This is a genomic window from Bradyrhizobium sp. ISRA442 (assembly GCF_038085055.1).
Taxonomy (GTDB): domain Bacteria; phylum Pseudomonadota; class Alphaproteobacteria; order Rhizobiales; family Xanthobacteraceae; genus Bradyrhizobium.
On sequence record NZ_JALGCN010000012.1, the window covers coordinates 1 to 57,671 of the forward strand.

49 protein-coding genes (1 of these 49 running past the window's edge) are annotated in these 57,671 nt (G+C 59.7%); 20 read left to right on the forward strand and 29 right to left on the reverse strand.

What is annotated here, in order from left to right:
• Window positions 1–289: 289 nt before the first annotated feature.
• The 10 genes from MTR72_RS24095 to MTR72_RS24140 form a co-directional block, all read right to left on the reverse strand.
• Complete coding sequence (locus MTR72_RS24095; protein WP_341511216.1) at window positions 290–1,969, reverse strand: recombinase family protein; 1,680 nt, start codon at window positions 1,967–1,969, stop codon at window positions 290–292.
• A 50-nt stretch (window positions 1,970–2,019) separates the two neighbouring features.
• Window positions 2,020–2,475 (reverse strand): hypothetical protein, encoded by a 456-nt coding sequence (locus MTR72_RS24100; RefSeq protein ID WP_341511217.1) that lies wholly within the window; start codon window positions 2,473–2,475, stop codon window positions 2,020–2,022.
• Window positions 2,472–2,627, reverse strand: a complete 156-nt coding sequence (locus tag MTR72_RS24105; RefSeq protein WP_341511218.1) for a hypothetical protein — start codon at window positions 2,625–2,627, stop codon at window positions 2,472–2,474. Before MTR72_RS24105 ends, MTR72_RS24100 begins: the two co-directional genes overlap by 4 nt.
• A gap of 46 nt (window positions 2,628–2,673) precedes the next feature.
• Window positions 2,674–5,436 (reverse strand): MobF family relaxase, encoded by a 2,763-nt coding sequence (gene mobF, locus MTR72_RS24110; RefSeq protein WP_341511219.1) that lies wholly within the window; start codon window positions 5,434–5,436, stop codon window positions 2,674–2,676.
• A 496-nt stretch (window positions 5,437–5,932) separates the two neighbouring features.
• Complete coding sequence (locus MTR72_RS24115; protein WP_341511220.1) at window positions 5,933–6,700, reverse strand: hypothetical protein; 768 nt, start codon at window positions 6,698–6,700, stop codon at window positions 5,933–5,935.
• The gene (locus MTR72_RS24120; RefSeq protein ID WP_341511221.1) at window positions 6,693–7,622 is read right to left on the reverse strand and encodes a nucleotidyltransferase; all 930 of its coding nucleotides are present in this window, start codon (window positions 7,620–7,622) and stop codon (window positions 6,693–6,695) included. Before MTR72_RS24120 ends, MTR72_RS24115 begins: the two co-directional genes overlap by 8 nt.
• A gap of 27 nt (window positions 7,623–7,649) precedes the next feature.
• Entirely contained in the window at window positions 7,650–8,456 is an 807-nt protein-coding gene (locus MTR72_RS24125) for a HesA/MoeB/ThiF family protein (protein ID WP_341511222.1), read from the reverse strand.
• The gene (locus tag MTR72_RS24130) at window positions 8,444–8,749 is read right to left on the reverse strand and encodes a hypothetical protein (RefSeq protein WP_341511223.1); all 306 of its coding nucleotides are present in this window, start codon (window positions 8,747–8,749) and stop codon (window positions 8,444–8,446) included. Before MTR72_RS24130 ends, MTR72_RS24125 begins: the two co-directional genes overlap by 13 nt.
• 201 nt (window positions 8,750–8,950) lie before the next feature.
• Window positions 8,951–9,283, reverse strand: a complete 333-nt coding sequence (locus MTR72_RS24135; protein WP_341511224.1) for a hypothetical protein — start codon at window positions 9,281–9,283, stop codon at window positions 8,951–8,953.
• Window positions 9,280–9,552, reverse strand: coding sequence for a hypothetical protein (locus MTR72_RS24140; RefSeq protein ID WP_341511225.1), 273 nt, complete (start codon window positions 9,550–9,552; stop codon window positions 9,280–9,282). Before MTR72_RS24140 ends, MTR72_RS24135 begins: the two co-directional genes overlap by 4 nt.
• A gap of 116 nt (window positions 9,553–9,668) precedes the next feature.
• Here MTR72_RS24140 and MTR72_RS24145 point away from each other — a divergent pair, with 116 nt between their 5' ends.
• Together MTR72_RS24145 and MTR72_RS24150 are read left to right on the forward strand one after the other, a co-directional pair.
• Window positions 9,669–9,980, forward strand: a complete 312-nt coding sequence (locus MTR72_RS24145) for a hypothetical protein (protein ID WP_341511226.1) — start codon at window positions 9,669–9,671, stop codon at window positions 9,978–9,980.
• A 44-nt stretch (window positions 9,981–10,024) separates the two neighbouring features.
• A complete protein-coding gene (locus MTR72_RS24150) occupies window positions 10,025–11,119 on the forward strand; it encodes a HigA family addiction module antitoxin (protein ID WP_341511227.1) in 1,095 nt (364 codons plus the stop codon).
• A gap of 486 nt (window positions 11,120–11,605) precedes the next feature.
• On the opposite strand, the gene MTR72_RS24155 is transcribed toward MTR72_RS24150, so the two are convergent.
• From MTR72_RS24155 to MTR72_RS24175, 5 genes are all read right to left on the reverse strand, one after another.
• Complete coding sequence (locus tag MTR72_RS24155; protein ID WP_341511228.1) at window positions 11,606–13,369, reverse strand: type IV secretion system DNA-binding domain-containing protein; 1,764 nt, start codon at window positions 13,367–13,369, stop codon at window positions 11,606–11,608.
• A 3-nt stretch (window positions 13,370–13,372) separates the two neighbouring features.
• Window positions 13,373–13,975, reverse strand: a complete 603-nt coding sequence (locus MTR72_RS24160; RefSeq protein WP_341511229.1) for a hypothetical protein — start codon at window positions 13,973–13,975, stop codon at window positions 13,373–13,375.
• Window positions 13,959–14,849 carry a hypothetical protein gene (locus MTR72_RS24165; protein ID WP_341511230.1) on the reverse strand — a complete coding sequence of 297 codons (891 nt, stop codon included), beginning with the start codon at window positions 14,847–14,849 and terminating at the stop codon, window positions 13,959–13,961. Before MTR72_RS24165 ends, MTR72_RS24160 begins: the two co-directional genes overlap by 17 nt.
• Window positions 14,850–14,971: 122 nt before the next feature.
• The gene (locus MTR72_RS24170; RefSeq protein ID WP_341511231.1) at window positions 14,972–16,639 is read right to left on the reverse strand and encodes a hypothetical protein; all 1,668 of its coding nucleotides are present in this window, start codon (window positions 16,637–16,639) and stop codon (window positions 14,972–14,974) included.
• 80 nt (window positions 16,640–16,719) lie between these two features.
• Window positions 16,720–17,178, reverse strand: coding sequence for a hypothetical protein (locus MTR72_RS24175; RefSeq protein ID WP_341511232.1), 459 nt, complete (start codon window positions 17,176–17,178; stop codon window positions 16,720–16,722).
• A gap of 1,211 nt (window positions 17,179–18,389) precedes the next feature.
• On the opposite strand from MTR72_RS24175, the gene MTR72_RS24180 reads away from it, so the two are divergent.
• The 3 genes from MTR72_RS24180 (at window position 18,390) to MTR72_RS24190 (ending at window position 23,049) form a co-directional block, all read left to right on the forward strand.
• Window positions 18,390–20,378 (forward strand): ParB/RepB/Spo0J family partition protein, encoded by a 1,989-nt coding sequence (locus MTR72_RS24180; RefSeq protein ID WP_341511233.1) that lies wholly within the window; start codon window positions 18,390–18,392, stop codon window positions 20,376–20,378.
• 767 nt (window positions 20,379–21,145) lie between these two features.
• A complete protein-coding gene (locus MTR72_RS24185; RefSeq protein WP_148741686.1) occupies window positions 21,146–21,457 on the forward strand; it encodes a DUF736 domain-containing protein in 312 nt (103 codons plus the stop codon).
• 392 nt (window positions 21,458–21,849) lie between these two features.
• A complete protein-coding gene (locus MTR72_RS24190) occupies window positions 21,850–23,049 on the forward strand; it encodes a DUF932 domain-containing protein (protein WP_341511234.1) in 1,200 nt (399 codons plus the stop codon).
• 364 nt (window positions 23,050–23,413) lie between these two features.
• On the opposite strand, the gene MTR72_RS24195 is transcribed toward MTR72_RS24190, so the two are convergent.
• The 3 genes from MTR72_RS24195 to MTR72_RS24205 all read right to left on the reverse strand — a co-directional run bounded on the left by MTR72_RS24195 (window position 23,414) and on the right by MTR72_RS24205 (window position 26,987).
• Window positions 23,414–25,000, reverse strand: coding sequence for a DUF3987 domain-containing protein (locus MTR72_RS24195; RefSeq protein WP_341511235.1), 1,587 nt, complete (start codon window positions 24,998–25,000; stop codon window positions 23,414–23,416).
• Window positions 25,001–25,558: 558 nt separating this feature from the next.
• Window positions 25,559–26,125 (reverse strand): hypothetical protein, encoded by a 567-nt coding sequence (locus MTR72_RS24200; protein ID WP_341511236.1) that lies wholly within the window; start codon window positions 26,123–26,125, stop codon window positions 25,559–25,561.
• Window positions 26,126–26,864: 739 nt separating this feature from the next.
• Window positions 26,865–26,987: a hypothetical protein gene (locus tag MTR72_RS24205; RefSeq protein WP_341511237.1), complete on the reverse strand. Its 123-nt coding sequence runs from the start codon at window positions 26,985–26,987 to the stop codon at window positions 26,865–26,867.
• A 118-nt stretch (window positions 26,988–27,105) separates the two neighbouring features.
• On the opposite strand from MTR72_RS24205, the gene MTR72_RS24210 reads away from it, so the two are divergent.
• Entirely contained in the window at window positions 27,106–28,422 is a 1,317-nt protein-coding gene (locus MTR72_RS24210; protein ID WP_341511238.1) for an amidohydrolase, read from the forward strand.
• A 63-nt stretch (window positions 28,423–28,485) separates the two neighbouring features.
• The gene (locus MTR72_RS24215) at window positions 28,486–28,860 is read left to right on the forward strand and encodes a 2Fe-2S iron-sulfur cluster-binding protein (protein ID WP_341511239.1); all 375 of its coding nucleotides are present in this window, start codon (window positions 28,486–28,488) and stop codon (window positions 28,858–28,860) included.
• A 695-nt stretch (window positions 28,861–29,555) separates the two neighbouring features.
• On the opposite strand, the gene MTR72_RS24220 is transcribed toward MTR72_RS24215, so the two are convergent.
• Window positions 29,556–29,729 carry a hypothetical protein gene (locus MTR72_RS24220; protein ID WP_341511240.1) on the reverse strand — a complete coding sequence of 58 codons (174 nt, stop codon included), beginning with the start codon at window positions 29,727–29,729 and terminating at the stop codon, window positions 29,556–29,558.
• Between the two features lie 794 nt (window positions 29,730–30,523).
• Here MTR72_RS24220 and pdxR point away from each other — a divergent pair.
• The 5 genes from pdxR to MTR72_RS24245 all read left to right on the forward strand — a co-directional run bounded on the left by pdxR (window position 30,524) and on the right by MTR72_RS24245 (window position 36,680).
• Window positions 30,524–32,014: a MocR-like pyridoxine biosynthesis transcription factor PdxR gene (gene pdxR / locus MTR72_RS24225; RefSeq protein ID WP_445819634.1), complete on the forward strand. Its 1,491-nt coding sequence runs from the start codon at window positions 30,524–30,526 to the stop codon at window positions 32,012–32,014.
• A 279-nt stretch (window positions 32,015–32,293) separates the two neighbouring features.
• Window positions 32,294–32,728, forward strand: a complete 435-nt coding sequence (locus tag MTR72_RS24230) for a cupin domain-containing protein (RefSeq protein WP_129145536.1) — start codon at window positions 32,294–32,296, stop codon at window positions 32,726–32,728.
• A gap of 203 nt (window positions 32,729–32,931) precedes the next feature.
• Window positions 32,932–34,224, forward strand: a complete 1,293-nt coding sequence (locus MTR72_RS24235; protein WP_341511242.1) for an acetamidase/formamidase family protein — start codon at window positions 32,932–32,934, stop codon at window positions 34,222–34,224.
• A 58-nt stretch (window positions 34,225–34,282) separates the two neighbouring features.
• On the forward strand, window positions 34,283–35,170 hold the full coding sequence (locus tag MTR72_RS24240) for a metal ABC transporter substrate-binding protein (RefSeq protein ID WP_341511243.1): 888 nt from the start codon (window positions 34,283–34,285) through the stop codon (window positions 35,168–35,170).
• 31 nt (window positions 35,171–35,201) lie between these two features.
• Window positions 35,202–36,680, forward strand: coding sequence for a metal ABC transporter permease (locus MTR72_RS24245; RefSeq protein ID WP_341511244.1), 1,479 nt, complete (start codon window positions 35,202–35,204; stop codon window positions 36,678–36,680).
• 335 nt (window positions 36,681–37,015) lie between these two features.
• On the opposite strand, the gene MTR72_RS24250 is transcribed toward MTR72_RS24245, so the two are convergent.
• From MTR72_RS24250 to MTR72_RS24295, 10 genes are all read right to left on the reverse strand, one after another.
• Window positions 37,016–38,050 carry a HoxN/HupN/NixA family nickel/cobalt transporter gene (locus MTR72_RS24250; RefSeq protein ID WP_341511245.1) on the reverse strand — a complete coding sequence of 345 codons (1,035 nt, stop codon included), beginning with the start codon at window positions 38,048–38,050 and terminating at the stop codon, window positions 37,016–37,018.
• A 52-nt stretch (window positions 38,051–38,102) separates the two neighbouring features.
• A complete protein-coding gene (locus MTR72_RS24255) occupies window positions 38,103–39,164 on the reverse strand; it encodes a GlxA family transcriptional regulator (RefSeq protein ID WP_341511246.1) in 1,062 nt (353 codons plus the stop codon).
• 329 nt (window positions 39,165–39,493) lie between these two features.
• Entirely contained in the window at window positions 39,494–40,495 is a 1,002-nt protein-coding gene (locus MTR72_RS24260; protein ID WP_341511247.1) for a GlxA family transcriptional regulator, read from the reverse strand.
• 322 nt (window positions 40,496–40,817) lie between these two features.
• Window positions 40,818–41,135 carry a nitrile hydratase accessory protein gene (locus MTR72_RS24265; protein ID WP_341511248.1) on the reverse strand — a complete coding sequence of 106 codons (318 nt, stop codon included), beginning with the start codon at window positions 41,133–41,135 and terminating at the stop codon, window positions 40,818–40,820.
• 9 nt (window positions 41,136–41,144) lie between these two features.
• Complete coding sequence (nthA, locus tag MTR72_RS24270; protein ID WP_341511395.1) at window positions 41,145–41,768, reverse strand: nitrile hydratase subunit alpha; 624 nt, start codon at window positions 41,766–41,768, stop codon at window positions 41,145–41,147.
• An 8-nt stretch (window positions 41,769–41,776) separates the two neighbouring features.
• The gene (gene nthB, locus MTR72_RS24275) at window positions 41,777–42,499 is read right to left on the reverse strand and encodes a nitrile hydratase subunit beta (protein ID WP_341511249.1); all 723 of its coding nucleotides are present in this window, start codon (window positions 42,497–42,499) and stop codon (window positions 41,777–41,779) included.
• A gap of 21 nt (window positions 42,500–42,520) precedes the next feature.
• Entirely contained in the window at window positions 42,521–43,120 is a 600-nt protein-coding gene (locus MTR72_RS24280) for a DUF1097 domain-containing protein (RefSeq protein ID WP_341511250.1), read from the reverse strand.
• Window positions 43,056–44,060 carry a CobW family GTP-binding protein gene (locus MTR72_RS24285; protein ID WP_341511251.1) on the reverse strand — a complete coding sequence of 335 codons (1,005 nt, stop codon included), beginning with the start codon at window positions 44,058–44,060 and terminating at the stop codon, window positions 43,056–43,058. The genes MTR72_RS24280 and MTR72_RS24285 overlap by 65 nt, the downstream gene beginning before the upstream one ends.
• Window positions 44,061–44,432: 372 nt before the next feature.
• Window positions 44,433–49,847: a trifunctional serine/threonine-protein kinase/ATP-binding protein/sensor histidine kinase gene (locus tag MTR72_RS24290; RefSeq protein ID WP_445819627.1), complete on the reverse strand. Its 5,415-nt coding sequence runs from the start codon at window positions 49,845–49,847 to the stop codon at window positions 44,433–44,435.
• Window positions 49,848–50,036: 189 nt separating this feature from the next.
• A complete protein-coding gene (locus MTR72_RS24295) occupies window positions 50,037–50,699 on the reverse strand; it encodes a response regulator transcription factor (protein ID WP_341511397.1) in 663 nt (220 codons plus the stop codon).
• 244 nt (window positions 50,700–50,943) lie between these two features.
• Between MTR72_RS24295 and MTR72_RS24300 the strand changes: the two genes are divergently transcribed.
• The 8 genes from MTR72_RS24300 to MTR72_RS24335 all read left to right on the forward strand — a co-directional run.
• Window positions 50,944–51,369 (forward strand): response regulator transcription factor, encoded by a 426-nt coding sequence (locus MTR72_RS24300; RefSeq protein ID WP_445819628.1) that lies wholly within the window; start codon window positions 50,944–50,946, stop codon window positions 51,367–51,369.
• 236 nt (window positions 51,370–51,605) lie between these two features.
• Entirely contained in the window at window positions 51,606–52,367 is a 762-nt protein-coding gene (locus MTR72_RS24305) for an HD domain-containing protein (protein ID WP_341511252.1), read from the forward strand.
• A gap of 226 nt (window positions 52,368–52,593) precedes the next feature.
• Complete coding sequence (locus MTR72_RS24310) at window positions 52,594–53,583, forward strand: NADP-dependent oxidoreductase (RefSeq protein WP_341511253.1); 990 nt, start codon at window positions 52,594–52,596, stop codon at window positions 53,581–53,583.
• 72 nt (window positions 53,584–53,655) lie between these two features.
• Complete coding sequence (locus MTR72_RS24315) at window positions 53,656–54,327, forward strand: HD domain-containing protein (RefSeq protein ID WP_341511254.1); 672 nt, start codon at window positions 53,656–53,658, stop codon at window positions 54,325–54,327.
• Entirely contained in the window at window positions 54,320–55,588 is a 1,269-nt protein-coding gene (locus MTR72_RS24320) for an MFS transporter (RefSeq protein ID WP_341511255.1), read from the forward strand. Before MTR72_RS24315 ends, MTR72_RS24320 begins: the two co-directional genes overlap by 8 nt.
• A gap of 149 nt (window positions 55,589–55,737) precedes the next feature.
• A complete protein-coding gene (locus tag MTR72_RS24325) occupies window positions 55,738–56,160 on the forward strand; it encodes a cupin domain-containing protein (protein ID WP_341511399.1) in 423 nt (140 codons plus the stop codon).
• A gap of 224 nt (window positions 56,161–56,384) precedes the next feature.
• Window positions 56,385–57,359, forward strand: a complete 975-nt coding sequence (locus MTR72_RS24330) for a GlxA family transcriptional regulator (RefSeq protein WP_341511256.1) — start codon at window positions 56,385–56,387, stop codon at window positions 57,357–57,359.
• Between the two features lie 184 nt (window positions 57,360–57,543).
• Window positions 57,544–57,671, forward strand: partial view of an HD domain-containing protein gene (locus MTR72_RS24335; RefSeq protein WP_341511257.1) — the 5' portion only. The gene runs 514 nt beyond the window's last position; 128 of the gene's 642 nt are visible here — the first part of the coding sequence; its start codon is at window positions 57,544–57,546; its stop codon lies off the right edge, out of view.

Sequence of the window (57,671 nt, forward strand, 5' to 3'; positions counted from 1 at the left end):
CTCATAACCTGAACGTCAGAGGTTCAAGTCCTATCCCCGCAACCAGACATCAAGCCCTTGAGAACACGTCGTTTTTGAGGGCTTTTTGCTGCCCCGAATTTGCTCGGAAATTTCGCTCGTGGAAGCGCCGTGGAAGCGGCAGGCGGAAAGTCACAGCGTAAAATCGGCGAGGGCGCGATTACTCAATTGTGATCGCAGGTCGATCGCGAGCGCCGCAACCACGTCAAATGACCGCTCGCAGGGCCGGTCACCGGTCCTTGCTGCCTCGTCTACGTGCCTCACCGTTAAACTAGGAATCTGGGCAGGAGTTCGAATCTCTTCGGGCGCGCCAGCCAGTACTCATCTGCGAACCCGGACCGGCCCCGTTCCGGCTGGCCAAAATGGCCTTTTCCAGGACGTCCTTGTTGCCCTTGATCCGGATCGCGGTATCGTCGACCTCGATCACGCTGATGATTGACTGCAGGTAGGCTTTTCGGAATGGGATGGATCCCGAGGCGAAGTTTTCCCGCATGGTGCGGCTGAACTCCTCGATCAATGCGGGGTCGATTTGGATCGCATTCGATGAGTGTGACTTGGCACGTTCGAGAGCGGTCTTTGAGCGATCCCGGTCAGCCTTTAGAACGTTCAAGCGGTCCTTGAGGACATCATCGATTTCGGTGACCCCGTCCTCGATGAGCTTGTAAAGGCGCTTGAGCTTGTCATCGGAATCGCTGAGGTCGCGCTGGAGCGCAACGATTCTCGTGTTTATAGCGTCTGCTTTTTCCGCTCGGCGCGCGGACAATGACGAGAGAATGGTCACCAGCCGCTCTGGCCGGAACAGTCGTTCACTCAAGTGGGTAGTGACCAGTTCGTCCAACTTCTCCATCCGGACTGACCGGCCCTTGCAAACCGTCTTTCCCTTTCGATTACAAGTCGAGCAGGAATAGTAACGATGGATGCGTCCAGTCTTCGACGTTCCGGTCCGCAATGTCATTGCTCCTTCGCAGGTCGCGCAGATCGCCAGACCGGTGAGCAGGATCGGTCCGGTCGTGACCCGAGGTGCCGCCACCTTCGGGCTTCGAGCATGAAGTTGTCGGCGAACTTGTTCGAAGACGTGACGCTCGATAATTGCGGGAACGGCGGTCGTGATGACTTCATCATCCGGCTTGCGCTTTCCGGTCCGTGAAGACATTTGGTTGAACTTCCACTCACCGACATAGATTGTATTGGTCAAGATCTTGTAGATCGTGCCAGTACCGAATGTTTTGCCCTTTCTGGTGCGGTACCCGCGGCTATTGAGCCATTTGACCACTTCCTTGACTCCGAGTGCGCCCGACGAGCCGTCGCCGTAAAGGTAGAGCTTAAAGATAAGCAGGACCGTTTCTGCATCGACGGGGTCGATTGCGAGTGTCTTCTTGGTCTTCGTGCCACGTTTTTCGGCTTCGACCAGAACATAGCCCAGTGGCACTGGCGAGCCATTCCAGAAACCATGTTGGGCGTTCGCTTTCATGTTCCTGATGACATGTTTGGCGTTTTCCTTGGATTGATACTCGTCGAACAGCGCGATTACTTTTCGCATCATTGCCTGGACCGGATCGTCATCGTCGCCAAGCGGCTGGGTGATCGAGATCAGCTTTACGCCATGCTTCGCCAGCTTCCGCAGGTAGAATTCCTGTCCGAAGGCGTCGCGGAAGAATCGGCTATAGCTATGTACGGCGATCACGTCGAACGCATGCTCGCCGTCGCAAGCACGCTCGATCATCTGCTGGAACACCGGGCGCCTGTCGTCGGTCGCTGACGCGCCAGCTTCAATAAACTCTCCGACCACCTGGTCACCCCTGGCCTCGCACCAAGCGAGCATCTGGGCGCGCTGATCGGGAATCGAGAGATCGTGCTTCGCCTGCCGATCTGTCGAGACGCGCAGATAGAAGGCCACTCGGGATGCGTTGGTGTCGACTGCGATCGCCGGCTTACGTTCGTGCTTACTCATGTCTTCGCCTTTCACCAATAGCTTCGCAGCTCCGGAAGCGCGTGCAACAACTATTTTTGTGCTGGGGTCATTGCGCGTCTCCCAATAGTCGTGGCTGTCAATTGTAGGTTCGATCCTCGCCGTAGCGTTCGATGACTGGCTGCCCCGGCCATCTTACCATGACGGCGCTTCCATTCGATGCGGAACGCCACGTGCAGCATTTCGGTGTGTGTTTCGAGCAGGCGATGAAGGGTTGCCTGAGCGCCATTGTTCGGCAATTTCAGAAATCCTGCCGCAAAGATCCGATGGCGAAGCCCTTCGCTGATATGGCTCAGCTCGATGATTGCCGCCTCCATCTGCCGGGGCTTGTAAACGTAACGCGGGTCAGGGAGGAAATCGCCTTTCGCGCGAATGCCCTGTTCCAGCATTTCACCGGCGAGCCATATGCCGGCGTCGACTGCGATCTCTGCGTATTTCTCGATGCGCATTTCGAGGATGCGGGGTTCGTAGAACGGACGAATGGTCATCGTCTATCTCCTTTTTGAGATGCCGTAGCCACCGCCGGCACGGTGCGGGATTGGGATTCGAAGATGCCGTCGAGCAGGTCGCCGAAATGTTGCTCGATCGCGTCCAGCTCGGCCTTCGAGACCGGAATCGGATCGGGCAACTGGTTATCCACGGTCCAGGACTCCGGAACGAAGGGCTGGGACTTTGACGGACGTCCGTTAGAGCTCATGGTCGAGCTCATGCTTTTTGCGATGCTTGTAATCGCGATCGCCGGCCACCTCGGTTGTTGCCAATTCGGACGGCGAACGATGCGTCTCCTGGCGCGGCTGCTCGGCGCCACGCGTCTGTGCATCTACCAGGATGTCGAGCGACGAGCGCTTGAAGCCCGAGCGGGAGAGCTGGCCTGCCAGGTAAGCCCGTCGCGCTATCGGGTCGATCTCGCTTGCGTGGCTTCGTTCGGAAAGAGACCGCTCGGCTACAATTCGAGCGTCGAGCGATTTGCGGTCGCAGAACAGGTCGGTTGTATTCCGCGCCCTGCTCGAGGCAACCAGAACTGAATGGCGATCCATCTCAGGCGTGAGCCACACGAATGCGCGGTCCGTGGTGCAGCCCTGAGCGCCATAAATCGTTGTTGCATAAGCGTGAGAGATTTTGACGCGGCCCTCGTCGTCGGCGATCTCATCGCTGGAGAATGTGAATCGGCCCGTGTCGGTCCGAACCGCAATATCAAAGCGTTCATCGCCAGCAGCATGGATTGACTCCACTGTCGCCTCAGTGCCGTTGATCGCCTCGATCCCGCCGACTTTGATGCGGGTCAAGAATCGAATGCGATCGCCATCGGCCAGGGGCAGCGGCACGGTCAGATTCGACGGCGTGACAGCTTTGAGCGTCACGTCCTCGCCACGGATTTTGCCTTGCTGACGCAACTGGGAGCGGACTTCCGCTGAAATTGCCCGCACCTGGGTATTGGTTTTGGCTATGAGGAGTGAGCGGCCGGGCGCGATCTCCTCATGAGTTGCCCAGGCATCAACCATCGCGCGGACCGTGGCCTTGGGTCCGACTGTCTCATGGAGCAATCCTCGGCGATCGAACGCTTCCAACGCTTCGCCAGCATTACCTTTTCCGAAAGCCGTAACAGCATCGCGCGCCCATTGTTCATGCTGCCGAACGATCCTGGCGACCGACTGTACCGACGATGCGTTTGCGGCGAGCGCCAAACCCGGGCCGGCGCCGACGCTTTGCAACTGGTTGCGGTCACCGACGAGGATGAGATGCGGATCGAACCCCTTTGCATCGGCAGCCTCTACCGCCGACAAAATGCGATGCATCTGGCGACTTGAGAGGAGGCCAGCTTCGTCAACGATCAGGACGGTATTTTTGTCGATAAAGGGAACGCCGTGCTCGGCGCCAACCAGCCAGGAGTCTGTTGCCCGCGCATCGATCGCCAGATCATCGCGGAGGGCGTGCGAAACCTTCCACGCCGTACTGGCGCCGATCACACGGTAGTTTGTATCAGTATGGGCCCAACAGGCTGTGGTAGCCATCAAGGCCGTTGTCTTGCCCGCCCCGGGAGCGCCCTCAAGAATCGTGATTCTGGCGCCGCTGGTCGCCGCACGTACGGCACCTGCCTGCTCTTCATTGAGGCCGTGCTCGCCAATCAGACGGTTGACAGTCGAGGGAAGCGGTGCGCTTGAGGATTTTCTCGAAAGCCGCGCGGCCATCTCGCCGATTTCAGATTCGATACGCAGAATTTCCGGGGTCGTGAAAACCCCATGCCCCCAAACGTCACGGTCGAGGGTGACAACCGCGTTTGTCGTAATGAGCTTATCGACCTCGGCCTCGACGCGCTCCGCACCTTCCCCGCTTCCGACGAACGCTGTGGCGACCGCGGCGTAAAGATGTCGGCGTTCGAAGGTGCTTTCGTGCTCTGTAAGCTGATCCGGAAGAGCGGCAAGGCGCGTTTGGATCACGCGTTCACGATCGGCTTTCTCAAGCAATGCTTGCTGCTCGCGACCCGCGGCAAGGCAAGATTCAATGACGGCGTTGCGATCGAAGCCGATATCGCGGGAACATTGCTGCCAGAACGCAAAGCGGTCTTGGCGTTGTTCCTGTTTGGCTCTACGGGTCGCTTTGGTGATTGCCGCGGCCAGCGCTGGTGCGCTTGCGCTGTCTGTCCCGGCCACCTCGAGTTCGTCCTCAATCTCACCGCGCCGCGCCGAGAAATAGGATTTCAACCGGGGAGTGATTCCAGCGACTTCCCAAATGCCGTTCCTGCCGACGTCCGTGACGGCAAAGCCAAGATCCTGAAAATTTTTGGAAAGTTGGGCGTGGTAGACCGCTCCTGCTGCCATTTTCCAGGCGAAGATGGCTTTGCCGTCCAAAGCTCCGTGACGCTTCGGCTCAGTTGAGCTCGTTTCGCCAACGACACTGTAGTCCGTGCCCTGGCCAACTTTACGAGCGATATTGCCGACGATGGCGTGACTGTGAAGCGCACAGTCCGAGAAAACCTGACCGTCGGAATGCAGCGCAGGTCGCGCGTCGCCGTGCTGGAACACGGCGACCGTGAGCTTGACTTTCTCGCGGTGAATTCCGTCCTTGCCGGAGCGGCAGAATGCGGCGTTTACTTCAACCGCCTTGAGGGCGGCTTCGACGGCGCCGGCCTGAGCTTCCTCGATCTTGGCGCGTAGTTCGTCGTCGGCGAGCGCCCAGAGGATCGAGCAAGTCTTCGGCGCCGAAAACGTAATGTCATACCCGCCGACGTGCTTTTTCCCGCCCTTACTTGAGAGCATAGAGCGACCATCGGCGTCGATAGCTGCATGGAGCCGTTCGAAGGGTTCGCGCTCAACCACCGATCCTGCGCGAGCGCCGATGTCTATTCCCACCGCCACCCAGCGACCCGCGGGTTCGCTGCCGCCGAAATAGTAGTCGGACGAAGCGATGTAGTATTCGGCTGAAGTCCCCGCAGCGACCGTCGCGACCATCTCACCCACCTGCAATATGATGCAAGCGAGCTTGAATGTTCGAGAGAGGGGCTTACCGGGCAGCTTGCCGAGATAAGGGGCCGCAATCAGAGGGTCGTCAAAAATAAATGCCCGTCACTGGGGCGACGAGCATTTTCCTTGATCTTGACGGTCTGAGCCGCTTAGGGTTAGCGGCACGTTGGAAAGAACAACAACGGTCTCACTAGCCAAAGCCAACCAGCGGGAAGGCGACGACGATGGCCGCGACGAGCGCGAAGAGTCGTACTGGCCCTGTGAAGCCAAGGCGGCCGAGACCAGGTCCGCGATGTGATGCTCGGCGAACCACGAGCGATCCGCGGCATCGGCCTCGTGGCGATCGAGCAGCGCGTCGGTATGCGGCCAGCTTGGTCCATCGTCGTTCCTCCACACCAGCGGCATCCGAGTGGTTCGGGTGCCGTATTGTATGGGGAGCATTCCCGCTACAGTCTACCAGACGCGAATGAAAGTCCGGTCGCGATCAAAGACCGAGCGCGGCGCGAATCTCTGCCCACTCCGCGTCAGTCCGGCTCGTGCTCTTGTTGAAAATACGAGACGAGAGTGAAATCGCGGCGGTCGCTTTCGCAATCTCATATCTACCAACCGCCTCGATCGCGAAGGCGTCGAGCTGGCCCTTTGTCTGGAACTGACGATACACGTCGTCGTAGGTCCGCTCGCATTCACGGCGGAGCCATTCGAGTCTGAACCATCGCGACACGATCTGTTCGCTGAAGACTATCTGCGCGGCCACGGCAATCGTGGCGAGGTCGGTGTTGCGGTTGAAGATCACGAGCACGTACAGCAGCACATACACCACGATCTTGATACGCTCGATCCTCGCCATCTGCGCGACCGTATCGTGGCTGTAGAAGCTGTTTTCGAGTACTTGCGCCGCGATTCGGCGGGGAGCGGTCGTGGCGGCGTTGTTGTAGTACCCACTCGTCTGCTGCGCGGCGAGCGGTTTGCCGAATGCGTGTGCGAGGAAGTCTTGGAAGCGCCGAAATTGAGCTCGCGGAGAGAAGTACAGGCGCACCGCGAGCGTCACCGCAAACAGGGCTATGACAGAAAGTGCGAACAAGATTTGTGCAAGCGCGTAGAGCGACGGATAGTCCTGCTGGCTCACGAGCGGCACCGCGAGCGAAAGAGCCGCGGAGACGTAGAACAAGCCGTCGGCGACGGCCTCTGCGACTTCGAGCGGCCGGAAGTACCGCTCGCCGATCGGATCGACTTTGTGAGGAGTATCAGCCATAGGCGGGGTACTTGTCTCCAAAAATTTGCTTCCAGGCGGTGATCGCGCTCTGGTGGTCGTTGTTCGCACCGTGGGTCGCATACCATGCTGTCAGGCTTTTGGCTTTAGCCGTCTCCAATCGCTTCACGGCCTCGGCGCGCGCAGTGTCCGTCAGATACGCGTCGGCGTAGTTGACCTCGTACCAAAGCGATGACTTCACCAGATTAGCGGCGTTGTCGAAGAACATGTGAATGTTCCACGGCAAGTCGTCCAGGTTCGTGTGGAAGATGTTCAGCGCCAGAACTTCGATGTGATAGCTGGTGAGGTATTCGCTGTGGATGCGGTTCCAGTGCTTGATCATTTTGATGATGCGACGGAAGTTCTGCCCGCAAACGGTTGAGCGTGCCTCGATCGTGTTTGCGTGCTTCTTCGGCCGGCTCGGCATCCAGCCTTCGGTATTCGAATTTGGCACTTCGTAATGTGTGACATTCTGGTTGTTGTCGACGACTCTGCTGACAGGCACGATGTCGACGTTCGGCCACGTGTCGTAATACAGGGTGACCGCCTGCCCATTGCTGCGCACGCCGGTGCGATACTCGGCCAGCGAGTTGCGGACGTTCTGCAGAACGGAGCTCGGTTTCTTATCTTTGATGTGCTTGCCATAGTGGAGCGCCACCATCACATCGAGATCGGCATGACCTTTCAGCGCGGTGAATTTCGGAATCGAGCCGGTACCAAACGACTCCAGAATCTCGAAGTCGTTCTTGAGCAGTTCGACAATCCGTTCGCGGCGTTTGTTTGCCGTTTCGCGGTGGTCGCCGGAGAGGTTGATCTGCTCGTAAAAGGTATTGAAAGCTGCGTCGACTGTATATGCCATGGAGTGAATGAGCCGCACCATTTTCGGAGCACTATAGCGAAATTCAACCAAAACGAGAAATGGCAAGATTCGGGTTCTGCCGGTGACCGGTTCTCAGCGCCCAAACATCGGGTCACCTCGTTCACTGGCACTAAAGTGCGGACAGGCCCTTCCCGCCAGAGCCGCCATCCTGTTGCTAGGCAGCACCGTGTGGCTGTTGCCGTTGTATTCGAGGTATACGCTCTGCTGATGTTTCTGGTGCCATGGGGTAATGAGCTGCATGAGCAGGCCCACCGCCGTCGACGCGAGTACGCCATTTGGCCAGACGACTTGCGGGTTAAAGCCGGCGTCACCGTATTTGCGCGCTTCTTCCGCAATGCTTTTCTCGTCTAACAAGCCCATGCACCACATGCAGTGTTCTCCGGGCATTGACAGGACGACTTGTCCAGCGATGACGAACTCCGAGCCGTGCGCATGGACATCCATTCCGACGTCGATGTACGGAATGAGAAACCGGCGGCAAAATTTTTCGAGCTGGTCGCGCTCGGAAAAGGAATCCACGCAGCCGATAATGGCGTGGCACCGTCTGAAGTCGACGATGGCCGTCTGCCACGGCCCCATAACCGGATGAATCTCAACCCCTGTGTTGAGTCCGCGGATGACTCGCTGCGCGACTTTTATCTTCGGAACAGCACGTACTGCATCCCGTCGCGTCGCGCCGATAAGGCGGTTCAGATTGTGATCTTCAACGGTGTCGCCATCGGCGACGACATAGCGCCTCACTCCGATGTGAGAGAGCTGTTGCACGATGTGGGACCCGCCGCCTCCGGCACCGACGATGCCCACGATCGCGGATGACAGGATCGCTTCGCTGTCAGGCCCCAAAAAGCTTTGGCGTGAAAAATCTCTCATGATCGCCATGGCCACCAACGCAACGGCGCGCCGACTTCGACGAAGTCGGAAATTGTGGTCGGCTGCCGGGTGCTCGGCAGCCAGCAATTGCCGCAGGCTCGATCGATGCTCCACACGACGGCGCCGTGGGGCAGCTTCGGCACGACCTTAAAGAAATCGGGCACGAACTTTGCGTTCTCTCGATTGTCCGTTCTGCTGAATGCCGGCATTCCGGCATGCTCGTGCAAATGAACATGGAACATCGACGCCTGGGAGCGGTACGCGACTTCGAGCGCTTTGCTGATCGCGGCCGAGCCCATCATCGCGCCGACGGTGTCGTCGGGAACATAGTGATCATCGTCGACCGGATGATAGTCGGTGACTGAGAGCGCTATGCCGCCGGCGGGAAGGTCCCGCGGGCTTTGCCAAAAAGAAGCCTACCCGTTCGTGGGCGAACCGATGTCGGCGTCGGAGGTCGGCGCGTGCTCGATCCAACAGCTTTTGCTCAATTCGGAATGTGATGTTCATCGGAAGACCGTCAGATGGTTGGCGAGGATCGCAAGGAGCGGCAGGTCGACCGTGATGTAGTTCCAGGAAGGTGCCCACCAGGCGTTGCCGAGCAACTGAAAACAATTCCAGTTCTGACCTTTGCCTGCTATCTGGTGCTCCACGAAGAGCCGCGTCGAATAACCTTGATGTTCGCCGAGCCGCAGGAGCGCCTTCATCTTCAACACCGTCCCGTTCGTCTCGATGGGCAGCACGGGAAAGTAGATGTGATCGACGCCGCCTTCCGGCATGACCTCAGCATCCGGGTAGAGCGTTTTCAGGTGCGCCAGATGCTGAGGATCGAGGCTCATGACGAGCCGCCCTTTTTGACGTGGCTGATGAACTTCTCGCCTTCCTTCACGGTCGTGCGCTCGTTGTCGCCGATGGTGTGGAACGCGCCGTCCTTCTCGATCATGTCCAGATCAAGGGAGGCCTCGACGCCGAGCGCCTGCTTCAGGTCGGGCAGCGTGTAGCTGCCGTGGTGAATGCTCTTCGGCGTGCCGTCGATCGAGACCTCGACAAAGTCGTTGCCGTGGTCGTCTGGCTTTTTTTCCGTATCTTCAATGGCTTGGCTGGTCATGGTAGGTTCCTTTCCTCGGGGAATCGGCCCCGATTCCTCCGGATCATGCCACAGGCCTTGTCCAGGAGCAAGAAAATGTGTTACCTAATAGGTAACGGATTTCAAAGGAGAGGCCGTTGCGCATCGGATTCAGCACCGCCGCGCTCGCTCGAACATTCAGTGAGTTCGATCGGCTCCGGCGCGCATTCGGCGACGAGATCGCGTATAAGCTGGCGAATCGGATGGCTGTCCTGGATGCGGCGGATACGTTGGCCTTGGTCGCATCAATGCCCCCTATCGGATGTCGCCAACTCGATGGCGATGCGCGCTTCGGCGTGATGGTGGCAAAAACTCAGCGCCTCGTTTTTTGCGCAGTTGGTGCGAACGTGCGAAAGCGTGCGGTCGACCTCGCGCGCGTGACGGAAATTGAAATTGAAGGTGTACGGTAGCAGTGAAGGATGAATTGCAGCGAAACGCTCAATCGGGGAACCCGATGGCTCACATTCAGCACCGGTATCAGCCAGATTACGTCCAGCCTCCCGGTAAAGTCTTGGAAGAGATTCTTGAGACGCGGGACCTTTCGGCACGGGAATTGGCTCGCCGTTGCGGTCGCTCTCCGAAGCTGTTTGTCGAAATAATCGCGGGCAAGGCGCCGATCGAACCTGCAACGGCAATGCAGCTAGAACGCGTTCTCGGAATGGACGCCTCGATCTGGCTCAATCTTGAAGCGAAGTATCGCTTGCATTTGGCACAGAGCGCTGAGGCGGAGAGCTTCGCAAGTGTCAAGGATTTTGTTCATCGCTTCCCAATCGGAGAGTTAGTGCAGCGTGGCTGTGTGAAGGCTACTCAAAATGATACGGATATAGCGCGTGAGCTGCTCAGATTCTTTGCCGCTGGAAGCTTCACCGCATTTAAAGAGCGTTTCGACGAACTGCGAACCGTCTCGTTTCGACATTCACCCACTTTCAAAAGCGATCCTGAACCGCTACTGGCCTGGCTCCGACTCGGCGAACTTCAGGCGGAGAACGTCGAAACAGCTCCGTTTGATCGCACAAACTTTATAAATGCCCTTACGCAAATCAGGTCGTACACGAACCAAGACCCCGAGAAGTTTCTGAGCCCTATGATCTCCAAGTGCGCAGAAGCCGGCGTGGTCTTCCTGCTCATTAAACCGTTTTCCCGATTGCGACTGAGCGGAGTTGCCCGATGGCTGGTCCCAGGAAAGGGAATCATCCAGCAAACACTGCGGCACAAAACCAACGATCATTTCTGGTTCACATTCTTCCACGAGGCAGCGCATTTACTCCTCCATAGCAGGAAGGCGCTCTTCATCGATGGCGAGAAGCTTCCGGGTGACGACAAAGAGGAAGCAGAGGCCAACCATTGGGCTGCGAATTTTCTAGTACCGCAGCATGAGCTTGAAAAATTTGTGTCGGCCGGTTCTTTCGATCTTGAGAGCGTTACAACGTTTTCGGAGGAGATAGATGTCGCGCCTGGCATCGTCGTGGGGCAATTGCAAAACCGAAAAGTTGTCTCTTGGAGTTCTCCACTTAATCACTTGAAAGTTCCATTCGAGTGGTCGGAATAGCCGCAGCAGAAAAGCTGATCGACGGGCAGTGCGAGACCGCGCACGGGAAATTCCACGCTGTGCAGCTACCACCGCCATTCGAGTTTGTAGATAGTCCACTTATTCTACTACGGAATCTGTTGGTGTTGCTTGGCGGAAATCAGATAGGGGCGGTGTTCGATGACGGACTTCGGCCGACCGAACCGTTGTCGGCTCTGTTCCCGTATCGGCTCTACCGATCCGTTCGCCTCAAAGCACTTCGGCTCGACATCGATCCGATTCCGCCCCCCGTTGGATAACGCGAATGACCCGTTTGAGACGTCATCGTCTTGACGATGTCCGCCTTTGGGAGAAGACCAGCTGCCCTCACGCCAATGCTCGCTTGATGGCTGCGGGCTGATGGCGACACATGTCCCACTGCGCGATTTCGTTCCACTGCGGAATGGTCATTGTTGGAGGATAGCAGCCTCTGGCAGGTTGTCCGCCAGAGAGATTGATCGACTTGGCCTAAAGCCGTCGCCAAGTATCAAGCGGCCATTCAACCACGTAAATATTGTCGAATCCGACAATCGAAGCTCGGATCGATTTGCTCCCCTGCCAGTCCACTGTCAGCCCCAGACTTGTGGACATTTCGTGGGGGGATAGAGCCGGCACCTTGTGCAACTCTGTCTCGCCTGGTTTGCCGGGCGGATCAATCCCGTACGTCGTCATGCCCATCAGGGATTCGGAGAGTTCAGTCGCATTTTTGCCAGCTCTTGCCTTGCAGACGACGATGGTCGCGAAGTTTTCGGTCAGCGCTTCTGCCGCGGCTTTCGTCGAGGCGTCCTCGATCTGTGCGAGACTCTGCGCGGTTGCGACAACACGGATCCCACGAGACCGTCCGAGGGACGCAAGTTCCATGATGTCCTTCATCGCTCCCCGAAAGCGGGGAAGTTCGTCTGCGACAATCCAGACGCTATGGTCGACATTGTCCGCCATAGCAGTTGAAAGAAGCTCGCTCGCCAACACCCGGAACATCAGCGTCAACAGGAGCTCCGAATTGTCCCTGTTGGACAGGTCATGACGCAACACGATGATGCGCTGACAAGATCGTTTCCTCGCCCAATCCATCAGCGAAATGCGCGGGCGTCCGTCCCTCTCCATCGCGGCGCATGTATCGACGATTTCGGCGACGTGCGCGATCATGTTGAAGACCACCGAGAGGCTCATGGTGGTGGGGTCGTCGCCCTTGCCCCGCAGCATTTCTGCGACCTGACGCATGGTCGGCCGCAGATCGTTGGCGATCTCTTCGACGGGTTTCGAGATCGCGGCCTGGAGCTCTCGCCAGCCCCAATCCTGTCGATGTTCCCTGATCAATTTCAGGAGCAGTCCCTTGAAGACCAGGCGGGACGCGGCCGACCACACCGGATCGCGGGACTCCGGTATCATGATCGCGGCGACCCGGCTGGCAGCTGCTGGCGAACGGACATCGCGGCCGATCGCCCAGACCGACGAAGTACGTCCCATGCCCACGACGGCGCTGTGTTTGCGGCCGATCAAAGCCGCAATCCGGCTATGCAGCGCGCCCTTGACGTCGAGCTGGAGAACATGATCGCCGCGCATGATCGCCTGACGTGCGACCCCTTCGGCAATCACCGTCTTGCCGGAGCCGGGTAAGCCGATGGCAAACACCGATTCGTGTTCGGCGAGCCTTGGAAGCTGCAGGCCGGGCGCGAGGAGGACGCCATCAGGAAATTCGGCAATAAATCCCGCCAGATGGCTTCGCGCAGCGCCAATCGCCGCGCCGAACCATAGCGTCTTCGGTCCATCGATCCAGCGCGCGCTTCGCAGTTTGGGCGTTCGCGAGAGCATCTGCCGATAGATGGGAACGGCCACGACCCACCCCGCCAAAGCCGCACCCAACAGGCGGATCGGCAGCTTGATGGCCATGTCGATGCTAGTCGACGTCCTCCAAAATGCCCGCCCAATTTCAGAGGGGTACATGATCCAGCCGCCGATATACTTGGCCAACTCGCCCAGTCGATCGCTTGCGTCGCCACTCAGAGCTAAAGTGGGAGCCGCCGCATGGTGGGACATCTCGATCAATCGTACTAGAGCTGCCAGGTCGAACGGCAACTCAACGTGGTCGCGCGGAGACCAATAGAATGCGGGAACGACGCTGAACAGAATTAAAAAGGTCGTTATGGACGCGAGCAGGGCGAACGAAAATGCTGTCAGAACGGCGCCCGAACGGGCCGCCACCGGCGTGAGCGGATGAGTTGATTTGGACATGATCTATCTCTCAGGATTGCGATCGACGTGAATAGTCGTGCCGACCGGCAACACGCTATCGGCGCCCACGACCATGGAAGGAGTCCTGAACAAGCTCGGGTCGCGTCCGAGACGCGCCGCGATATCGGCAAGGCTGAAGCCTTCGCCGGTCACGACGAAGTTGCAATTCTCGCTCCAGCGATCGAGCCGATTGCAGAGGCCCGCGGCGTCGGCGCTCAGATAGCCGGACCGCGCAACGGCCCACCTCAACGGCCGATCGACCATGCCTGCCAGAATTGCAAGACCGACGATGAGCGCCGAGCCGGCACAACAAACGAGCCAGAGCGGCGGCGGTCCGCTGGTCGTCTTGTCCTGCGATTGCATGCGAACCGGGGCTCGCTTCGGTGCGGGCAATGCATCATCGGTTCCAGCCGCCACCCGCGCCATGGTGGCGATTCCAGCGGGGCCGATGCGGGTCAACACCGCACGTGGAAGCTTGGCGATCTCGCGCGGTGACATTTCCGCAAGTTTCCGCCCGAGAGTTTCGCGCGCGGCCCTGCCGCGCCTGATGTTTTCTTTCAGGCGGCTGACGAGGTCGCTCGGAAGCGCTTCACTGGCGGTGGGCATCGAACGCCCCCACGGAGAAGCCGGCAATGGCGCCAAGGCGCGGCCAGACGACGGACAGAAATTCGCTGACGTCGCCCTGTAGTGCGGTCACCATCAGGCGAGACATCCCCAGTTTGGCAATGAGCGTCGCCTCGTCGGCCATGACCGCTTCGGTAAAGGTCATGCCGGCGGTCTCGAACAGCGGCCAGGCGCCGGCGGCGATTGCGGGGAGCGTGACGCGGTGGCGGTCTTTCAACAACGGCAGGATTCGGTCGATGTAGATTTTATGGGCAGGCGTGCCGAACAGGAATTTGAATGCCCCGTCGCGCAGGTTGAAGACCGGCACGATCTCTGCGGCCGGATGTACGAGGTGAAGCTCCTCCATCAGGTTGGCGCTCTGCACCATCGCGCTGGGATCGGCCGTCATCAGGACCATGGCGATGGGACGGACACCCTGATCGACCAGAAACCGGTCAAACCTGGCGCGGGCAACAAAATTCAGGAACGCCCGCTGGTTCTGTCCGGCACCGATGTCGACCACACCAAGGCCGTCAGATTTGGCGATCGACTGAACCATTTCCTCAAGCGGCTCAAAAACGCGAATCGCGGCGAGGGAATCGCTGCGCATCTCCTCCACGCCGGGCACTTCGATCGTGATGGTCTGGTCCGGGTAGAGCTGCGGCAGGGTCGGCGCCCGGTCGACCTGGGCGATCCGAACCTGCCGCTCGGCGGCGAGGGCGCCGTCGATGACGAGGCGCCCGGTCAAAGATTTGCCGATGCCCCCTTTCGGCCCCATCCCATATACGACAGTCGCGCCGGCCGCCTTCAGAGCCGCAATCGTCTTCTTTTCCGTGCGAGGCCCGCTATGGATGGCGGGAGTGGTCTTGCTAGTCATGGCTTGCTCCTGATGCGCCGGAAATGGCGCTTCAGGACCAAACAGCATGCGGCGGAGGGCTTACCGGGCAGCCTCCCGGGATAAGATCACGCGAAACGAAAAAATGAGCGTCAATTGGAAATTTATGCCGGCCTGGCCACCGGAACTGGTTTGACCCGCTTTGTCACGAGTTTCCAGATGTCCTTGACGTCCGGATGCCTCACGCTCAGCGAGGTCAGGAGCGATTCAATCACCTCTTGGTTCATCGTCGCGCCGTAGCCGCGATCAAGTGGATATTCCGTCATCTCAAGCGTGTGACGTCGCACCAGTGGCGCTAGCGTCGGAATATCAAGCGGCAGTCCGCTCGCATGACGCTTGATGTCGCGTTTGTAGAGAATGCCCTCCTTGTAACGTGCCTCGAGTTCGCGGTGCCAATCCTGGATCTCGTTAAAAATCTGGCTCAGGAATTCATTAAAGAGAGGCTGAGGCAACGGCTCCATGAGAGCGGCGCTATACCAATCGAAAAAGACCGCATATCCTCGCAAGGTCAGCATGTCATGCCGAAGCGCCCAGATTTTTGCGATCAGGATATCCCGTGCAGCCGTTAATCTCGACTGGATTTCTTCGGTGGTTTCGGAGCGGCCGCCCGCCTTTCGGTCCTGGCGCCCCTTTCGCTGCTCGCCCTCGGACATTTCCGCGAGCCCCACACCGATGTCGAGATCGGTCCCGTGCAGCTCGGGGATCGCCTTGACGACCGCCTTCGCGCAATCATAGCCGGCGCGGGCCAAATCCCACGCCGACTTCGTGAGCTGGTCGAAATTTCCTCCCTCTGCGACCTCATCCTTGGCGCGCGGAATGTTTCGCGCCAATTTGATCTCGTCAAAGGGAACGCCGAGTGCCGGCGTCAAGAGTTCGAATACGCCCACGATGAAGCGGCTGAGGGGCGGTGCGTGCAGCCACTGCTCGATCGTCCCGTTTGAATGATCGATGTCGCCAATCTCCGTCATGTGAAACGCAACTTTAAGCAACTCAGCCGCCTGGCCAGCACAAAGGGCAAGATTTTGTCGCCCAACATCGTTAAGCCGGCGTTTGACGTCTCGCAAGCAGACGTGCTTGCCACGACGAGCCCGATTGGCGTTGGCCAATATGCCCGCCACTTCCGGGCTAAGCTCCCAGATCACGGGATCGGCCCGAAGAAGCGACGTCTCGCCAAGGGTCGCTGCGCGGGCCATGAGGCGATCGACTAGGCGCGCATTGCTGGCATCGTCGTCGGTCATCATCCCTGGGTCTACAAAGCCGAACACCGTTCCTTTGCTGGGTGGCAACGTAGTGAGGCCGCCCAGGCCGAGGGGAGATTGATCGGTGGTCGTCTGCCTGTCGATGTCAATTTTGCGCGCATGCGATACCACCGCTGGTCCAAGTGCACCTGATTTCGTGAGCATGCCGAGCGCATATGACGATATGGTGGTTCGCTTCGTTATCCGCGATTTGTTGGGAGGCTTGGACATGAACTCCGAAAGAAACTGAAGTTCCTTGATCACTCTCCCATCGACTTGCGAAGGCGGATGCACATCGTCGCCCGGGGATCGCTTATGTTTGGCGTGACCGAAGCGATCGGCTGCCCATGCCATGGCATTCGCCAGATAGAATGCGATCAGTGGCTTTACGTTCGCTGCTACGTCGTCGACCTTATCATGCGGGCGATAGCTATTGTGTGACAACTCCGCCTTGAACGCGTCCGTAAAGGCAGACATGGCCTTCATCGCTTTTTCGTTCGCGTCGATGAGGAGCAGAATTTCAAAATCGGTCATGTGCTTCCTATTCAAGTGCTTGTACGAGACGGTACTTGAACTTCGCTTGCTTCATTGCTCAACGTTTCGATGATCAGAACTCAGTCGTCATACTCCGTGCGGCTGACTTCGCGCAGCCTGTGAGCTTCAGCCAGCCGTTGCGCCAAACCTGTCGCCATGCTTGGAGCAGGTGTTGCCATGGCCGCAGGAGTTATCGTGACGGTCTCGCCACCGGACTTGGCTTGCTTTGGATCCGACAGATACTCGCCATTATGTTCGACGGCTCGCGCGGGAGGTGCGAGCCCGAAAGAAGCCGCGTTGGCAGTATTTGTGAGATAGGCTTTCCGGACACGCAGAAACACCGAGTTCATTTGCCGCGCGGAGATTGGTCGACCATTTTTGTGCCGCGCTCCTGCCCGGGTCAGGGCGTTCGCGATGGTTCCCCAAGTCAACCCGGACGCCTCCAACTGCTGCAGCGCCTGAAAGTTGCTGCGCACCGAGCGCTCGAACGGAATGTCAAACGACCAGCTCTTGATCAGGTGCTGTAGCTCGCGGCGCATGATGTCGCTCTCCAACAATCGTCGATTGTGTCAGAGGTAAGAGCAATCTCTCCGATGTCAATCGATGGTCTCGTTGCAGGCGCGATTCATCAGAGCGCAAAAATGCCCCGCTACGAATATCGCTTCGATGTACGGCATCAACGATGGCACAAATGAATTTGCCGTATCCGATCGGTGAAATTATCGCGAAAGGTTCAGCGCGTGCTTTGCTGGAGCTCCGTGCCAAAATGCCAAAACGCGCAAACTCCGCGTTACGATCGTCAGCGGGCGGCACCTCGGGCGGGTCCCAAGCACCACGCACAGCACATCCGCGATATGGCCGCGAGGGCGGCCCCTTCCACCAAGAAGCGGCTCCTGGGTCTGGCCGATACTTACGACATGAGAATAGGCGGCTCCTCACGTGCTTCGCGGGCGATTCACCGGCCGCGGCCTCTTCTCCAGACCAGCCCCGCATCGACTTCCGGACGATCCGGCGAGGCATGAAGATTGAACCGATCGAAGTCAAATGCCGGGTATGCAACGGTACCGGTTTCCCGCCGGTGAAGCAGCCGGACGAGCGTGGCCGTAGAATCTACCCCGCACGCTGCAAGACGTGCGGCGGGAAGGGACGGCTGACTAAGCCCAATTGAAAGCCGATAGCCTTGCCGAAGAACTGGCTTCCCATTGGACAAACACGGACACTCAGGGACTTTGTTGTGTCGCTCGCCGGAGGCACTCGCCCTCGGTCCCGCCGTCATTTCATTCCGGCGTCGCTATCACTGCCCTTCGTTCGGGTGCCTTTTTTACCGGTCTTGCGACTGCACTCGGTCCCGGGTCCCGCCGCTACGCGTCGGCGCTATGCTGACCCTCCTGCGGGTGCCTCTTTGATTTTTCGCACTTTTTGCCATGTGTTTTCGCCTTTACTGGGCTGCCCAGCTTTTTCTCACGGTTGAGATCTTAGGGGCGCGGCCCCTCGCGCGCGCCAGGGTGAAGCGCCGGCTGACGCCAGCGCCGCCCCGAGCGGTCTCCCCGGTCTTCCGCGCTCTCCTGGATATTTCAATTTTCCAAACTTCCTACGCGCTTGTGCAGACCCGCTCTTCGAGCGGCCCTTTTCGGGCGGGTGAACCCCTCCACTCGGGTCGCCCTGGCACTTGCTACCCCCGATCTCGCCGATGGGCAGGGCTGCAGGCGCGAGGTGCGCTCTGCACCCAAGCCCAAAATGGAGATCGATCATGTCTGCAAAGAGGTCCGAAATCGTCACAGAGAGCGGGACCGAGCGCTTCATTCCGCTCAACAAACTCAAGAAATCGCCGAACAATGCGCGCAAGACGCCGCACAGCGAGGCGGCGATCGAGTCCTATGCGGCCAGCATCGCCGCCAAAGGCATTTTGCAAAATCTTGTCGTCGAACCGGAATTGGATGGCGGGGGCGCAGCCACCGGGTTTTATTTCGTGACCATCGGCGAAGGCCGGAGGCTTGCCCAGCTTCTGCGCGTGAGGCGCAAGGAGATCAAGAAGACCGAGCCGATCCGCTGCGTCATCGATACCGCAAATGACGCCTTCGAAATCAGCCTTGATGAGAATATTACCCGGGAAGACATGCATCCCGCCGATCAGTTCGAGGCCTTCAAGAAACTCGCGGATAAACGCGGATTTGGTGCGGAAGAAATCGCTGCCCGGTTCGGCGTGACGCCGCACGTGGTGCGGCAACGTTTGCGGCTCAGTGCCGTGTCGCCTCGCTTGATCGACGCCTACCGTGGCGACGAGATGGGCTTTGAACAATTGGTCGCCTTCGCGCTGATCGACGATCACGCTCGGCAGGAGGCGATTTATGACCGGTTATCGTACAGCCGAGATCCCGTCACCGTCCGCCGGATGTTGACCGAAACCAACGTCGCCGCCACCGACCGTCGCGCAGTCTTCGTCGGTCACGAAGCCTATGCTGAGGCAGGCGGGACTATTTTGCGCGATCTCTTTACCGAAGATCGGGGCGGCTATTTCGAGGATGCCGCGCTGCTGGACCGGCTTGCGCTGGAAAAGCTGCAACGGGTCGCAGCGGCGTTGCAGAAGGATGAGGGCTGGAAATGGGCGGAAGCAAACCTCGATTTTCCGCACGGTCACGGCCTACGGCGCGTCTATCCACGAGAGGTTGAGCTTTCGGCGGAGGATCACACTATCTACGAAGCGGCGCAGGCTGAGTTCAACCTCCTCACCAAGCAGCACGAGAGTCTTGAAGAACTTCCCGAGGATGTCGATGCCCGATTTGGCGAACTCGAAGCCGAAATTGAGCGCCTTGAAGCCCTCCGCCATGCTTACGACGCCGATGACGTCGCCTGCGGCGGCGCCTTCGTGGTTCTCAATCATGATGGTGACGTTCGCATCGAGCGCGGCTTTATTCGTCCCGATGACGACAACCGGCAGCGCAACGCTTTTGCCAAGAGTGCCATGCAAGGTGGCGATGAGGATGCGGCCGACTGCGACGACGACACAGAGTCCGACGCTGGGCTTTCGGACAATCTGATCGCCGACCTGACGGCGCACCGAACCCTTGGCCTTCGTCTGGCCTTGTCGGAGCAACCCGACGTCGCGCTTGTCGCCGTCATCCATGCGCTTGTGTCGCAGACGTTCTATCAGGGAGCCGAGGCCAATGTCCTCGATATTCGTCCGGGCAGCTTGTTCCTTGGCTCTCACGCGGACGGAATAGCGGATACCGAAGCGGGCCGGTCTTGGTCGGATCGCCACGCGCGCTGGGCGGCGCAGTTGCCGCGAGATGTCGCCGATCTCTGGGCGTTCGTTGTTGCCCTCGGCCACGATAGCCGCATGGCCGTCTTTGCACATTGCGCAGCCTTGACTGTCAACGCGGTCAAATTGCCACGCGATCATCGACCGCGTGCGCTGGCAACTGCCGACAGCCTGGCCGAAACTGTTGGTCTCGACATGACCGGCTATTGGCGACCGACCGTGCGAACCTATCTCGGGCGCATCACCAAGGCGCGCATCCTCGAAGCGGTGCGAGAAGCCGTGAGCAGCGAGGCGGCGGACCGCATGGCCGGCATGAAGAAGCCGGACATGGCAGAGGCGGCCGAGCTGTTGCTCGCTCCGACGGGTTGGCTGCCCGCGCTGATGCGGGCACCGCAAGCCGTGGAGCGGGACGTGACGCAATCAGCGGCGGAAGCGGCCACGGATGGGCCTGCGAACGCCTACGCCAACGCGGCAGAGTGATCGGCAAGGCCGGGACCGTATTGCGGTCCCGGCCTTCTCGCCCGCAACCGTCGAATTTTTGGGCCGCGCGCCTTGCGGCGCGCGGCCATCATCACGATTCCCATGTCCCGATCGGTAGCATTTCGAAAGCAAGGCAGGGAGAGGCGCGTCGCACCACGTTGTGGTCCCGCACCAGGAGAACCAGTGTCGATCGTTCCCGCTGGATCAGCCGCCGTTGCGAAGGCACCAGATCAGCATGGAGCAGCCGTCGTTGTGGCCCTTTTTGCGAGGGTAGACCGTCTGGACGGTCGGAGTCTCACGCCGAGATCGCATTACGGGCTCAACTCCGCGAGGTCTTCTTGCAGAGGCATCCGAATGTGCGCGCACAGATGCCGAATCGAACGCTGTCGGTCCCTATGTCGGATCTTTGTCGTCGTTCACGCGCCAGCAAGCGCCCTTGCCCTCAGTGAGTCCGTTTCCTTGTGACGGTTGGATGATCGCAGCCTTAATTATCTCCGTCAGTTCGCTGATGTGCCGCGTCCTCTGCAACCTCGAATGGACGGATCAGGCCCGGGGGGACGGCAAGTGCCTCGATCGCCTTCCCGCAACGGCTTCGCCGGCTTTTTTCCCCTGCCGCGAAGTGACGGCATTCCTCGCGAGACAAAAAAGCCGTCTCACGCCGTCCTACGCTTTGCTGCGGGCCTGGCGGCTGCGGGCCGATCGCTCCCGGGCCAAGGACCGCCATCGAGGCTGCGACGGTCGCGGCCCGACAACAGAACGGAGACACCATGGCTACCATCGGCACCTTCACCGCGTCGAATAACGGCTTCACTGGCTCGGTCAAGACGCTTACGCTCAACGTCAAGGCAACCTTCGTTGCATCCGAGAAGGACAACGACAAGGCGCCGGACTATCGCATCCGGTCGGGGGCAACGGAATTCGGTGCCGCCTGGAAGAAGACCGCGCGGGAGACCGACCGCGAATATCTCTCGGTCAAGCTGGACGATCCGAGCTTCCCAGCGCCGATCTACGCCTCGCTGGTCAAGGGCGAAGGCGACGACAGCTACACGCTGATCTGGTCCCGCCGTAACGGCGAGTAACCCGCCGAATCGATCCGCCCCGCCTCCTCGGAGGCGGGGCTCTTTTCCGTGCCCATGGCCCGACGCGCAGAAGGAATAGTAGAAGACCCTCGGCGAGAACCCTCGGTCATGCTTTTTCAGGACGATTGCTAAGGGCTCCGCCCTCGCGCGCGCAAGGGTGAAGCACCGAAGCCGGTGCCGGCGGGAGCGGTTTCCCCGGTCTTCCGCGCCCACGAACGTCTTGAACGACAGGGTCGTTAGGCGCGTGCAGACGCGCGCTGGACGCGCGCCCCCTCGGGCGGGTGATCCCCCTCCGCGTCCCGCCGCCCTTGCTCTTGCTACCCCGGTCTCGCCGACGGGCAGGGTTGCAGCGCAGCGCTGCGCTTCAACCCAAGCCCATAGGAGAAAGACCCATGACGACGACAACCCTCGTCCGCAACGAGCAGCCTATTTCAAGCGGTTTTCGTGTCGATGTGTCGCGCGGCGAACGCATCGGCCGGGTATCTTCGGAGTGGTTTTCCCGCCCCGATGACGAGCGCTATCTCAGCCTGACCGATCTTCATGACGCAGTGCGCCGCCGTGCTGACTGCGCTCAAACCCGCACAGTAGAAAGCCGAGCGGTACGCGTGGAGGCAAGCCGCGACGGTGCGGAACGGCTGGCTTTGATGGTGCCGGGCCGCAGCGAGCCCGTCGCGCCGACGCATTGGAGCTTTGGGCAGTTGTGCAGCCTTGTTGGCGCCCCCACATCTTACATGCGCCAGCTTCCCGCACCGTTAGCCGGGATCAACCTACAGCACGGCTTGCTGTCACACCGCGGAGAGCTATTGAAAACCCTGGAGGCCAATGACGGTCGCATCGAACTTCGCGCCGTGACTGGTCCGGACTATGGGCGCATCTGGGATCACGAACTGACGGCCGCCGTGATGGAGATCGCCGGCAATGGGACCGGTGACACACGATGGAAGGTCCCGGGCGTGCTGGATTGGGCGACCATGACCCACAATCCCTTTGTGGACGTGACCAAGGAAACGACCACGCTTTACGCCAGCGACCGGGACGTGTTTCTGTTTCTGGTCGACGAAACCAAACCAATTGAAGCCGGGCGCTTGGCGGACGGGTCGCCGGATTTGTATTTCCGGGGCTTCTATTGCTGGAATAGCGAGGTCGGATCGAAGACGCTCGGAATCGCTTCGTTTTATCTCCGCGCCGTCTGTATGAACCGCAACCTGTGGGGTGTGGAGAAGTTCGAGGAAATCACTATCCGTCATTCCAAGTTCGCGGCGCAGCGCTTTGCGCATGAAGCAACACCGGCCCTGACGAGCTTTGCCAATTCCTCGGCCGCACCATTCGTTGCGGGGATAAGAGCCGCGCGCGAGCGGATCGTTGCCCGGAACGAAGAGGATCGAGACAGCTTCCTGCGCAAGCGCGGCTTCTCCAAGTCGGAAACGAGCAGGATCATTGAAACCGTCCTCCATGAAGAGGGCCGGCCGCCGGAAAGCGTCTTCGATTTTGTGCAAGGAATTACAGCGCTCGCCCGAGGCAAGGCTCATCAGGATGCACGGCTTGAGCTTGAGGGCAAAGCGAAGCGATTGCTAGAGCAGGCCGCCGCTTGAGCATCGCAGCAGCCGTGCCGCCGCTCGATCGGTTGCACGGCTGATGCTCTTGCCGAGAAGGATTGAAAAGTTTCCGCCGATCCGCCTCGCCGGATCGGCGGTTGACGCGTATCCGCGTCCGTCGCTCGCCGGGCCTTTGGCCCGGCTCGCGAGAACTACCACGCTAATGGCGTTGAATTGCAGGAAAGCATCTGGAGCGCCCTTCCTTCGGCAAGGCATACGCCATCACGGCGCTGCGCGTCGCAAGCAGTTGAGGGAAGCAGTAACGTGGCGCACGTCGAAATGAAAAGCGCGCCCCGGAGGACGCGCTTCGTTTTCTACATTCCTGCCACTTCAACGAGCGTCAGACTTGGCAATGCGGAGCCTATGCTTTCCACTGGCCCGCCAGCAGAGCGGGATGCACCTCGAACATCTGAGACGGACGCCCCAGCTGCGCGGGGTCGCGTTTTACCGGACGGATGACGTTGCGCCGGCGAAGTTCTTCCAATGCTTCCGCGGCGGCCTCAGCCTCCCGCACGGGCGAGCCGGCAGCCCGCAGAACGTCTGCCCGAACGTTGATCGCGGATTTGCCACCGCGCGCAAGAAAGCGTGCGAGAAGTGCCGCGTCGCCGTCTTTCGGTGCGCTCGCTTCGCTGAGCACCCGCTCAGCCATCGGCAGAAGGTAGCTTTCGACGATGTCAACCGCCGCTTCGATGCTGTCCGCGTCCACTGACTGCGGCAATCCCTCGCCATTCACAGCCATATGCTCGGCGATTGCAAGGATTGCCGCCAACCGCGTTGCGTGCTGTGACGCGCGACCGACAAAGCCGCGATAGAGGCCATCCGTCAAGGCCCGCAACTGTAGCCAACGCCGCTCCGCCGCTTCCAACGGCTCGCGAGCCTCCGCGGCCAACGGCACGAGTGCGGAGTAGCTTTCCCGGCTGCAGGCTGGCTCGATCGCGACGAGCTGGGTCAATAGCACCGACAACCGTTCGACAGGCCCCGGTGCGCGCGGCAACTGGACGCGCGGCTCGACGTCCGGATAGATCCACCACGTGCGCGCAGCCAGCCCGTCGTGAGCGTCCCCCAGCAGTGAACGAAGGCGGCTCGGCTGCGTCGCACCCAAGATAGAGACCTGAAGCGCCGGAATGAAAACTTTGCCTTCGCTCTTGGTGCGAACGACGTGCGGTTTGCCATCGTATCCCTCCAAAATCAGCCCACGCGAGCGGAGTCCCTGATTCGATGCTCCGAACGCCAGCGCACCACTGAGCTCATGTGAGAGCAACATGCGTCCATCGATCCCGGTACGAAGCTCATCCAGCAAGCCTGCGCCGCTGAACTCGGAAAGAATGATGCCGGGCGCCGCGACGACGCCATCCCCATCGGACGTCTCGTTCTCCAGCGGAATGCCCTCGAGCAACAAACGCCGCGCGACGCTCTCACGCAGCTTTCGGTCAAACTTCTCAAGGAAGCTGTGCTCGGCCCCCTTCAGCATCAACCCGTGCGCCTTCTGCATCTCCTGATCGATCGCCAGAAGCGGCCGCTCCACCACGGCGATTGCCAAAGATTTGCCGACCGACGGCGCTCCGATAAGGCCGGTGAAGACCGCCAAGGGGTCGGTTTCGCCATCGAAATTCAGGAGGCGAGCGCGGTTGCCGATCGCGCCCGAGCAGGCGGTCAAGATGGCACCAGCGAGATAATCGACGCTGAGCAAGCGAGCCTCGGCGAACTCCACCACCAACGAACGGAGGTTCTCCGGCAATGCCTTAACCGGAAAGCGCGGAGCCGGCGACGTCGACGGCAACAAAAACGAGGGATCGAAGATCGGCCACTCGTCGGTGTTGGAGGCATCGGGACGCTCCGGACCCGATGCCTCCGCCGAACCAATCATGATGGGGGCGTCTGCCCCTAGTTCGTGCACGTTAGCCTGGTCAAGTTCCGGCTGTTGCTTGGACTTAGCTTGTTTGGCCATACGGTTTTTCCGCAGTTCTGCGGTCCCTGGTGAGGTCACGCGCCATTCGCGCGACGAACCTCACAGCTACCCGGCGGAAAACCGACCTTACCGGGCAGCCCCCCGAGATAAGGGCTCAGGCAGGAAGATTGGTCGAGAAAATTTAGTGTTCGCCTTCTTTCATCATCGGGGGAGCACCTCGCTTGCCAAAATGCCAAAATGCCAAAAGGCGTTAGTGCGGAGCCACGAAACCGGTTTTGGTCTCAGCCCCGGGTCATTCTGGCATATTGGCATTTTGGCGAGCGCATACTTCTTCAAGGCATCCGTCTCGTGTCCGGATTCATGCTCAAGCCCAGGGGGCGCCTCTTAGTCGAAGCTGGATTGGATGACGGAGCTGCCAAAATGACAAAATGCCAACGTTCGATCAGAGCCAAAACGGCAGCTCTACGGGTCGTTTGACATCCACGGAGTTTTCCCAAATCGCAGTCAGGCTGCGCATGATGCTCAAGAGATGCCATCTTGGACCCGGCGGCCCTTAACAGCAGATGCCGCGCGCATCAGATCGACTTCCATTCGCGGTTAGTCCGCCGCCTTCAACGCGAGCGGCTCAAGTTTTGCTTTCAGCCATAAGCGGCTAGCCTCAACCCCCTTCTGGTCACGACACGCTGAGCGATTGTCAGCGGCGATGCTGATCTCGTTTTCCTTCATCCTGATCCAATATTCCACCTGATCAATCTGCAACACGAAGTTACCTGCGCCGGCGGTACGGCTGTTCTTAACTTGGATTTGCAGAATGATTTCGAAGACCTCATGAAAGCCGTAGCGCGACAGCGAGGGCCCGATTGCAAATCGTAGCTGGGAGGCACCTGCGCTGCAGTGTTTCGCCTCGAACACGCTCATCGGCGCAAAAGCAAAAAGACCGGGGTTGGTCCGGCCGCAGGCCGGATTCCGCGTCAGTCGGTCCGCGAATACGTGAATCGGGCCTGGCAAGTACCGTTCGACCTTCGCGGCTAAGTTAGCGCACTGAGAGATGTTGAGATTGGCGTCCGAACTTAAATTTGCGATTTCGGTCGCGAAGAAGAAACCTCGGTCGATAAGTCGGCAAATGGGATCGTGGATGGTGGCAGCAGAGTGAAGGGCTGTCATCGTGCTTTCCGCAACTGTGCGGTCCCTGGTGAGGGTCACGCGCATTCGCGCGACAACCCCACAACTACCTGGCTGACACCCGACCGTACCGGGCAACACCCCGAGATAAGCGGTCCGACAGGAAGATCTGTTCAAGCAATTTCCGCATCTGCCAATTTTCATTGCCAGGCGGCGATCTTCCCTCAACGCTAAAATACCAAACCCCGGATAATGAGTGCTAATCCGGACTGGTCTTGGCCAACCTGTTTTCCCGCGGCCAGCCATTCGACTGAAGTTGCCGATCACGTGTGTCTGAACTCCGTTCAGAAGACATCGAGCTCGTGCTTCAATGGAGAATCGAATGGTTGAACGGTTCAACCGGATTTCTATTGCCGGAGCCGCTCGCTGTTAGAAGGACTCCGACCATACACTCGATTCGTTGAAGAAGCGCGGGGTCTAAACTCGGCAAAATGCCAGAATGTCAAAATTGCCTTCACACAGGGTCGGTGTCTTTCAACTTCGCCCTCGCTGTCCAAGTGGTAACGACAGAACGTAGAGCGAGCTGCCAGAAATCAATAATAGTCAGCAGATGTAAACGTTGACCTACGTTGATCTCCGTGAAGTGGCACACCTGTGCATTAACGGGACGCTGGAATATTTGCGTCGTTGCCGGTCTCGACGAGGCTCGCCAGTGCTTCGCGAAGGGGCTCTTCGTGGTCGATTGGCGTGAAGACCGGTCCCGGGCTGTTGCTTGGCTACATCAACATTCTTCCGGAAGACGCACCAGCTGCCGCGCTGCGACTGCGGCAAGTGCTTCGCCTGTAGCCGCCGCGGTGCTGCGAGCGCCGATCTTGGTCTGGTTGAATATGCTAACCTTGGTCATGGGTCGTCTCGCCGCGGGCTCCTAAGCTGGCGAGGCTCTGGTCCCGGCAAGCCCCGTCCCATCAGACCAGGAAAGACACTTGAATGGCATGGCGGCTATACAAAGGGAGGCTACAGACATGACGAGATCGATGACCCATCTGCTGGTCCTAGCACTTCTGGCAAGCGCCAGCGCTGCGAACGCCGCTGACGTCGCCGTCACGCGCGCCGCGATCGATCGCGGGCTCGACTCTCAGTACGCGCACATCGAGGCCCTCTATAAGGACATCCACAGCCATCCCGAGCTGGGCTTCCAGGAAACGCACACGGCCGCCTTGTTGGCGGGCGAGATGCGCAAGCTGGGCTTCGACGTCACGGAGCATGTGGGCAAGACCGGCATCGTGGCGATACTGAAGAACGGTCCCGGCCCGTTGGTCATGCTGCGCACCGAGCTCGACGCGCTGCCGATGCTCGAGAAGACGGGTCTGCCGTACGCCAGCACGGCCACGCAAATGTACAAGGGCGCCGAATCGCCGGTGGCGCATTCATGCGGTCACGACATCCACATGGCGGTGTGGGCCGCGGTCGCCAAGACCATGGTCGACATGAAGGACCAGTGGAGCGGTACGCTGATGTTCGTGGGCCAACCAGCGGCAGAAGGCGATGGCGGCGCCAAGGCCATGCTGGCCGACGGCCTGTTCACGCGCTTCGGCAAGCCGGACATGGGCTTCGCCTTGCATGTAAACTCCGGTCCGTTCGGCACGGTCTCCTACAAGCCCGGCGTCATCAATTCGACGTCAGATGGGTTGACGATCGTCTTCAAGGGCACGGGTGGTCACGGCTCGCGCCCGCACGTGACAATCGATCCGGTGATGATGGCCGCGCATTTCATCGTCGATGTGCAGAGCGTGATCAGCCGCGAGAAGGATGCTTCGAAGTTCGGAGTCGTCACGATCGGCGCGGTGCAGGCAGGCAATGCCGGCAACGTGATCCCCGACACCGCGCTGCTGCGCGGCACGATCCGCTCATGGGACAACGATACCCGCGCCAAGATGCTCACGGGCGTCGAGCGCACGGCCAAGGGGGTCGCCATGATGGCCGGCGCCCCCGAGCCCGACATCAAGCTCTCGGCAGGCGGCAAGGCCGTGGTCAACGATGCCGCTCTCAGCGCGCGCGAAGGCGCGGTCCTGAAGACTGCGTTCGGCGACAAGGCGCGACTCTTGCCCGAGCCCCACTCGGCGAGCGAGGATTATTCCGAGTTCGTGGTGGCGGGCGTGCCCTCGTTCTATATCTCGCTCGGCGGCCTCGATCCGCAGTTTCTCGCCAAGGCGGCCGAGACGCACACGCCCGTGCCAATCAATCTCTCGCCGGAATTCGCGCCGGTGCCGGAGCCCTCGATCCGCACTGGGACGACGGCCATGAGTCTCATGCTGCTGGATGTCCTGCAGAAGAAGTAGTTAGACCAGGAGATCGATCATCGCCGCGTAGAGGCGGTGGAGGTTGGCCTCGTCGGAGAGCCAATGGACTGCTCGGATGGTGTCTGCAGCACGTGCAAATGCCGCTGCGAGCAGGGCGAATACAATCTCGGCGACGAGTATCTCGAGGACGCGCTGAGCAAAGCGGAAGCCGAAGAAGGAATGGTGCTGACCTGTCAGATGGTGGCCGCGTCGGATTGCGTCATCGCCGTTCCGGTGCCGTCCGGAGCCTGCAAGGTCAAACCCGCCGAGCACGGTGGCGAGGGGAGTTCGGTCGAACTCGTTTCGGACAGCACGATCATCCTGAAGTACGTGAATCTCACGGTGCTGGGGACGAGCGAGCACCGCTCCTACTCCTTGAGTTCGAAGGTCGGGGCCACCGAAGCTGCTTCCTCATCCGCAACGTGCCGGGCGGTCTGATGAGCGGCTGGCTCGCCAGGGATGCTCGGACCGGCGCCCGAATGACGTTCATCGGTCCGCAGGGAAGTTTCTTCCTGCGGGCGGTATGGGCCGCGAGCCGCATCTGTGGGGTGCCGTGACAATGAGCTGTGGTCCATCGGATCGTGGCGGCTATAGAAGCCCGTTTGTGGCTTCCACTCTCCTGTTTGGCGCAGCGGCACAGTCGTTTCGATGTCCGCTCTCTCGGCGATGGTCCCGCATCGATCCGAAGACCGGCCTGCGAGCAATGCTCGGATCTGGAGGACCGTCGATCCCAGAAGCGTTCAAGCCGGGATCCGCGCCGGCGTAGGGCGATGATGCGCCAATTGCCGCCGATCCGCGCCCACCGGCCGCCGAACTGCACAGCAATGCGGATGTCGCAATCATGCGTTCCGGCACCGAGTCGCTCTATTGACCGCAGCGCCGCGCACTCCCGCCGCTGCGGTCTTAAGCCGGAACTTCCTCGTCGGAGAAAACGAGGGCTACAAAGCATTTTGCTGTCGAATCCGGGATAGTGGTGCCAGGCCAAGGGAAACTGTTCAGGCAGGCGATTCCGCCGACCTTAGCTGCTCTTGGTCGTGGCTGGGCCCAGCGCGGCGACTATTGCCCGGCCTGTTCCGGCCACTCCTGCCTGGTCAGTTCAATCATCGCGTCGATCCAGGCCGTGTCGTTCGAGGTCACCTTCGCTCGGTCTGCCGACTGACGAATGCAACGCCGCGAAGCCGCTTGTTGACGGGCATGACCGGCTTGAGACCGGTATCCAGTTTGACGTGCAGCTCCCACAGCGCGCCGCCGCTGACGCCGCCGTGGCTCTTCGGAATCCTCGGCCCGAGAGAGATCTTCGCCTCCACCAGGTCCGTATTGCCAAAGCACGATGCGCTCGGTGAGCTGCAGGTTCAGCCGGCGGTTCTAGATGGGGCCGTTGGACACTCGGGAGGCGCACAAGTCCCACAGTGCTCTGCGGTTCGCGTGCATTGAGCACATGGCCGGCCGTGAGGATGCCGTAGATGCTTCCGAGCTTGATGAACGTGCCAGTGCCCGCTGGCTCGGTGACCTCCCGTTTGCGAAAATTGACGAAGCCCACGCCGTAGTCGCACACGGACCCGGTGAACGAATCGTCGAGTTAGATCCTGACTTCCCTTGTGTCGCCCATGCTCTATCCGACTGACCGATGTACGACGGCGCCTACAGCCCGCGAACCCTTACGCCGCTGCCTCGTCTGGAAGCTTCAAGACCGTCAGAATCTCATCATCAGGCAACCGGAAGGATTGCTCCTCGACCTCGAAGCGATCGCACCAACCCGAACCACGCGTCCGCCAGGAATCGCGACTCCCGTCAGCTCGCGCAATTCCGCGATGAGCCGGCCCTGAATTTTTTGCGGCCGGATAGGACCGGAAGATGGGATCGGAAAGCTCGCTCTTGCGACCAGTAGGTAACGCTGGTCGATGCCGGATATCGGGACTTGGGGAGGGATTGGTCCGTACTTGAAATCTTTAACGGGATTTCGCTTAGCACCGGCCATGAGGGGCTATTGCATAATATTGCATGCCACCTAATAATCTTGCATTATGATGCATATATCAGGCTATTCCCGTGTTTACACGGACCAAAAGAAACTCAAAGCGAGCAGTCCATGGGCAGTCGCATGCTGGAGCCGAGGTTCGCCAGCCTTCGGGTAGATCCTCAAAAAAATAAGCCCCTTCACAAACAACTCTGTGACCGGATTAAACAAGCTATTGCGTCGGGGTCTCTGCCACCGGGAACGCAACTCCCATCCTCACGTAGCTTGGCGTCTCAGCTCTTCATTTCTCGCGCCACCGTCGAACTTGCCTACGGGATACTGGCCAGCGAAGGGCTCGTGATCCGCCGAGGCGCCGCAGGAACGCGGGTTGGATCCTGTCCTGTCGGCCAAACTCCACGGCAGTCGCCTCAGTTGCCGCGCCCGTTGCTGCCCGGGCTAGCCTCGGAAGCTGCTCAAGCCCCGCGCCTTTTCCAGATGGGCCTGCCGGCACTAGATGCATTTCCACGCAAGCTGTGGTCACGACTGGCGGCGAGTCATGCGCGATCTCTCTCGTTTTCCAAGATGGTCTACCAGGGTGCAAGCGGCTATCCGCCCTTGCGGCAGGCAATAGCGAATCGCTTGACGATCTCTCGCGGCATCTCATGCAGCGAAACCCAGGTGTTTATTACCGCGGGATTCCTGGGCGCCTTGACATTGATCGGGCGGACTTTGCTTGGGGCCGGCGATAAGATGTGGGTCGAAGACCCGGGATTTCCGCCGGCGCGTCATGCATTAGAACTAGCCGGCGTCGATCTCGTCCCGGTTCCTGTTGACGGCGATGGGATTGATGTTTCGGCCGGGATCGCACTTGCTCCGGCAGCTCGCCTCGCTCTTGTCACGCCTGCAGCCCAGTTTCCGCTAGGAATCGCACTGTCGGCCGATCGATGGTCACAGTTGGTCTCTTGGGCCACCACAGCGAAGGCCTGGATTGTCAACGACGACTATGACGGCGACTTCAGTCATTCGGATCGCTCCGTGCTCAAGCATCACGATCGAGCCGAGCGGGCGCTGCATGTCGGTTCGTTTAGCAACCTTCTATTTCCCGGGCTGCGGTTGGGCTACCTGGTCGCGCCGATATCGCTGATCGGCGAGTTCGAGAGTGCATCAGCACTGTGGCCTACGCAGCAGTCGCTACTTGATCAGATGGTCGTCTCGGATTTCATCACTCAGGGCCACCTGGGCCGCCATCTGGCGCGGATGCGAAGATTGTATAGCGAGCGGAAGCTTGCCCTCGTCGAAGCGTTGAAAAACGTCCTAGGCGATTCGATTCACGTAGCGGAAACGGGAAGCACTCACCTGGTGTTGCATCTGCCTGCAGATACTGATGACGTTGCTTTAGCCGATCGGGCCCGAGCGCTGGGATTGGCGATAAACGCGCTATCCCCAATGGGTTTACGCACCAGGACTGGTCCGGGCTTGCTGTTGGGGTTCACAAATGTCCCCGCCGACATAGCCCAAGAAGCGACCCAACGATTGAAACGCGCCCTTTTCACGTCGGGCGTGCGGAGGCCGCCTCACGGCCATGCGTCCCCCTCCAATCGCATAGCAGCGCCTATTGCGTCTCATCCGACATAAGTTGGCCAGGCCCGACCGCCGAGGCGATCATAGTTCGCTGGAACCATTGTCGGTCTGCGCCGTCGTGTATCAAGCGAACCAGTGAGCACTTGGTCTGGTTCTTTTGGTCATTCTTGGCCATGGCCTGCGTTGCAGGCAGAACTAAACCTCAGACGTCCATGAGGTTCTCGCAAAACTCCGTGCATCGTGCTGAGAAGCGAACCTACCGGTCAAGCCGCAACGATCTGCGCCTGGCGCGCGGTCGCTCGGCCCTACACCCAGTTTGAGAGAAAGCCGACGATGTTATCATTTTCTCTTCCTAAGAAGATTCACCTTGCCGGTCTTACGACCGTAATCGTTCTCGCGGCAACAGCCGCGTTGTCGCAAAACGCGAACACGCCAGCTCGGGGCCGCTCGGTCACGCAGGTGCGCACCGAAAAGCTGCCAGACATCAAAAACAAGGTTCTGACCGCCGTCGTTGTCAATTACCCTCCCGGCGGCGCTTCCAAGGCGCATCACCACGACGCGGATGTCTTCGCCTACGTACTCTCCGGTGAAATCCGGTCGCAAGTCGAAGGGGAAGACGCGAAGATCTACCACGCCGGCGAAAGCGTGTTCGAGCCTCCAGGCGAACACCACGTGATTAGCGAGAACGCAAGCAAGACCGAGCCAGCGAGCATGTTGGTTGTTTTCGTGGCGAATGACGGCGCCGAGCTAACAACATTCGACAAATAGCAAATGCGGTTCAGGTCTTTCGAATTGCTTTCGACCGCAGGACCAGAGGTTCCAGCAGCTTTTGCAAGGAACGCGTTCGTTATTCTCCGCGGTGCGGCGTATCGCCAACGGCCGAGAGCTCAAAAAGATAAGCAGAGCTACATAGGGGGAAAGCGATGACTTATGGCACTCTTGCGTCCAGGCTGAGGGCGTCCGCGGCACCAATGCTGATTGTTGTAGGACTCGCGTCGTCTGGTGCTGGCGCACAGAGCGCCGAGGCGATTGCACCGCCCGGCGTTGCTACAGCGTCCCCGGCGAGTTCAACCGGCGGTGCAGCGATAAGGCTTCCCGGGACAGCTGATACGACTCAATTTGGATGGTACGACAATGCCCAGCGTCCAGTGCTCCGCATCCGATCGGGCGACACGGTAGCAATGGAGACGTTGATCCACGGGCATCAACAAGTCATGCTGGACCTTTCGATCGAGCAAATGACGCAGCGTGCGAAATCGGAGCAGGCGGAATCGCCGGGCCGAGGCCCTCACTCAATTACCGGGCCGATTTTTGTCGAAGGCGCCAAACCCGGCGATACCCTGAAGGTCGATATCGGTCGAATAGTGCCGACGTCATACGCCTTGAATTTCAATTATCCAGGCTTTGGAGGCGCGTTTCCCAGCCGATTTTCTCAAGGTCAGGTAAAATATTTCTATTTGGATCTCGCCAAGCAGCAACTGGAATTCGCGCCCGGCATCTTCGTTCCGTTGCGGCCATTTCCCGGCATCATCGCCGTTGCTCGTGCGTCACCCGGTCCCTACAGCACTGTGCCTCCGGGCCCCTTTGGTGGGAATCTCGATATCAACGAGATGGTGTCAGGTACGACGCTCTACCTCCCGGTATTCGTCGATGGAGCGTTGCTTTGGTCGGGGGATTCTCACGCGGGGCAGGGAAACGGGGAGATCAATCTGACAGCCATCGAGACCGCGTTCAAGGAGATCGATCTCACGATTTCGGTGCTCAAAGATGTCAAACTGACTTGGCCTCGGATTGAGACGCCCACGCATTGGATCGCTATTGGATACGACCGGGATCTCAACGTCGCGTTCAATTTGCTGCAGGAGCAAACGACCGAACTTATCGCTGAACAGAGCAAAGTGTCGTCCGAGGTTGCGCGAAAGCTCATGTTAGTAAATTGGGACTGTCGCATTTCCGAAGTTATCAATGTTCTCAAAGGGACATACTGCATGATTCCCAAGGCAACGAACGTACCAGCGCCACAGCTGCCCCGCGACGACAACCCGGACTACCTTGTCACGTATGCCAAAGATACTGATTTGAACAAGGCGATGGATACGGCTTCAATGGCCATGGTCGACAAGCTGGCAACCGAGAAGCATCTAACACCACTTGACGCCTATTCGCTCGCGAGCATAGCCATGGACTGTCGGCTTGGTTCTCCTGAAGGTTCCGACCGCGAAGTGCACTGTCTGATGCCAAAAAGCCTGTGGGCGAAGCACTAGCGAGCGCGCTCTTATGGCGAGCCGAGCAGGACTAATCGCAATTGTGGCGCTCTGCGTTATGACCGCATCGATGCATGCAGCTTTTGCCTCCACACGGATAGTCGTGGCGGCTACAACGAGCGATGTTGCAAGCCTCGCTTCCGCAGTCGGTGGTGACGTCGTTGAGGTCAAGACCATTGTGCCGCCGGGGACCGATCCGGAGGCGTTCGAACCTCGGGTTAGTGATCTCTCGACGCTAAGCGATGCCGATCTCATTGTTCGTGTCGGCTTGGGCTATGATCGATGGATTGACAAGTTGATAATTCAATTGCGTCGCCCGGAATTCCAAGCGGGGGGCGGGCGCTCGGTGGATGCGTCGGTCGGGGTCCCGCTGCTGGAAGCGAGAGGCCGAACCCCCGTCACTGAGGATGGTCATGCGCACGGTCTAGGCAATCCGCACTACTGGCTTGATCCGGCCAATGCGGAGACCGTGACGGCGACCATAGCAGAGGGAATCATTCGGCTCATGCCCCCTGCTCGTGACACCATCGTGGCCAACCGGAATCGATTTCTCGCGACACTGCACGAGCGCATTGTGGCCTGGATGCAGCGGCTGGCGCCCTACCGCGGCGCGGCCCTGGTCGCCTATCATAACAGTTGGCCCTATTTCGCGCGCCGCTTTCATTTGAACCTTGTCGGCTTCATTGAGACGAAGGAAGGAGTCGCGCCGAGCGTCGCGCATCTCTCCTCGTTAATTGCAGAAATGCGGCAAAATGGCGTGCGCGCCATCCTGCAAGAGGCATATGAGCCGAAGAACTTCTCCGAAATGTTGTCGGCACGCACCGGCGCACCTCTTGTCGTGCTCGCGCCAACAGTAGGCAGTGTTCCGGAGGCAAGAGACTACCTAAGTCTCATGGACTTTAACGTTGGTGCCCTCGCGCGCACGCTTGCGACCGCCAGCCAGTGATCCAGCCGCGGCGATGTCTCATGATCTTATCATGCTACTTGCAGCGCCTTTCGCAGCTAGCGCATTGTTCGTAGCCATACATGCCAACTTCGGTCTGCATGTCTTAAGGCGCGGCATCGTGTTCGCCGATCTTGCCCTGGCGCAGATGTCAGCGCTTGGAGCTACCGTCGCATTTGCGGCCGGACACGCTCCGACGAGTGCCGCGGGAATCGCCTACACCTTTCTGTTCGCCGCCATCGGCGCCGCACTGCTCACGGCCTCCCGGGTCATGCCCAAAGAGCTTCAACCCGAAGCATATATCGGCATCATCTACGTTGTGGCTACCGCAACGACCATCGTTGTCATCGACCGCTCACCGCAGGGAGCGGAGCATGTGAAACAAATACTCGTCGGTAGCATCCTTGCCATCTCTGCAAGCGACCTGCCTAAGTTCGCGGTCCTTTATGCGTTCATCGGGGCGATTCATTGGCTGGCCCGTCGACCGCTCTTGGCCGCTAGCGAGGCGGTACATAGCAAGACGGGTCGCTCGCTGCTTTGGGATTTCGTGTTCTATTCGTCCTTCAGCGTAGTCGTCACGAGCTCGGTAGCGACTGCAGGAGTGCTTCTAGTCTTCTGCTTCTTGATCATCCCCGCAATCACTGGGTCGTTGTTCACGCGCCGCATCGCCTACGCGCTTGGAATCGGTTGGCTTGGAGGCGTTGCGGCTAGCGCCGTCGGTCTGGCCGCGTCATTTGAATTCGAGCTGCCGACGGGCGCTGCAATGGCCCTTGCTTTCACGCTGATGCTCGTCATCGGGGCCGTGCTGCGTGGACTGATATTCGCCCCCGCAGGCGGCCGGCGGATCTGCATTTGCATTTTCCTTCGCGCGGCTTCTGCAATGACTCTCATGACTGTGTTGCTATCCGCTATTTGGCTCATGGTCATGCCGCGTGCTGATCAGCCGATGTTTGATTTGCTACAGTCCGCTACCGGCATCGGTCCAGCGACATTCCTGGCGGTACAGGAGCGAGCGGTCTACGTTGAAGCGCTAAAAGACGCGGGCTACCGGCGCTCGCAGGAAAGTCAGCTGACCACCTTGGAGCGGCAGTCCCGATGGCGCGGGGTCGGCCTTTCCGAGACGGAGGTGCGCCGCATCGGCTCCTTCCAGCAGACCTTCAACGAGATGGCGCGTGGCGATGATTTTGTGGTCAAGTCGCTGTCCGGCCGTGCTCGCGAGCGCGAGCGCTGGTACGTCGGGCTCCCTCTGCTGCTAACTAGCATTCTCGGACTCCTGGCCCTGCTGCCCGACAAATGGCGTGCCGATCCTGCTCGTTCGCGGACCGCGTGCCTGAGGTTCCTGCGAGCTTTCCTGCACATTGCTGATTTTGTTCGGCGTCTACGAGGAGAGAAGACGGAGTCGGCAGGAGACGCCATGGTCCGTCGCAGCATCAACTGCGGCACTGTGTCTGCCGGCCCTAAGGCTCTGACGGGTCGTTGTCAGAAAACGACGTACGGCTATCCTGATTCGTAGGATCCTGCTCGTTGTCCCGGGCACGACTCCTTGCGACATCGGATGAGCCCGTCCCATCAATCGCCCCGAACGGTCGACGGCGAGCATGACGAACTGAGCGCAAGGAGCATGAGATGACCCCCAGCAGCATCGTTCCTCAAGTTGGTGAAGAGTGAAGAGCGAACTCATTCAACAATGATCGCCTGGCGCGTGCACGAGTTTGGTCACCGGAGACCATGAAGTTCGAGCGCGTGCCACGACCCGAGCCAGGTCCCGGTAGGTTGCGGCCGCTGGAGTTGGCCCATGGGATGGTTGGACCAGCAGAATTATGGCCGATCTATATATGTGTGCATGTGTTACGGCGCCGGTTGATTGGCGTGCAGATCGTCGAAGCGCCCGAAGTGATACAGCAGCGCAGAACAGATCCAGCTCAGGACGAAGATCGCGACAACGAGATAACCGAGATTATCCATACGAGCGTTCAAGCTGCGGATAATGCTCCAAGCGCCACTGTCCAGCCCGAGCTTTTCGCTTATCAGTCCAAGGACTTCGAGACCGCCGATGAAGATCGCGACGATAACAGACACCATCGTTAAGGTTAGATTGTACCAAAGCTTGCGAATCGGCTTCACAAACGCCCAGCCGTAGGCGCTTGTCATCAGGACACTATCGGCCGTATCCATCAGCGTCATTCCCGCGGTGAAAAGCAGAGGGCACAGAAGTATCGTCCAGAACGACGTGCCCTGCGCGGCCTGGGTCGCAGATATTCCGAATAGACCGATCTCGGTCGCGGTGTCGAAGCCAAGGCCGAACATGAATCCTACGGGAAACATGTGCCAAGCGCGCGTCACTATATTGAACAGAGGGCGAAACAGCCGGTTGAGCGGGCCTTGCGCCGCTGTCAGCGGCTCGCACTGCTCGCTGGCCACGCTCTCACCGCGATTCACGCGCATAAAGGTCGCCCATATCGATTTTAGTATGCAGTAGTTGGCCAGGCCAATCGCAAGCAGGAAGAAGGCAGACACCAGTGTCCGGATCAGGTTGAAGTCTCCGATGGCGCTGACATCCAGCGATACGGCGGTTCCGGAAATCGCGATCGAAGCCAATAATACGATGCTTGAGTGGCCGAGCGCAAAGTAAAGGCCTACCAACGTAGATGGCCGTTGATCCTGCATCAATTTGCGCACGACGTTGTCGATCGCCGCGATGTGGTCGGGGTCGAATGCGTGGCGCAGGCCGAAGACATAGGCGAGCAGCGCTGTGGCAAGCAGTTCGGGACGGCCTTCAAGAGCCTGCAAAGTCCATATCCAAATCGCAACGTTAGCAGCGATCAGGAGAGAAAATGTCGTCAGTATTCTTGCTCCGGGTTGAGCATATTGCGAAGTTACCATCGCGTCTGAACCACTCCCGTGACGTTGATATGGCTTGCCGTTACTCCATCGCTCAGGCCTTCATCAAAGTTGGTCGAGCGGTGTGTTCCTCGGGTCGTTCAATGCTGTGCCGATATTCTGCGGGCGGAGCCTGAAAGGCGCGAATAAACGCGCGACGCATGTTTGCTGGGTTACCGAACCCGACCTGATGGGCGATTTGCTGAATCGACAGCGGTGTTGTTTCCAGCAGGATGCGGGCGGCCTCGACACGGATGTTTTCGACAAAACGGGCGGGCGTGGTCATCATTTCGTCCGTGAACGTGCGACTGAAGTTTCTTGAGCTCATGGCTGCGCGTTTGGCGAGTGCCTCGACCGACAAATCGGCGGTAAGATTGTCCAGCGCCCAGTCCATCACCTGGCTGATCTGCGTGTTTTGGATTGACTGCGCTTTCAGGAATTCACTGACTTGGGCCAGAGTACCGGGACGCCTCAGGAAAACGACCAGCATGCGGGCGACATCAAGAAAGGTTGCGCGGCCACAGTCGTTCTCGATGAGGTAGAGGCACAGGTCGATTCCCGCCATTCCACCGACCGCAGTGTAGTAAGCGCCGTCGCGGACGAAGAGCCTGTCCGCCTCCACCAGAGCGTGCGGGTACATCTTCGCAAACTGCTTGGCGTGGTCATGACGCGTTGCGACGCGCCGCCCGTTGAGGAGGCCAGCTGATGCCAAGGTGAACGTTCCAGTGCAGGTTGCGCAAATGCGCCGGATTGACGATGCGTTTCGTCTCAACCAGTTCAATAGGAGGTGGTCGCCCTCAAATGGTCGAAATTCTCGGGTGCCAGCGATTAGGATCGTGTCGTAGATCGCTTCGAGGTTCGGTCTGATAATCTTGTCCGGAAGCGTGCGTATGCCGGACGAGCCAATGATGGGGCCGGGCTGCAGGCCGATGAGGTCGACTTGGTAGCGGATCGACGACGCGCTCGATTTGTTGGCTTCATGGAACGCATCGTTTGGTCCCATGAAATCGATCGCGTTCGATCCATTGATAACGATAATGCCGACGCGGTGAGTTGGCTTGGGTTGGTCAGTGTGTTCGTGTGGCGAGTCATAAGATGATGTGTCGACGTTCGCCATCAGTAGATGCCTCGGGTTTCGACGTTCGCGAGCCTGCTGCGGCCATGACGATCCGTTGCCCGCAGTCGGCTTCGGTGCCGACCGACAGGCTCGCCTGTCATTGATCCAACAAAGCGTCCAGTGTTGTAATTATAGAACGCGCCTGAGGAAGGCAGCGGCCAAAGTTACGTCGGCATCGGCCATTTCGAGAGCCGGCCTGTACTTAATCTGTAATCGTTGAAGAGTTCGATCGCAAAAAGAAGGGCGTCACCACGCGTCTACAGCAATGCTGCGGCAGGTCGCGATGACGCATGATGACGGTCGACATCCGTCGGCAGACGCTCCACCAGTTACGAACGGCTGGGCTGTGTATGGCGTTGCGGGGCGTGATTCGTACCTGCCCAGGCACTTCGAAAACGAAGCCGGTATTCCCCCGGACCTACGCCGAGGTTCCGGACGAATGCTCTCCGCATGCCGTCGGCATTGCCAAAGCCACAGCGTGCGGCGATCTGCTGGAGCGATTTTCCGCCATCTTCGAGAAGCAGGCGCGCGGCATCCAGTCTTGCTGCGTCCACGAACTCCGTAGGCGTCATGTTCATTTCCTGGCGAAACACGCGTGCGAAATTCCTCACGCTCATACCCGCCTGTTCGGCCAAGCTATCAACCGAGAGCGGCATTGCGAGATTATCAAGGACGTATTGCTGCACTTGTTGAATCTTGGTCTTGCCAGACATCTGTGCGGCAAGGTGAGCGCTAAACTGCGATTGGCCGCCCGGGCGTTTCAGGAACATCACCATGTAGCGCGCGACGATGAGTGCCAAGTCTCGACCATAATCTTCTTCGACGAGCGCGAGTGCCAAGTCCATGCCCGCGGTGACGCCGGCGGTGGTGCAGAGGTTGCCGTCCCTGATGAAGATCTGGTCCGAATCGATATTGAGATCGGGATACTCGTTCCGCAGGCGGGTTGCGCATTCCCAATGCGTCGTTACACGTTTTCCGTCGAGCAAGCCAGCTGCTGCGAGCAGGAAGACTCCGGTACAAACGGATCCGAGTCGGCGGACCGTACTAGCGCGCCGACGCAGCCATTGCACAATGGCAGGGTCAATCGTCTCGAACGACGGATCGCCGCCGACCAGAAGCGTGTCGATCGGTTCATCCGCTTGAAAGATATGTCGGTCAGCCAGGAAGCGCAGGCCGCCCGTGCCAAGGACGGGATCGGCCGAGCCCGCTATGACTTGCACGGTGTAAGCGCCGGGGTCTCCCAGCCGTCGCGCCGCTTCCCAGAACACTTCGGCTGGGCCGACAATGTCGAGCGACTGAACACCTGGCGGGGCGAGTAGGGCGATGCGCATCAACGATCCTCAGTGGGCCCAAAATTCATGCAATTGTCGTTCCGACCAGTCACCTCGAATGCGTCAAATTCGGCCAAACTTGCGCGGTATTCGGACTCTTGCACGGTCGCGGACTAACTCCGCGGATCTGACGCGTCGTGTCGTTCCGATCGGTGACGCATTATTCAGCGGAGCTTCGGGGCATCAATCCTGTGCCGAGGGAAGGCGCGGGTCGACCTGTGAGTTCCACAATTCGCTGCTTCTCTTCCGATGGCGTCGACCTACACCGGCCAGGTCTAAGGACGCTGGCGGGAATCCTGTCGACGAATGGAATCGAACAAGTCTAGAAAGAGGCGTCGTTTGGGTGGCCGATGATGCCAGACCGCTGCACCATCCGTTCTAGTACGGTGAGCCAGATCTCATAGTAGTCCCAGCTCGGGTCGGTGGTTTCGTGGACGGCTTCCCACGCAACGATGCTTGCTATCATCTCCGACCGGAAGTCATCCCATTCGAATACGCCTTGTTTTGAGAGAGCTAGCGCCATGCCGAATGCCAGGCGCTGCCATGCGGCGCCGAAGCAGAGGCTACCATTGTCCTTTGGCGGCATGTCGGGTTTCCCCAACATGCTTCCCAAAGCGAAATGCTCGAAACTCGTCTGCATCTTGAACTCTCAAGGGGCCGGCGCTTTGACGATGCTGACACCCATCATCGACTCAGGGGTGACGAGAGCCGCCAACTGTTCCTCGGTGAAGCCGTCGGTGCCGGCAGGCCGCTCGGGAACGACGAACCAGCGGATTTGTGCGCTGCTGTCCCAGGTCTTGATCTCCTTGCCGGGATCAATATCCAGGCCGAATTCGCTCAGCACCTTCCGCGGTTCGCGCGCAGCACGTGCGCGAAATGAGGGGTCCTTGTACCAATAAGGCGGCAAGCCCAAAACCGGCCAAGGATAGCATGAGCAGAGAGTGCAAATGATGAGATTGTGCACCTCCGGCGTGTTGATTGCCGCGCGCATGTGCTCGCCTTCCGCGCCGGCGCCCTTGGTGACGAAGTTCATCTTCTCGACAGCAGCCATCGTGTTCTCGGCCAAGAGCATCTTGAAGGCCGGATCGACCCAGGCCCTTGCGACGAGCTTGGCTCCATTAAAGGGGCCCATTTCGGTTGCAAAGATCGACATGATTTTGTCGACGGTTTCGCTGGTGATCACACCCTTCTCAATCAAAAGGGATTCGAGTGCGCGCGCACGCGCGGCATTCGCCGTCTCACGGTCCGTGGGATATTCAAAGCGTTGCATTATGGCCCTCCTCAGGATGCGGTCGCAGGGTCGAGGTAAGCCTCGAAGATATCTGCGTAGAAAGTGAAGTGCTTCTCGGTGTTACCGGGCCACAGGGCCTCCGGATCGAACCTGACGCAGTACACCGGCATCGCCTCGCCGATGCCGTCGGGGCCGGTGTCGCAAAGATATGTGTAGGCGTCGGGATAAATGCCATCGATGACGCCGTGCTTGTTGCGGAGATGGCCCGGCACGCGGGTATGATCGACAGAGTTTGGATTGGCGACGCGAACGACGTCGCCCGACGCAAATCGCGGCGGAGCAGACCGATCCCGCTTCGGATCATCGCCGACCAGCAGATATGTGCGCACGCGAGCGTCCACCGCAGCATCGCCGCCCTTTGGCATTGCCGGCGGCGAGGTCAGGAAATCCTTGGTGCGCGCGTCCAGCTCCTCCTGGGTGATGTAGCCATTGGCCACGAAGTACGCGGAGATGCCGCCTAGCCATTTTTCGTAGTATCGAAATTTGAAATAATCGAACGGGTTCATCGATTCGGCGCCCTTGCGGAGATCGGCCCAGGTCCAGACCGTGCCGAAAGTGCTCGGCGTTGCGGCGAGATTGAGCTGGGGGCTCAACGCCATCATGGCGGTGTGGATACCGAAAATCCTCTCCTCCCAGGCCTCCACGAACACGCGCGTTTCGAGTGATATCGGATCGAGCCCCTCAAGGCCGCCGAGATAGTGCTGCAATTTCATAAGCGGTTTCCCCTCGCTTGATTAGGCCGTAGCCCGGCGCGTGACCAGAACGTCGGCGAACTTCTCGGAAACGAAGCCGAACGCGGCTCCGACCAGTATGGAAAATGCTGCAGTCAACGCCGGGTTAGTAATACTCGCGTCCGTGATCGGACTTCCCGTAGCGGCGACCGTTCCGACGGTCGAGGCAAAGCCGAAGACGATGGCGGGCGGAAATCCCAATGCCCGATGGGAGGAGGCGAGAATCATCGCGCCACTGCCCAGACCGACGCTCACTGCGGCAAACGCGGCCGACCCCGGAGCCGCCGCAATGGCGAGCAGGCAAAAGCTGGATATGATGACCCCTATCCAGTTCGACGCGACCGATTTGACAAAGCCCGCCGACGTGCCGCCGCAAGCGAAGAACGAAGCCCAGGCGATGAATGTCACCCAGACCGGAATGGGCAGGACGGTTGCAGTCAAGTAGGTGTCGACACCACCGAGCACGGCGATGCTTATCGTTAGGGCGAGCAGGGGCGTCATCGTCATTTTCTCCCGTTGAAATTGGATTGGCGGATCGCTAAGCGACCAGACTTGTGCCGGGTCGAGCCAAATCGGCGATGCCGCTGCGAATTTGAACCGCATCGAGCCCTCTTCCGATGAAGACGATCGCGCTGAATCGAGGCTCATTCGCCGCCCAAGGCCGGCCCGGTCTACCCTCAAGCGTCATATGGACACCGTGAAACACCCAGCGCCGCGCTTCCCCTTCCAGCCAAAGAATGCCCTTCGAGCGCAGCAGCGTTTCGCCGTTCTGTTGAACAAAGGCGTTTAGCCACCGGAAGAAGCGCGGGCCGTCCAGCGGGCGATCCTCACGAACCTCAACGCTGACGACGGAGAGATCGTGCTCGTGCTCGAGTTCGGAGAGCAGCAACGGTTCGATGGCCAGGCAGTTCTTCAAGTCGAAGGCCCTGACGTCGATGATTGAGGCGATGTCGACGCGGCCGTTGATGGCCGAAACGATGCGCGCCATCGGATTGATGCCTCGAACAGTTGCTTGGCGTGCGGCAAAAGCGGAAGCGTCAACCAGATCACGCTTGCTGATCACCACGACGTCGGCGAACGCGATTTGCTCCGCGGCAACGTTTTCGCCCGAGCTCTGGTCGGCGAGCCAATGGTCGATATGGACAGCATCGATTACGGTGACGACCGCATCGAGCGTAGTGGCGTCCGACAGGGTTTCGTCGACGATGAAGCTTTGAATGACGGGTGCGGGATCGGCAAGCCCGGTCGTCTCGATGAGGATCCGACGGATCGTTTTCTCGCCGGAGAGCAAATTGGTGATCGTTGAAACGAGGTCCTTCCGGACGGTGCAGCAGATGCAGCCGTTGTTGATCTGCAGGATCTCTTCGTCGACGCCGACGACCAATTCAGCATCGATACTGATTGATCCAAACTCGTTCACGATGACGGCGGAATCCGCCAATAGATCACTTTCGAGCAGTTGGTTGAGCAGAGTTGTTTTCCCGGATCCCAGAAAGCCGGTTAGAACCGTGACCGGAATTTTCCGCGATGATGTTGTTGGCATAGCTCGCTCTCCCTGCACTGGCAGGACGCTAGGTTTGGCGTTGGCGAGTCACAACAATCCCTGACGCGAGAATTCGGCCAAACAGGTTCAAAGCAATGCAGCATGCCGGGAGTTGCTCAATTCCGCTTCAGATGATGCCTAAAGAAGTGGCGCGATATCACCCCTAGTCACCGCGCGAACCGTAGCTTCGGAACGTGGGGTCGAAGGACGGATTTCGCGTTAAGACGGTGCCGAAAGCTCGAGCCGCTCGGCGTCGGATTCAAAAGGGAAAATCGTCGGTTAGAATCGCAAGCTGGGTGACCAGGCTTCTGCCATCGTAGCAAAATTGCGTCTGCTTGACGTCGGACATGCGCACCCGGACCACCATCATGCTCAGCGATCTCCCTCACCTGGAGGTAGGATGAACTGAAACAAGGCGCCCCGGGGATCATTCGCGCTCGCCCAAAAACGTCCGCCGTGTGCTTCGACGATTGAACGACAGATCGACAGCCCTATGCCTAAGCCAGATGCTTTGGTTGTGTAGAAGGCCTCAAAAATGCGTTCAAGTGCTGCCGGCGTAAATCCAGGACCCGAATCTCGGACGGCTACAAGCACGTCATCCGACTCTGTTTTGGCCGTGGTGATCTGCAATTCTCGGGCACCATCGCTGACGCCACTCATGGCTTCGATGGCGTTTATGATGAGATTCAGCACGACTTGCTGGAGTTGAACACGATCGCCACGAATGAGAGGCAGGCCTTCGGGCAGATGCGCGCTCACGGACACGCCATTCCTGATCGCCTCGCTGCGGGTGAGTTCGATCACTTCGCGGATCGGGCCGTTGATCTCCAGCAAGTCCTGCCGGGGAGGCACTTTCTTGATGATATCCCGGATCCGTCCAACGACCTCGCCGGCTCGCGCGGCATTCCTGACGACCTGGGTGAGCAACTCCCGCACCTCTCCAAGATCTGGCGGTTCGCGTCCGAGCCAGCGCAAGGCTGCCTGCGCACGGATGACCGCAGCCGTGATCGGCTGGTTTACCTCGTGGGCGATTGAACCTGTGATCTGGCCCATCGTCGCCACGCGATTAGCATGCGCCAGTTCCGCCTGCACTTGCCGGTACCTGCGTTCACTTTCGCTCGCTGCCTGTTCGGCCCGCTTCAGACTGGTGAGATCGAGGATATAGGCGACGCCCTGTGTAGGCGGGGTCTCGAATGCGGCCGCACCAATCAGGACCGGCACCCGACTGCCATCCTTTCTGAAGAACTCCTTTTCCCGAGGCTGCATCGTGCCGGTCGCCCGAAGCTCTTCGGCTTCAATCCGGGTATGCACCTCTTGCCATTCGGGAGGTGTCATATCGAACCAGCGAAGCCCTGCATCGAGATCCTCGCGCTCATATTGCACCATGCGCAGAAACGCATCATTGGCCTCAAGAAGCCGGCCGTCCAAATCCCAGAGCACGATCCCAATGACGTTGGAATCAACTAGACGCCGGATCCTTGCCTCTCGTTCCGCGAGTTCCTTGTACAGGCGTGTATTCTCGAGCGAGACAGCGGCTTGCGATGCAAGTAGCTTCAGCACCGCGATCCGTGTCGGTGCAAAGACCTTGGACGTAAGATTGTTCTCGAGGTACAGCACACCTACGACCTTGGCCTGATTGAGCAGCGGCAGGCACAGGATTGAGCGCGCCTGCTGTTGCCGGATGTATAAATCGGTCACAAACGGTGACTGGACGACGGCGTCGTCAAGAATAACGCTGTCTTGGGTGCGCAGCACATAGTGGAGCACCGATTCCGGCAGCACGGCCCCGGTCACAAGCTCGTCCCGCAGATCGACAAGCACCAGATCGCCATCGGTCGTGGCTTGTGCGATGATCCGGAGCTCAATGCCGCGCCAAACAATCAGCAAGCCCCGTGCCGCGCCCGCCTGCTCAATGGCAGTGCGCATGAGTGTTTCAAGCAGCTTGTCCTGCACGATCTCGGCCGATACCGCTTGCGAGACTTTGATCACCGTCGCGAGGTCGAGGTGCTCGACAGGCGCCGCGATCGTGTTGGTAGGGCCGGGCGCCAGGTCTTCCGTTCTCAGGTGCGGATGCTGCGCATCGAGCTGCGCGACCTTGCCTAGGGCACCCCAGCGGAGATAACAGTAACGAGCGTTTCGCAAATATCCGTGCGCTGCGATCTCAAGGCCGCGCGCGGCATAGAAGCGCGCCGCAAGCTCACTAGCAACGGCCTCATTGTGAACAAAGTCGTTTGCTCGCGCCGACCGGATGGCCTTTTCGTAAAGGTGCATGGCCTCGACTTCGCGGCCTTCGATTCGGGCGATCTCCGCCCCGACGAGTGCTGCGCGGTTCTCAAAAGTCTCGGGGCAATTTGAAGCCCAGGTCTCGAGCGCTCGGTGGTGCGAGAGCAGGGCCTCCGCATTCTGCCGTCGCAGAGCGGCGGCCCCGGGCTCCCAGGAAGCCGCCTGGGAGAGTGCGGCATAGAAGTGATACTCTGCTCCTTCGAACATCGACGGCGATGTCCACAACAGCTGGCGCGCCCGCTCCGAGGCCTCGATGGCACTGGCATAGTCGCCGGCAAAGAAGCGGCTCTGCAGCTTGAGGATCCAGTACCAGCACTCCGGCAGTGCAAACCTTGTGTCGCTGGCGAAACGACGCTCCATCCGCAACTCGTCGTAGTTCTCGTCGTCAAAACGGCCGAATGTCGGGGTCAGTCCCCTGAGGGTCCGGATGAGCCCGAGCTGGGTGCGGATGTGGTCGATGGCGAGATCAAACCGCATCTTCTGCACGAAGGCGAGACCACGTTCGGCTTCGTCTTGCACCTCACTGAGTGGATCGCCCGCCGCGAGCAGATTCGTGTTCAACTGGTTGCAGCAATAGGCCGCAAAATTTAGGTCGCCGCTTTGACTTGCGGCCTCGAACGCGCGACGAGTCAAACCGCGCCCCTCCCGGACGTGCCGGGTCCAGGGGATCACCATGGTTCCAAAGGTGAAGTAAGTCCTGGCCTGGAAGCGAGCCAGCCCGGCTTGCTGGACCAGCTCATAGCCGAGCTGACCAAATCGGAATCCGGCCTCATAGTTGCCGAAGTGCGGTCCGGCGATCATTCCAAGCATCGTATAGGCGACGCACGAGCTGTCGCCGTTGCCGTGTTCAAGACTGAGATTGATCGCGCGACAGACGACGAGGGAATGCAGATTCACATCCGTATTGCAGGCAGGGATCTGGAGTTTGGCGAGTACCTCGAGGCTCGCGAGCGGCACCGGGTCTCTCATGAGGGGCAACTCGACAAGGGTTTCGATCGGGCGGTCTCCGAGGGTTGACCATATCCGCCGATATTCGCTCTGTGCATCTTCCTGCGCGGGATGCTCTGGCCACTCGATTCCCACATGCCGGAGGAAATCTAGCCCGGCGGCAATGGCGCTGCGAGCGTCACCGAGCGTTATGTACAGCTCCACGCGTAGACACGCGACATTGGATTGTTCGACAGTCGTCGCGGCACGTACCGACAAAGTCGACAAGCGGTGCTCCGCTTCTGCGAACGCACCAGTAAGGAACTCGCATTCGGCACGATTTAGTTCCAGCGCGAAGGCGAGCTCGTGCCGACGCAGCCAGGCATCTTCCGCCAGTAATCCCGCACCGAAGGTGAAATAGGTCAGTGCTGAAACCTGCGCGGTCGAGGCCTTGGCGCGCTGACCCGCCATCAGGTTGAACTCGGCGAGCTGCTCGCGCTCCTCTACAGACGCGATCAAGCTCGCTCCGCGGTTGAGCTGGTCGACGATGGCGAATATCGCCTCCTCCCTATGTCGGGGTGGGGTGTTCGACGCGAGCAGCCTTCCTATTCCAAGGTGCGTCTCCGGCCGTAGCTGCTCCGGAACGAGGGAGTAGGCCGCCTCCTGAATGCGATCGTGGACAAACCGGTAGTGAACTTCGGTACGCTCGACCAAGTCCTGCAGAACGGCCGCGTCCAGAACCTTGTCGAGCTGCTCCTCCCGGATCGCGAGAAGCATCGAAAGTGTCGCGATGTCCGCGGCATTTCCGAGGCAAGCGAGCTTCTGCAGCACAGCTTGCGTATCAACAGGCAGGCGGGCGAGCTTGCGGACCATGAGCTCAACGACGTTCTCGCTGTATTCCTTCGCGTGAATTCGCGCGAGATCCCAGGTCCAGCACACGCGCTCATGGTCAAAGACGAGTAGCGCTTCTTCGGCAAGCGACGTCAGGAACTGAATGGCAAAGAACGGATTGCCCCCGGACTTGTCGCGCACCAAGTCGGCGAGAAGCGCAACGTGTTCTGGCTCGCAACGAAGCGCGTCCGCAATCAGCTGCCTGAGATGCTCTGTAGCAAGCGGCGCCAGCGTGATTGTCACAACCTTTCCGCTGGCGCTCGTGATCTCGCCGAGCATTCGCATGAGAGGGTGAGCGGCAGCGGCCTCATCGTCACGATAGGCGCCAATCAGCATGAGATGGTGCAGGTCCGATCGCGTGAACACATCCTGCAGCAGGTCAAGCGTTGAAGTGTCGGCCCATTGTAGGTCGTCAAGGAAGAGAGTCAGCAGGTGCTCTGGTCGAGCAAATACCCCAACGAAACGCGAAAGTACGAGTCGAAAACGGCCCTGTGCCTGCTGTGGCGGCAGCTCTGGAACCGGTGGCTGGTCTCCAATGATCAGTTTGAGTTCGGGAACAAGGTCGACTATGAGGCGGCCGTTTGGCCCGAGTGCCTCCAGAAATTCGCGGCGCCAGCCAGCCAATTCGGCATCGCTCTTACCCAGAAGAGTTTGGACGAGACTCTGAAAAGCCTGCACCAGCGTCGCATAAGGAATGTGGCGCTTGAACTGATCGGCCTTGCCCGCTGCGAACAGGCCACGTCGCGGGGCCAACGCTTTTTGCAGTTCGTTAACGATCGAAGACTTGCCGATGCCGGCAAATCCGGAGATCAGCGATAACTCCGGAGTGCCGGTGTTCGTGACGCGGTCAAAGCACGCGAGCGAGGTTGCGATGTCGGCATCCCGCCCGTACAGCTTTTCCGGGATCCGCAATCGGCCCGGCGTATCCTGCGAACCCAGGGGGAAATGGTCGATGGTGTGCCTCGCTTCCCAACTGGTCAGGCAAAGTCGCAGGTCCCACTCGACACCGGTGGCAGTCTGATAACGCTCCTCCGGCGTCTTGGCGAGCAGCTTCATGATGATTGCCGAGAGAGGCGCCGGAATTCCCTCTGAGCGTTCCGTTGGCGGTACGGGCTTTCCAGCAATATGGCCATGCACCCAACCCAAAGGGTCCGCTGCCGTTAGCGGGAGAACGCCCGTGAGCATCTGGTAGAACGTGATCCCGAGCGAGTAGAGATCGCTACGAGCATCGATGGATCTGTTCATGCGGCCGGTTTGTTCGGGCGCCATATAGGCGAGCGTCCCGGCGATCGCGACGGGTGGCTCCGGTGCCTGTCGCTCACGGGGCGACCGCGACGCTATGCCGAACCCGGTCAGCCGCACGCGTCCATCCGGGCACCCCACCACGATGTTGGATGGCTTGACGTCCTTGTGAACAAGGCCGCATCGGTGGACCTTGGCTAGAGCTGCGGAGATGTCGATTGCGAGCTGCAGGAAGCGCTCTATCGCTAAGGGCAGGCCAAGCAGCTTTGCAAGCGGCTCGCCCCCGGGGTCCTCAAGCACCAGCATTGTTCGCCCATGGTCGTGCTCCAGCTTCAACGGCCGCACGGCCCAATCGGCGTCCAACTGCTCCCTCAGGCCAAATTCATGAGCGAGTCGCTCAAGGCCGGCGGTTGATGGGGGCTCCGGCAGCGGGACTACGGCCAACAAGCTCTCCGAACAAGCGTCATCGGGGCCCGCCAATCGGCAAAATAGGCGGTCGCTATCCTGCCATATGACTTGGAGGTCCTTCAGCCCACTATTGCCGCTCTGGAAAGTTTGCTGCAATTGGGGCTCCGTACCCAAGGTGTTCCAACGAAACATTCGCCCTAGAATTCGCCTTAGGACAAGTGAGTCTTATAAGGCACGCCGCTCGCGAGCGAGCTTTGCCAGAGGTATTTGCAGCTTGTCTGACATGCGCGCCAACTCGGGCAATGATGACGCGCGCATCTTTCGCATGACTCGCCCGCGATGGACTTTAACCGTGATCTCGGTAATGCCAAGATCTGCGGCGATTTGCTTGTTTAGCCTGCCGCTCACCACACCGCTCATGACTTCTCTCTCGCGTGCGGTCAGACCGTGGTAGCGAAGCTCGAGTTCCGAAAGTTCTCGTTCACTGTTCAGCCGAGCAAGGTCCCGCGCATGGCCTTCAGCAATTGCATCAAGCAAATCCTGATCTCGAAAGGGCTTTGTCAGGAATTCGATGGCGCCGCCCTTCATGGCCCGGACCGACATTGGGATGTCGCCATGCGCCGTAATGAAAATGATCGGCAGTTGCCGCCTGGCTCGGCTCGAGAGCTCACTTTGCAACTCGAGTCCGCTTTGCCCGGGCATTCGAACGTCGCTGACCAAGCAGGTGGGACCTTCCGGCAAGTCGGCTTTCAAGAAATCGGCGACAGAGGAAAAAAGCTGCGTCTGAAAACCCACCGACCTGAGAAGGCTCCCCAGGCCTTCCCGCACGTCGGCATCATCATCAATGATGAACACGCTCGGACGTGGCTCACTCGATCGTTGCTTCACGATTCTTTCCCGACGGACGTTCTCACCGCGCTGCAAGTTTACCGCCTTTATCGCTTCAAAACCATCACGAAACACGTGGCGTCCGTTGATGGAACCCGATCCAGCTGCCGGACGGGGAAGCGCGAGGTTCGTTGCTGAGCCAGCTGTACGCCTGTCCGTTGAGGCGAGCTTCTAGATACACGTTCGTATAATCCCGCTGAGCCGCGTTTTCTCCTAACGTGGATCGTCTTCGGGCCAGCGAAGGATGACAAATCCTTCGTCCCTCTACAGCGGCGTTGCCGACATGCCAGTGCGAGAAAGGCAGCGTCTGATTGCGATTATTGACGATGACGAAGATGTTCGCCAAGCAATTCGCGATTTGATGCGGGCGCTCGGGTTTGCTGCTGAGGTGTTTTCCTCAGCGGAGGACTTCTTGCGGTCGTCCCACGCCGGTCGGGCGGCTTGTTTGATAGCTGATGTCAATATGCCGGGGATGAGCGGCCTTGATTTGTGCCATCACTTGTCGGAAGGCGGCAGGGCGATCCCGACGATTCTAATCACGGCTTATCCAACGGCAGACCTGCGGTCCCTCGCCCTTGCCGCAGGTGCTGTGCGATTTCTGACCAAGCCATTCCTTGAGGCCGATTTGATTGAAGGAGTTCAGGTTGCTCTAGGTCAGGATCGTTCGTAACGACTCGGGATCACCACCGAAATTTGGCTTCAGAATGAGCAGGTTCCAGATCGGGCCTTGTGCGTCGCCTATTTGCATCGATGAGCGGCTCAAGAATTCCGACGAGAGCGATCATGTTGCACCATGGTATGACATGTCGTGTTCGAAGGTATATGCGAGCCGACACGATGATGGAATAGAAGTGCAAGCGATCAACGCTAACTCTTCGTGGTATCAAACCAAGAGAGGAGAGCCTCATGAAGCTCTGTAGCACTTTCGCTTGCGCCGCCCTTGCGCTGATCGTCGGATCAGCCTTTGCACTGAAGTGCCATGCTGAAACCGTCACTCCTGGTGCTGATAAGGTGGCTTCCACCTCCATCGAGGTTTCGGACGTTAAAATTCCCGATACTCAATTGGCGCGCGACGCAGCTCAGATCATTCGCAGCGCCGAGGGCGATTTGCTGTTTCAACACTCCATGCGCGTTTATTGCTGGGCTGATCTAGCGGGAAGGCGCAAGGGTTTGACTTATGACCCGGAGCTCCTCTTCGTCGCGGCTATGTTCCACGACTACGGGTTGACGGCGGGTTATGGCGAGAGTCACCTGCGCTATGAAGTCGACGGAGCAAATGCCGCTCGCGCATTCTTGCAGGGCAAAGGCATTTCCGAAGCCGACGCTCAGTGGGTTTGGCTGGCGATCGCGCTGCATACGACAAACGGGATTTCCCCGCATCTCTATCCGATTGCAGCGCTTCTGGCCGAAGCGGCCAACATGGATCTCGTCGGGGCCGGCTTTAGCGACTTCACCCCGGAGCAGCGGATCGCCGTGGAGGCGGCTTATCCGCGCCAGCCACAATTTGCAGAAGGTTTCCTGCAAGCCCTCTACGACAGCCTCAAGCACCGCCCTGAGACCACCCAAGGCACTGGTCTTGCCGACGTCATGGCCTACAAGGACCCAAATTTCCACCGCAGGGACTTCAGCGGTCTGATGCGGAAGTCGCCGTGGGTTGCAGCACCGTAGCCGCGACGCGCTTGCTCAGGAGCGCCGCATGCCGTTTGGCACTGTGTCTGACGGCCCTAAGGCTCTGACGGGCGGTTGTCAGAAAACGACGTACGGCTGTCCTGATCCGTAGGATCGTGCTCGTTGTCCCGGGCGCGGCTCCTTGCGACATACGGATGAGCCCGTCCCATCAATCGTCCTGAACGGCCGACGGCAACCATGACGAACTGAGCGCAAGGAGCATGAGATGACCCCCAGCAGCATCGTTCCTCAAGTTGGTGAACAGCGAACTCATTCAACAATGATGGCCTGGCGCGTGCACGAGTTTGGGTCACCGGAGACCATGAAGTTCGAGCGCGTGCCACGACCCGAGCCAGGTCCTGGCGAGGTCCTGGTCAAGGTTGCGGCCGCTGGAGTTGGCCCATGGGATGGGTGGATCAGGTCCGGCAAGAGCGCTTTGCCGCAACCGCTCCCCCTCACTCTGGGCTCGGATCTGTCCGGCGAAATCGTCGCGATGGGACCCGGAGTCACCGAACTACGTGTGGGAGATCAGGTTTATGGTGTTACGAATCCGCAGTTTGTCGGGGCCTACGCCGAGTACGCTCTAGCTTCCGCGGGCATGGTCTCGAACAAGCCAACCTCGCTAACCCACGTTGAAGCCGCGTCCGTTCCTGTTGTTGCCGTGACGGCATGGCAGGCGTTGTTCGATCATGCCCAACTCAAGGCAGGGCAAACGGTCGTCATTCACGGTGCGGCCGGCAACGTTGGGTCCTATGCGGTTCAACTGGCCCATCACGCGCGTCTGCGAACTGTCGCAACCGCATCGACGGGCGATATTTCGGTGGTGCGCGATCTCGGCGCAAACTGTGTCGTCGATTACCGGACGCAGCGCTTTGAGGAAGAAGTACGCGACGCGGACGCTGTCATCGATCTGGTCGGCGGCGAAACCCAAACCCGCTCGATCCAGGTCCTTCGTCGCGGCGGCAAGTTGATCTCGGCAGTGTCCCGCCCGGATCAGGATCTTGCAAAGCGCTACGGTGTTGAAGCCACCTTCTTTTTGGTCGACGTCACGAGCCAATATCTGACGAAGATCGCTCGCTTAATCGATGGTGGAAAGCTGCGAACAAACGTCGGAGCAGTCTTACCTCTCGCGGATGCGCGCGAGGCTCATCTCATGCTGGAGCACGTGCGGCCTCAGCCGAAAGGAAAGATCGTGCTCGACGTCGGAGCGAGTTGATCGACTAATCCTCCCGGAGCTTGCCCCAAATCCGCAGCCAAACACCACAGCAACTCTCGAAAGGATGCAATCATGACCACGCCGAATTCCTCCAACGCTCTCATCATTCCCGACTCTCTGCTCGCGAAAGAGGCTACCGAGATCCTGCGCGAACATTCCACTGATCTGCTCTTCAATCACTCTATCCGGGTCTACCTGTTCGCAGCTGAGCAGGGTCGGCAGAGGAAGCTGCGGTTCGATTCCGAACTCCTCTACGTAGCTGCCGCTTTTCACGATCTCGGTCTCATCAAGAAGTTCTCGAGCCCAGACGAGCGCTTCGAAGTCGATGGCGCAAATGCCGCACGGCAGTTTCTCAGCACCCACAACATCGCTGAAGACCAGGTGCAGACCGTCTGGGAAGCAATCGCGCTGCACACCACTCCCGGCATCCCGAAGTACATGGGTCCCGAAGTCGCGCTCCTCAATTCCGGTGTTCTTCTCGATGTCATCGGGGTGGGGTTCGATCAGTTCCCGGCGGAGCTGCGCGAGGAAATCGTCGCCAAGTACCCGCGCACAAATTTCAAAGAAGGGTTCATTCAGGAGTATTTCGCCGGTTTTGCGCACAAGCCAGCGACGACGTATGGCACCGTCAACGCCGCTGTCTGCGAACGTTTCATCCCGGGGTTCAAGAGCCCCAACGCCTGCGACCTGATCGCTGCGTCGCCCTTCCCGGATTCCCAGCACAAGGCTCACCATCATGACTAGGACCTATCCTGTGCTCCAGGAGCTCGATCCCGGTCGCGCACAAGCTACCGGCGCCGATTCGCTGGCCTCTCTCATCTGGCTAACCCTCGGCGCTTTTGCCATCGGCACCGAGGGGTTCATGATCGCCGGGCTGCTTCCGGCCCTGGCGCGAGACCTGAACGTCGGATTGCCAGCCGCCGGTCATCTGGTCACCGCCTTCTCCCTCGCTTATGCCATCGGCGCGCCGGTCATGGCCGTTTTGACGGCCGGGCTGGAGCGGCGTCGGCTGCTGGTCGTCGCCATGGGCGGCTTCGCCCTGGGCAACCTGCTCGCTGCGCTGGCGCCGGGCTATGCCGGGCTGTTGGCCGCGCGGCTGCTGTTGGCCCTGTCTGCAGCAAGCTTCATGCCGGCGGCCAGCGGATATGCCGCCGCGCTGGGCGGTCCGGAGCGGCGTGGCCGTGCCCTGTCCACGATCACCACCGGGTTGACCTTGGCCATCATCGCTGGCGTGCCGCTGGGCGTACTGGTGGGGCAGGGTTTCGGTTGGCGCGCCACCTTCTTCGGCGTGGCGGGGCTGGCGGTGTTCTCGCTGTTAGGGATTCTCATCCGGCTGCCGCGCCAACGGCCTGGCGTCACGGCTGGCCTTGGTGAACGTCTGGCGCTGGCCAAGCGCCGCGATATCCTCGGGGTGCTGATGACGAGCGTGCTGACCGTGGCCGGCACTTTTACCGTCTACACTTATCTCAGTGTGTTCATAGCCGGCGTCGGCGGCCTTGGTCCGCAGGCACTGGCGCCGGTCCTGTTGGGCTTTGGCCTGGCCAGTGCAGTCGGCACCCAGCTCAGCGGCAGCGCGGCGGATCGTTGGGGCGCGCGCAGTGTCGTGATCGTTGGTGGGGGGCTTGCCCTGCTGGCCTATCTTGCTTTCTCGCTTAGCGCGGCCCTCGAGCCGGCGCGGGCAATGCCTGTCCTGCTGCCGGCCATCCTGATTTGGGGGTTCGCCAGTTGGGGGCTGATAACGGCGCAACAAGCGCGGCTGGTGACCTTGGCTCCGGCACTGGCGCCGATCAGTCTCTCGATGAATTCCTCGGCCATCTACCTCGGCAGCGCGATGGGTGCCGCGGCGGGCGCTGTGGTCATTGCCAATGGCGCGGTGGAGCGGCTCGGCTGGGTAGCTGCGGGATTCGCTGTGGCAGCTCTGTTGTCGGTGCTGCTCAGCGGCAGCGGCACATCAGGCCGAAGTGATGGCGGCGGCGATGCCTTCTCATCGGAAGCTTCACCATGACCATCTGTTCGTCTCTGCGTTCTGGTTTCAAGCAGTTGCGTGAACTCGTTAGAAGAGGAGGTGCGATGATGTCGATCAGTGGATTTGCCTATCGGATTGGTGCCGTATCAAACCCTCGAGGTATGTTTGCAAAAGCAGCGAGAGGAGCATTGCGGACGGCCGCCGTCCCGCTGATAGCAGCAGCGATCGCCCTGGGAGCCTCCCCGGCGATCGCGCAGGACCGGGAGCAGGTGAAAGTCGCCTTCGCGCACGCGCTGCCGAATGTCGAAGGAAAGAGGCTGGTTGCTGTGACGGTGACTTATCCTCCCGGAGCCAAATCGCTCGCTCATCACCACGCAACGTCAGCTTTTATCTACGCCTACGTGCTGTCCGGGACCATCCGTAGTCAAGTCGGCGAGGAACCCGCGAAGTTCTATCACGCAGGCGAGAGTTTTTATGAAATGCCCGGTTCACATCACAGGGTCAGTGAGAACGCGAGTGACAACGAGCCCGCCAGCTTGCTGGCGGTCTTCGTCGTGGATTCCAAGGACGAGCCCTTGACGACGCCAGACAAGGCGCCGGGATCACAATGATGGCGCGACGAGCTCGCCAATGGCCGTGACGGTGCTTTTGGGGAGCTGCAAGGACCACTTGGTTGGCGGCTACGCCAGCGAAACCAACCGCTAGAAGTCTATAGCCCCTGGTTGATCCCGGATGCGCGGATGCTCGTTCTGTTGCCTCCCGGATCGCGCCGGGTCTTTTACAGAGTCCGGACTACCTGCATAATAAGTCTCCTGGAGTGGGGAGGCCGTAGCAGGTGCCGGTACAAGCTGTCGCGATCGTCGTCTGTGAGGGAGTCCAGGCCCTGGACGTGGCGGGTCCGATGGACGTGTTCAGCGAGGCTAACACATTTCTCGGCAGCGCGGATCGCTACGAAACCGTGTTGGTTGCTGCTCACCGCGATCCGCTGCGCGCGTCGAATGGCATTCGCATGGTCGCCGACCTGACCTTCGAGGAGGCGGCGGGCGGCTTCGACATCGTTCTGGTGGCCGGCACTCCGACGCCGCCGGAAGCGGAGCCCGAATCGTGCCTGCTTCAGTGGGTCAAGGAGCTCCCATGGCGCTCCAGCGTCTATGGATCGATCTGCACAGGGGCTTTTGTCCTCGGCTATGCCGGACTCCTCGACGATCGGCGAGTCACGACCCATTGGCAGGATGCACAGGCGCTGGCGGCGAGATTCCCGAAGGCGAAAGTCGAGCCGGACTTGATCTATGTGCGCGATGGACGGCTGATCACCGCGGCGGGTGTGACGGCTGGGATAGATCTGGGCCTCGCGCTCGTCGGGCAGCGGCACGGCGCGGAAACGGCGCTCAAGGTTGCCAAGCGTTTGGTCGTGGTTGCGCAGCGCCAGGGCGGACAGTCGCAGTTCAGTCCCTATCTCACGGCACCTGCCGATCCGGAATCACCCATCGCACGCATCCAGGACCACGTCATGGCGAACATTGGGGATCGCCATACGCTGGAGTCGCTTGCCGTACTCGTCGGAATGAGCCCCCGGAATCTGGCCCGGCATTTCGGGCAGGTGACCGGGACCACACCGCACGAATTCATCGAGCGCGCCCGTATTGATGCCGCGCGCATGATGCTGGAAGCAAGCGACCGACCGCTGAAGGCCATTGCCTTCGATTGCGGCTTCGGATCGGCGGATCGGATGAGGATTGTCTTCAGCACCCGTCTGGGCGTGACCCCTGTCCAATATCGCGCCAGCTTCCGGCGAGCAGAACCGGAATAGCTCGCGAGCTACCCGAGCACGAAACTGCGGGTTCCTACTGCTCTGAAGGCTCCGAGCGGCCTTTTGTCAGGAAACGACGTACGGCTGTCCTGATCCGTGGCATCCCGCCTGTTGTCCGGAGCAGGGCTCTGTTGCCTAATCCCGACAACCAACCAGCGCGTTATCCAACCGAGGAGATTGCTCCATGTCTGAGATCATCGCCGGCATCCGCGTGCCTGACAGCGCCATCGCCCGCGCAGCCACGCAGCTCGTGCGCGAGACCGAAGACGACCTGCTCTACAACCATAGTCGCCGTGTCTTCCTGTGGGGCGC

Coding starts and splice junctions, on each gene's coding strand:
- MTR72_RS24305 (WP_341511252.1), top strand. CDS start 51,606: ATGAAGCTCTGTAGCACTTTCGCTTGCGCCGCCCTTGCGCTGATCGTC.
- MTR72_RS24115 (WP_341511220.1), bottom strand. CDS start 6,700: ATGGCTGATACTCCTCACAAAGTCGATCCGATCGGCGAGCGGTACTTC.
- MTR72_RS24195 (WP_341511235.1), bottom strand. CDS start 25,000: ATGGCCAAACAAGCTAAGTCCAAGCAACAGCCGGAACTTGACCAGGCT.
- MTR72_RS24160 (WP_341511229.1), bottom strand. CDS start 13,975: ATGCCCACCGCCAGTGAAGCGCTTCCGAGCGACCTCGTCAGCCGCCTG.
- mobF (WP_341511219.1), bottom strand. CDS start 5,436: ATGGTCGCGACGGTCGCTGCGGGGACTTCAGCCGAATACTACATCGCT.
- MTR72_RS24265 (WP_341511248.1), bottom strand. CDS start 41,135: ATGCAGACGAGTTTCGAGCATTTCGCTTTGGGAAGCATGTTGGGGAAA.
- MTR72_RS24300 (WP_445819628.1), top strand. CDS start 50,944: ATGACAAATCCTTCGTCCCTCTACAGCGGCGTTGCCGACATGCCAGTG.
- pdxR (WP_445819634.1), top strand. CDS start 30,524: ATGCTGGAGCCGAGGTTCGCCAGCCTTCGGGTAGATCCTCAAAAAAAT.
- MTR72_RS24180 (WP_341511233.1), top strand. CDS start 18,390: ATGTCTGCAAAGAGGTCCGAAATCGTCACAGAGAGCGGGACCGAGCGC.
- MTR72_RS24230 (WP_129145536.1), top strand. CDS start 32,294: ATGTTATCATTTTCTCTTCCTAAGAAGATTCACCTTGCCGGTCTTACG.
- MTR72_RS24190 (WP_341511234.1), top strand. CDS start 21,850: ATGACGACGACAACCCTCGTCCGCAACGAGCAGCCTATTTCAAGCGGT.
- MTR72_RS24200 (WP_341511236.1), bottom strand. CDS start 26,125: ATGACAGCCCTTCACTCTGCTGCCACCATCCACGATCCCATTTGCCGA.
- MTR72_RS24320 (WP_341511255.1), top strand. CDS start 54,320: ATGACTAGGACCTATCCTGTGCTCCAGGAGCTCGATCCCGGTCGCGCA.
- MTR72_RS24130 (WP_341511223.1), bottom strand. CDS start 8,749: ATGATGGGCTCGGCCGCGATCAGCAAAGCGCTCGAAGTCGCGTACCGC.
- MTR72_RS24155 (WP_341511228.1), bottom strand. CDS start 13,369: ATGTCCAAATCAACTCATCCGCTCACGCCGGTGGCGGCCCGTTCGGGC.
- MTR72_RS24125 (WP_341511222.1), bottom strand. CDS start 8,456: ATGGCGATCATGAGAGATTTTTCACGCCAAAGCTTTTTGGGGCCTGAC.
- MTR72_RS24210 (WP_341511238.1), top strand. CDS start 27,106: ATGACGAGATCGATGACCCATCTGCTGGTCCTAGCACTTCTGGCAAGC.
- MTR72_RS24150 (WP_341511227.1), top strand. CDS start 10,025: ATGGCTCACATTCAGCACCGGTATCAGCCAGATTACGTCCAGCCTCCC.
- MTR72_RS24250 (WP_341511245.1), bottom strand. CDS start 38,050: ATGGTAACTTCGCAATATGCTCAACCCGGAGCAAGAATACTGACGACA.
- MTR72_RS24285 (WP_341511251.1), bottom strand. CDS start 44,060: ATGCCAACAACATCATCGCGGAAAATTCCGGTCACGGTTCTAACCGGC.
- MTR72_RS24280 (WP_341511250.1), bottom strand. CDS start 43,120: ATGCGGTTCAAATTCGCAGCGGCATCGCCGATTTGGCTCGACCCGGCA.
- MTR72_RS24135 (WP_341511224.1), bottom strand. CDS start 9,283: ATGAGCCTCGATCCTCAGCATCTGGCGCACCTGAAAACGCTCTACCCG.
- MTR72_RS24100 (WP_341511217.1), bottom strand. CDS start 2,475: ATGACCATTCGTCCGTTCTACGAACCCCGCATCCTCGAAATGCGCATC.
- MTR72_RS24165 (WP_341511230.1), bottom strand. CDS start 14,849: ATGACTAGCAAGACCACTCCCGCCATCCATAGCGGGCCTCGCACGGAA.
- MTR72_RS24255 (WP_341511246.1), bottom strand. CDS start 39,164: ATGGCGAACGTCGACACATCATCTTATGACTCGCCACACGAACACACT.
- MTR72_RS24215 (WP_341511239.1), top strand. CDS start 28,486: ATGGACTGCTCGGATGGTGTCTGCAGCACGTGCAAATGCCGCTGCGAG.
- MTR72_RS24315 (WP_341511254.1), top strand. CDS start 53,656: ATGACCACGCCGAATTCCTCCAACGCTCTCATCATTCCCGACTCTCTG.
- MTR72_RS24205 (WP_341511237.1), bottom strand. CDS start 26,987: ATGACCAAGGTTAGCATATTCAACCAGACCAAGATCGGCGCTCGCAGC.
- MTR72_RS24175 (WP_341511232.1), bottom strand. CDS start 17,178: ATGCGCCGCGAGCTACAGCACCTGATCAAGAGCTGGTCGTTTGACATT.
- MTR72_RS24260 (WP_341511247.1), bottom strand. CDS start 40,495: ATGCGCATCGCCCTACTCGCCCCGCCAGGTGTTCAGTCGCTCGACATT.
- MTR72_RS24310 (WP_341511253.1), top strand. CDS start 52,594: ATGACCCCCAGCAGCATCGTTCCTCAAGTTGGTGAACAGCGAACTCAT.
- MTR72_RS24235 (WP_341511242.1), top strand. CDS start 32,932: ATGCTGATTGTTGTAGGACTCGCGTCGTCTGGTGCTGGCGCACAGAGC.
- MTR72_RS24245 (WP_341511244.1), top strand. CDS start 35,202: ATGCTACTTGCAGCGCCTTTCGCAGCTAGCGCATTGTTCGTAGCCATA.
- MTR72_RS24095 (WP_341511216.1), bottom strand. CDS start 1,969: ATGAGTAAGCACGAACGTAAGCCGGCGATCGCAGTCGACACCAACGCA.
- MTR72_RS24170 (WP_341511231.1), bottom strand. CDS start 16,639: ATGACCGATTTTGAAATTCTGCTCCTCATCGACGCGAACGAAAAAGCG.
- MTR72_RS24185 (WP_148741686.1), top strand. CDS start 21,146: ATGGCTACCATCGGCACCTTCACCGCGTCGAATAACGGCTTCACTGGC.
- nthB (WP_341511249.1), bottom strand. CDS start 42,499: ATGAAATTGCAGCACTATCTCGGCGGCCTTGAGGGGCTCGATCCGATA.
- MTR72_RS24140 (WP_341511225.1), bottom strand. CDS start 9,552: ATGACCAGCCAAGCCATTGAAGATACGGAAAAAAAGCCAGACGACCAC.
- MTR72_RS24240 (WP_341511243.1), top strand. CDS start 34,283: ATGACCGCATCGATGCATGCAGCTTTTGCCTCCACACGGATAGTCGTG.